At 45.3% G+C, this 57,671-nt stretch carries 52 protein-coding genes, 4 tRNA genes and 1 other RNA gene (1 of these 57 running past the window's edge); 45 read left to right on the top strand and 12 right to left on the bottom strand.

The features are described 5' to 3' along the window. The 5 genes from tkt to mscS form a co-directional block, all read left to right on the top strand. The coding region annotated (gene tkt / locus AB4512_RS10125) for a transketolase (RefSeq protein WP_372174859.1) crosses the window boundary (this coding region is incomplete at its 5' end): on the top strand, positions 1-997 show 997 of its 1,655 nt. The annotated region extends 658 nt beyond the left edge of the window. Between the two features lie 212 nt (positions 998-1,209). After that, positions 1,210-2,259, top strand: a complete 1,050-nt coding sequence (gene epd, locus AB4512_RS10120; RefSeq protein ID WP_032545627.1) for an erythrose-4-phosphate dehydrogenase — start codon at positions 1,210-1,212, stop codon at positions 2,257-2,259. A 166-nt stretch (positions 2,260-2,425) separates the two neighbouring features. After that, positions 2,426-3,589, top strand: coding sequence for a phosphoglycerate kinase (locus AB4512_RS10115; RefSeq protein WP_017059064.1), 1,164 nt, complete (start codon positions 2,426-2,428; stop codon positions 3,587-3,589). Between the two features lie 155 nt (positions 3,590-3,744). Further along, positions 3,745-4,821 carry a class II fructose-bisphosphate aldolase gene (gene fbaA / locus AB4512_RS10110; protein ID WP_010435694.1) on the top strand — a complete coding sequence of 359 codons (1,077 nt, stop codon included), beginning with the start codon at positions 3,745-3,747 and terminating at the stop codon, positions 4,819-4,821. A 376-nt stretch (positions 4,822-5,197) separates the two neighbouring features. Beyond that, positions 5,198-6,064 (top strand): small-conductance mechanosensitive channel MscS, encoded by an 867-nt coding sequence (gene mscS, locus AB4512_RS10105; protein WP_017063201.1) that lies wholly within the window; start codon positions 5,198-5,200, stop codon positions 6,062-6,064. A gap of 96 nt (positions 6,065-6,160) precedes the next feature. Here the strand turns inward: mscS and AB4512_RS10100 are convergent, their stop codons facing one another. Then, positions 6,161-6,790, bottom strand: a complete 630-nt coding sequence (locus AB4512_RS10100; RefSeq protein WP_017059061.1) for a LysE/ArgO family amino acid transporter — start codon at positions 6,788-6,790, stop codon at positions 6,161-6,163. A gap of 142 nt (positions 6,791-6,932) precedes the next feature. Between AB4512_RS10100 and AB4512_RS10095 the strand changes: the two genes are divergently transcribed. After that, a complete protein-coding gene (locus AB4512_RS10095; protein WP_372174858.1) occupies positions 6,933-7,829 on the top strand; it encodes a LysR family transcriptional regulator ArgP in 897 nt (298 codons plus the stop codon). Between the two features lie 111 nt (positions 7,830-7,940). Further along, entirely contained in the window at positions 7,941-8,654 is a 714-nt protein-coding gene (locus tag AB4512_RS10090) for an oxidative stress defense protein (RefSeq protein WP_017059059.1), read from the top strand. Positions 8,655-8,766: 112 nt separating this feature from the next. Here the strand turns inward: AB4512_RS10090 and serA are convergent, their stop codons facing one another. The 5 genes from serA to zapA form a co-directional block, all read right to left on the bottom strand. After that, positions 8,767-9,996 carry a phosphoglycerate dehydrogenase gene (serA, locus tag AB4512_RS10085; RefSeq protein WP_017059058.1) on the bottom strand — a complete coding sequence of 410 codons (1,230 nt, stop codon included), beginning with the start codon at positions 9,994-9,996 and terminating at the stop codon, positions 8,767-8,769. A gap of 261 nt (positions 9,997-10,257) precedes the next feature. Further along, entirely contained in the window at positions 10,258-10,914 is a 657-nt protein-coding gene (rpiA, locus tag AB4512_RS10080; protein ID WP_372174857.1) for a ribose-5-phosphate isomerase RpiA, read from the bottom strand. Positions 10,915-11,038: 124 nt separating this feature from the next. Continuing rightward, positions 11,039-11,638: a 5-formyltetrahydrofolate cyclo-ligase gene (locus tag AB4512_RS10075; protein WP_372124977.1), complete on the bottom strand. Its 600-nt coding sequence runs from the start codon at positions 11,636-11,638 to the stop codon at positions 11,039-11,041. A 6-nt stretch (positions 11,639-11,644) separates the two neighbouring features. Then, positions 11,645-11,828: non-coding RNA, 6S RNA (gene ssrS / locus AB4512_RS10070), on the bottom strand. An 11-nt stretch (positions 11,829-11,839) separates the two neighbouring features. Beyond that, complete coding sequence (zapA, locus tag AB4512_RS10065) at positions 11,840-12,148, bottom strand: cell division protein ZapA (protein ID WP_004735366.1); 309 nt, start codon at positions 12,146-12,148, stop codon at positions 11,840-11,842. 308 nt (positions 12,149-12,456) lie between these two features. Here zapA and AB4512_RS10060 point away from each other — a divergent pair, with 308 nt between their 5' ends. The 3 genes from AB4512_RS10060 to AB4512_RS10050 are packed head-to-tail and all read left to right on the top strand — an operon-like array spanning position 12,457 to position 15,470. After that, positions 12,457-13,032: a YecA family protein gene (locus AB4512_RS10060; protein ID WP_017059055.1), complete on the top strand. Its 576-nt coding sequence runs from the start codon at positions 12,457-12,459 to the stop codon at positions 13,030-13,032. Positions 13,033-13,056: 24 nt separating this feature from the next. Next, positions 13,057-14,235 (top strand): 2-octaprenyl-6-methoxyphenyl hydroxylase, encoded by a 1,179-nt coding sequence (ubiH, locus tag AB4512_RS10055; protein ID WP_372174860.1) that lies wholly within the window; start codon positions 13,057-13,059, stop codon positions 14,233-14,235. Between the two features lie 11 nt (positions 14,236-14,246). After that, positions 14,247-15,470 carry an FAD-dependent 2-octaprenylphenol hydroxylase gene (locus tag AB4512_RS10050; protein ID WP_102321427.1) on the top strand — a complete coding sequence of 408 codons (1,224 nt, stop codon included), beginning with the start codon at positions 14,247-14,249 and terminating at the stop codon, positions 15,468-15,470. A 111-nt stretch (positions 15,471-15,581) separates the two neighbouring features. Here the strand turns inward: AB4512_RS10050 and AB4512_RS10045 are convergent, their stop codons facing one another. From AB4512_RS10045 to ygfZ, 3 genes are all read right to left on the bottom strand, one after another. After that, complete coding sequence (locus AB4512_RS10045; RefSeq protein WP_009847660.1) at positions 15,582-15,788, bottom strand: DUF1107 domain-containing protein; 207 nt, start codon at positions 15,786-15,788, stop codon at positions 15,582-15,584. Between the two features lie 557 nt (positions 15,789-16,345). Continuing rightward, positions 16,346-16,807, bottom strand: coding sequence for an aminoacyl-tRNA deacylase (locus AB4512_RS10040; RefSeq protein ID WP_372174856.1), 462 nt, complete (start codon positions 16,805-16,807; stop codon positions 16,346-16,348). Between the two features lie 4 nt (positions 16,808-16,811). Continuing rightward, the gene (ygfZ, locus tag AB4512_RS10035) at positions 16,812-17,783 is read right to left on the bottom strand and encodes a tRNA-modifying protein YgfZ (protein WP_372174855.1); all 972 of its coding nucleotides are present in this window, start codon (positions 17,781-17,783) and stop codon (positions 16,812-16,814) included. 167 nt (positions 17,784-17,950) lie between these two features. Here ygfZ and AB4512_RS10030 point away from each other — a divergent pair, with 167 nt between their 5' ends. Both AB4512_RS10030 and AB4512_RS10025 read left to right on the top strand, forming a co-directional pair. Continuing rightward, entirely contained in the window at positions 17,951-18,211 is a 261-nt protein-coding gene (locus tag AB4512_RS10030; RefSeq protein ID WP_004735374.1) for a succinate dehydrogenase assembly factor 2, read from the top strand. Beyond that, positions 18,159-18,578, top strand: coding sequence for a protein YgfX (locus tag AB4512_RS10025; protein WP_372174854.1), 420 nt, complete (start codon positions 18,159-18,161; stop codon positions 18,576-18,578). The genes AB4512_RS10030 and AB4512_RS10025 overlap by 53 nt, the downstream gene beginning before the upstream one ends. A gap of 135 nt (positions 18,579-18,713) precedes the next feature. Here the strand turns inward: AB4512_RS10025 and nadB are convergent, their stop codons facing one another. Beyond that, on the bottom strand, positions 18,714-20,330 hold the full coding sequence (gene nadB / locus AB4512_RS10020) for an L-aspartate oxidase (protein WP_017059049.1): 1,617 nt from the start codon (positions 20,328-20,330) through the stop codon (positions 18,714-18,716). A 389-nt stretch (positions 20,331-20,719) separates the two neighbouring features. Between nadB and rpoE the strand changes: the two genes are divergently transcribed. The 11 genes from rpoE to acpS all read left to right on the top strand — a co-directional run bounded on the left by rpoE (position 20,720) and on the right by acpS (position 30,130). Further along, on the top strand, positions 20,720-21,298 hold the full coding sequence (gene rpoE, locus AB4512_RS10015) for an RNA polymerase sigma factor RpoE (RefSeq protein WP_004735377.1): 579 nt from the start codon (positions 20,720-20,722) through the stop codon (positions 21,296-21,298). A 26-nt stretch (positions 21,299-21,324) separates the two neighbouring features. Next, positions 21,325-21,948: a sigma-E factor negative regulatory protein gene (locus AB4512_RS10010; RefSeq protein ID WP_017063205.1), complete on the top strand. Its 624-nt coding sequence runs from the start codon at positions 21,325-21,327 to the stop codon at positions 21,946-21,948. Further along, positions 21,945-22,907 carry a sigma-E factor regulatory protein RseB gene (gene rseB, locus AB4512_RS10005; RefSeq protein ID WP_017059047.1) on the top strand — a complete coding sequence of 321 codons (963 nt, stop codon included), beginning with the start codon at positions 21,945-21,947 and terminating at the stop codon, positions 22,905-22,907. The genes AB4512_RS10010 and rseB overlap by 4 nt, the downstream gene beginning before the upstream one ends. Beyond that, positions 22,904-23,374 carry a SoxR reducing system RseC family protein gene (locus AB4512_RS10000; protein ID WP_017059046.1) on the top strand — a complete coding sequence of 157 codons (471 nt, stop codon included), beginning with the start codon at positions 22,904-22,906 and terminating at the stop codon, positions 23,372-23,374. Before rseB ends, AB4512_RS10000 begins: the two co-directional genes overlap by 4 nt. A gap of 137 nt (positions 23,375-23,511) precedes the next feature. Continuing rightward, positions 23,512-25,305 (top strand): translation elongation factor 4, encoded by a 1,794-nt coding sequence (gene lepA, locus AB4512_RS09995; protein WP_017059045.1) that lies wholly within the window; start codon positions 23,512-23,514, stop codon positions 25,303-25,305. 245 nt (positions 25,306-25,550) lie between these two features. Continuing rightward, positions 25,551-26,447, top strand: coding sequence for a signal peptidase I (lepB, locus tag AB4512_RS09990; RefSeq protein ID WP_017059044.1), 897 nt, complete (start codon positions 25,551-25,553; stop codon positions 26,445-26,447). Positions 26,448-26,473: 26 nt separating this feature from the next. Next, positions 26,474-27,151 (top strand): ribonuclease III, encoded by a 678-nt coding sequence (gene rnc, locus AB4512_RS09985; protein WP_017059043.1) that lies wholly within the window; start codon positions 26,474-26,476, stop codon positions 27,149-27,151. Continuing rightward, entirely contained in the window at positions 27,144-28,115 is a 972-nt protein-coding gene (gene era, locus AB4512_RS09980; RefSeq protein ID WP_017059042.1) for a GTPase Era, read from the top strand. The genes rnc and era overlap by 8 nt, the downstream gene beginning before the upstream one ends. Before the next feature lie 102 nt (positions 28,116-28,217). Next, complete coding sequence (recO, locus tag AB4512_RS09975) at positions 28,218-28,946, top strand: DNA repair protein RecO (RefSeq protein ID WP_019826299.1); 729 nt, start codon at positions 28,218-28,220, stop codon at positions 28,944-28,946. Continuing rightward, a complete protein-coding gene (gene pdxJ / locus AB4512_RS09970) occupies positions 28,943-29,680 on the top strand; it encodes a pyridoxine 5'-phosphate synthase (protein WP_017059040.1) in 738 nt (245 codons plus the stop codon). The genes recO and pdxJ overlap by 4 nt, the downstream gene beginning before the upstream one ends. 69 nt (positions 29,681-29,749) lie before the next feature. Continuing rightward, positions 29,750-30,130, top strand: a complete 381-nt coding sequence (acpS, locus tag AB4512_RS09965; protein WP_017059039.1) for a holo-ACP synthase — start codon at positions 29,750-29,752, stop codon at positions 30,128-30,130. A 125-nt stretch (positions 30,131-30,255) separates the two neighbouring features. Here acpS and barA read toward each other — a convergent pair whose 3' ends face one another. Next, positions 30,256-33,069 (bottom strand): two-component sensor histidine kinase BarA, encoded by a 2,814-nt coding sequence (gene barA / locus AB4512_RS09960; RefSeq protein WP_017059038.1) that lies wholly within the window; start codon positions 33,067-33,069, stop codon positions 30,256-30,258. A 165-nt stretch (positions 33,070-33,234) separates the two neighbouring features. On the opposite strand from barA, the gene rlmD reads away from it, so the two are divergent. From rlmD to rpoS, 13 genes are all read left to right on the top strand, one after another. Beyond that, positions 33,235-34,554 (top strand): 23S rRNA (uracil(1939)-C(5))-methyltransferase RlmD, encoded by a 1,320-nt coding sequence (rlmD, locus tag AB4512_RS09955; RefSeq protein WP_017059037.1) that lies wholly within the window; start codon positions 33,235-33,237, stop codon positions 34,552-34,554. A gap of 134 nt (positions 34,555-34,688) precedes the next feature. Next, positions 34,689-36,911, top strand: coding sequence for a GTP diphosphokinase (gene relA / locus AB4512_RS09950; protein ID WP_017059036.1), 2,223 nt, complete (start codon positions 34,689-34,691; stop codon positions 36,909-36,911). Between the two features lie 208 nt (positions 36,912-37,119). Then, on the top strand, positions 37,120-37,917 hold the full coding sequence (gene mazG, locus AB4512_RS09945; protein ID WP_372174852.1) for a nucleoside triphosphate pyrophosphohydrolase: 798 nt from the start codon (positions 37,120-37,122) through the stop codon (positions 37,915-37,917). Positions 37,918-38,067: 150 nt separating this feature from the next. Continuing rightward, positions 38,068-39,708, top strand: a complete 1,641-nt coding sequence (locus tag AB4512_RS09940) for a CTP synthase (RefSeq protein WP_017063214.1) — start codon at positions 38,068-38,070, stop codon at positions 39,706-39,708. Between the two features lie 81 nt (positions 39,709-39,789). Continuing rightward, positions 39,790-41,088: a phosphopyruvate hydratase gene (gene eno, locus AB4512_RS09935; protein WP_017063215.1), complete on the top strand. Its 1,299-nt coding sequence runs from the start codon at positions 39,790-39,792 to the stop codon at positions 41,086-41,088. 401 nt (positions 41,089-41,489) lie between these two features. Then, positions 41,490-41,771, top strand: a complete 282-nt coding sequence (gene ftsB / locus AB4512_RS09930) for a cell division protein FtsB (RefSeq protein ID WP_017068691.1) — start codon at positions 41,490-41,492, stop codon at positions 41,769-41,771. Continuing rightward, the gene (gene ispD / locus AB4512_RS09925) at positions 41,771-42,472 is read left to right on the top strand and encodes a 2-C-methyl-D-erythritol 4-phosphate cytidylyltransferase (protein ID WP_017059032.1); all 702 of its coding nucleotides are present in this window, start codon (positions 41,771-41,773) and stop codon (positions 42,470-42,472) included. Before ftsB ends, ispD begins: the two co-directional genes overlap by 1 nt. A gap of 2 nt (positions 42,473-42,474) precedes the next feature. Beyond that, complete coding sequence (ispF, locus tag AB4512_RS09920; protein WP_004739053.1) at positions 42,475-42,954, top strand: 2-C-methyl-D-erythritol 2,4-cyclodiphosphate synthase; 480 nt, start codon at positions 42,475-42,477, stop codon at positions 42,952-42,954. Positions 42,955-42,976: 22 nt separating this feature from the next. Then, positions 42,977-44,023, top strand: a complete 1,047-nt coding sequence (truD, locus tag AB4512_RS09915) for a tRNA pseudouridine(13) synthase TruD (RefSeq protein WP_017059031.1) — start codon at positions 42,977-42,979, stop codon at positions 44,021-44,023. An 81-nt stretch (positions 44,024-44,104) separates the two neighbouring features. After that, positions 44,105-44,848 (top strand): 5'/3'-nucleotidase SurE, encoded by a 744-nt coding sequence (gene surE / locus AB4512_RS09910; protein ID WP_017059030.1) that lies wholly within the window; start codon positions 44,105-44,107, stop codon positions 44,846-44,848. Continuing rightward, positions 44,849-45,475, top strand: a complete 627-nt coding sequence (locus AB4512_RS09905; protein ID WP_372174851.1) for a protein-L-isoaspartate(D-aspartate) O-methyltransferase — start codon at positions 44,849-44,851, stop codon at positions 45,473-45,475. 34 nt (positions 45,476-45,509) lie between these two features. Continuing rightward, entirely contained in the window at positions 45,510-46,424 is a 915-nt protein-coding gene (gene nlpD, locus AB4512_RS09900; protein ID WP_372056191.1) for a murein hydrolase activator NlpD, read from the top strand. 98 nt (positions 46,425-46,522) lie between these two features. Continuing rightward, on the top strand, positions 46,523-47,503 hold the full coding sequence (rpoS, locus tag AB4512_RS09895) for an RNA polymerase sigma factor RpoS (RefSeq protein WP_017059027.1): 981 nt from the start codon (positions 46,523-46,525) through the stop codon (positions 47,501-47,503). 140 nt (positions 47,504-47,643) lie between these two features. Here the strand turns inward: rpoS and mutS are convergent, their stop codons facing one another. Continuing rightward, complete coding sequence (mutS, locus tag AB4512_RS09890; protein WP_017059026.1) at positions 47,644-50,205, bottom strand: DNA mismatch repair protein MutS; 2,562 nt, start codon at positions 50,203-50,205, stop codon at positions 47,644-47,646. Between the two features lie 124 nt (positions 50,206-50,329). On the opposite strand from mutS, the gene pncC reads away from it, so the two are divergent. From pncC to AB4512_RS09845, 9 genes are all read left to right on the top strand, one after another. Then, positions 50,330-50,824 carry a nicotinamide-nucleotide amidase gene (pncC, locus tag AB4512_RS09885; RefSeq protein WP_029235458.1) on the top strand — a complete coding sequence of 165 codons (495 nt, stop codon included), beginning with the start codon at positions 50,330-50,332 and terminating at the stop codon, positions 50,822-50,824. A gap of 139 nt (positions 50,825-50,963) precedes the next feature. Continuing rightward, complete coding sequence (gene recA, locus AB4512_RS09880; RefSeq protein ID WP_017056586.1) at positions 50,964-52,004, top strand: recombinase RecA; 1,041 nt, start codon at positions 50,964-50,966, stop codon at positions 52,002-52,004. Between the two features lie 332 nt (positions 52,005-52,336). Next, positions 52,337-54,919, top strand: coding sequence for an alanine--tRNA ligase (gene alaS, locus AB4512_RS09875; RefSeq protein WP_017063223.1), 2,583 nt, complete (start codon positions 52,337-52,339; stop codon positions 54,917-54,919). A gap of 220 nt (positions 54,920-55,139) precedes the next feature. Continuing rightward, positions 55,140-56,321, top strand: a complete 1,182-nt coding sequence (locus AB4512_RS09870; RefSeq protein WP_082153902.1) for an aspartate kinase — start codon at positions 55,140-55,142, stop codon at positions 56,319-56,321. 92 nt (positions 56,322-56,413) lie between these two features. Then, positions 56,414-56,611, top strand: coding sequence for a carbon storage regulator CsrA (gene csrA, locus AB4512_RS09865; protein WP_004415691.1), 198 nt, complete (start codon positions 56,414-56,416; stop codon positions 56,609-56,611). A 474-nt stretch (positions 56,612-57,085) separates the two neighbouring features. After that, positions 57,086-57,178, top strand: a tRNA-Ser gene (locus AB4512_RS09860). A 43-nt stretch (positions 57,179-57,221) separates the two neighbouring features. Next, positions 57,222-57,298: transfer RNA gene (locus tag AB4512_RS09855), tRNA-Arg, on the top strand. A gap of 44 nt (positions 57,299-57,342) precedes the next feature. Continuing rightward, a tRNA-Ser gene (locus AB4512_RS09850) sits at positions 57,343-57,435 on the top strand. An 89-nt stretch (positions 57,436-57,524) separates the two neighbouring features. Further along, positions 57,525-57,601 (top strand) — tRNA-Arg (locus tag AB4512_RS09845). Positions 57,602-57,671: the final 70 nt, after the last annotated feature.

Genomic DNA, 57,671 nt, shown 5'->3' with positions numbered 1-57,671 from the left:
AGCACAATGGGAAGAGAAAGCAAACGCAATCATTGCTGATCTTCAAGCTAACCCTGCAAACATTGCTTCACGTAAAGCATCTCAAAATGCTCTAGAAGCGTTTGGTCAAATGCTTCCAGAATTCATGGGCGGCTCTGCTGACCTAGCGCCTTCCAACCTAACTATGTGGTCTGGCTCTAAGTCTCTTGAAGCAACTGACTTCTCTGGTAACTACATCCACTACGGTGTACGTGAATTCGGTATGACGGCTATCATGAACGGCATCGCTCTGCACGGTGGTTTCGTACCATACGGCGCAACGTTCCTAATGTTCATGGAATACGCGCGTAACGCAATGCGTATGGCTGCTCTGATGAAAGTTCAGAACATCCAAGTTTACACGCACGACTCTATCGGCTTAGGCGAAGATGGTCCTACTCACCAACCGGTTGAACAGATCGCTTCTCTACGTCTAACGCCAAACATGAGCACATGGCGCCCATGTGACCAAGTTGAGTCTGCTGTTGCTTGGAAACTGGCTATTGAGCGTAAAGATGGTCCTTCATCTTTAATCTTCTCTCGTCAAAACCTTGCACAACAAGATCGTAATGCTGAGCAAGTAGCTAACATCGCTAAGGGTGGTTACATCCTGAAAGATTGTGAAGGCAAGCCTGAGCTAATCATCATTGCAACAGGTTCTGAAGTTGAGCTTGCTGTTGAAGCTGCTGCACAGTTAACCGCTGAAGGTAAAGCAGTACGCGTAGTATCTATGCCTGCAACTGACGCGTTCGACAAGCAAGATGCTGAATACCGTGAGTCTGTACTTCCATCTGACGTTACTGCTCGTATCGCAGTAGAAGCTGGCATCGCTGACTTCTGGTACAAGTACGTTGGTTTCGGTGGCAAGATCATCGGTATGACAACGTTCGGCGAATCTGCACCAGCAGGCGAGCTATTCAAGATGTTCGGTTTCACTACTGAAAACGTAGTAAACACCGCGAAAGAGCTTCTTGCTTAATCATTGATTGCTAGCTTAGTGCTAACAATGAAATGAATAAAAAACCGAGCGCTGAGCTCGGTTTTTTGTCTCTGGGATTTGTTTCTCCTAGACTCATCTCTATAAGCAACAGATCAATCTGTCATGAACAAGCTGAGTTATTCAAGTAATGCCTTTTGGGTAGGATTCAGTTATCATCTGTTGCACGAAATTTTGGTTAGATGTACGGAACTATGCTAAAAGTCGCGATAAATGGATTTGGACGAATAGGGCGTAATGTATTGCGCGCTGTCTATGAAAGTGGCAAAAGCCAACAAATCAAAGTAGTAGCGGTCAATGAGCTTGCTCAGCCTGACGCTATGGCTCACCTATTGCAGTACGACACCAGTCACGGCCGCTTCGGTAAGAAAATCTCTAACGATCAAGAGCACATTTATGTCCATCATGGCATTGGTGCTGAAGACAAGGGTGAGTTTGATACCATTCGTATCTTACATCTTGCTGATATTGAGCTGTTGCCTTGGCGTGACCTTGAGGTGGATATCGTTCTCGATTGTACCGGTGTTTATGGTTGCCGAGATGACGGCCTCGCGCACATTGCTGCAGGGGCGAAAAAGGTACTGTTTTCTCACCCCGGTGCCAATGACCTCGATAACACCATTATCTATGGTGTGAACCACGATACCATCGAAGCGGACCACCAAATCGTTTCCAATGGTTCGTGCACCACCAACTGTATTGTCCCTATCATTAAGGTTCTTGATGACGCCTTTGGTATCGAGTCCGGTACGATTACGACTATTCACTCTTCAATGAATGATCAACAAGTTATCGATGCGTACCACAGCGATTTGCGTCGTACTCGAGCAGCAAGCCAATCGATCATTCCTGTCGATACCAAGTTGCATAAAGGTATTGAAAGAATCTTCCCGAAATTTTCCAACAAATTTGAAGCTATATCTGTGCGTGTGCCGACGGTAAACGTAACAGCGATGGATTTAAGTGTCACAATTAATGCAAATGTGAAAGTTAATGACGTAAATCAAACCATTGTTAATGCATCCCAGTGTACATTACACAATATAGTTGACTATACTGAAGCGCCGCTCGTTTCCATCGACTTTAATCACGATCCCCATAGCGCAATCGTTGATGGTTCACAAACGCGAGTGAGCAACGGCCACTTAGTTAAAATGCTAGTGTGGTGTGATAATGAATGGGGCTTTGCGAACCGAATGCTGGATACGGTTCTTGCAATGCAAGCTTCTGAAGGCAAGAAGTAAGACCTAGAAGCAAATGTGCGGATTATTTATTTTTTAGCTTGAAATAAATACTAAGAGTCCACATATTATTAGTAGTGAAAGAATTACCAGTTGAATAATTTATAGGCTTAGCAGGGTTGCTGAGTTTCCAAAACTTTATATTTATTTAAATTTGAGAGGACAAATCATGTCTGTGATCAAGATGACTGACCTGGAACTTGCAGGTAAACGCGTATTTATCCGTGCTGACCTAAACGTACCAGTAAAAGACGGTAAAGTAACTTCAGATGCACGTATCCTTGCATCTCTACCAACTATCAAACTTTGCCTAGAAGCTGGCGCAAAGGTAATGGTTACTTCTCACCTTGGTCGTCCTACTGAAGGCGAATACAACGAAGAGTTCTCTCTAGCTCCTGTAGTTAACTACCTAAACGACGCACTAGACTGCGAAGTTAAACTAGCTAAAGATTACGTAAACGGCCTAGAGCTAAACGCTGGTGAACTTGTTGTTCTTGAAAACGTTCGTTTCAACAAAGGCGAGAAGAAGAACGAAGAAGCACTTTCTAAGCAATACGCTGCACTATGTGACATCTTTGTAATGGATGCATTCGGTACAGCTCACCGTGCTCAAGCTTCTACACACGGCGTTGGTACTTACGCTCCTGTAGCATGTGCTGGCCCTCTTCTAGCTGCTGAGCTTGAAGCGCTTGGTAAAGCAATGGACAACCCAGCTCGCCCACTAGTGGCTATCGTTGGTGGTTCTAAAGTTTCTACTAAACTAACCGTTCTAGAATCTCTTTCTAAAATTGCTGACCAGCTTGTTGTTGGTGGTGGTATCGCGAACACATTCATCGCTGCTGAAGGCCACAACGTAGGTAAGTCTCTATACGAAGCTGACCTAGTTGAAACGGCTCAAAAGCTAATGAAAGAGTGTGCTATCCCAGTAGCAACTGACGTTGCATGTGCTAAAGCATTCGACGAAAACGCAGAAGCTGAAATCAAGCACGTTTCTGAAGTTCAAGACGACGACATGATCTTCGACCTTGGTCCAGATTCAACTGCGGCACTAGCTGAAATCATCGGCAACGCGAAAACAATCCTTTGGAACGGCCCTGTAGGCGTATTCGAATTCAAGAACTTCGAAGCGGGTACAGCTGGTATCTCTAAAGCAATCGCTGAGTCTGCAGGTTTCTCTGTAGCAGGTGGTGGTGACACGCTAGCAGCTATCGATAAGTTCGGTATCAAAGCTGACGTTTCTTACATCTCTACTGGCGGTGGCGCTTTCCTTGAATTCGTTGAAGGTAAAGTACTTCCTGCAGTAGCAATGCTTGAAGAGCGTGCTAAAGCATAATTGATTTAGAAAGGCGAGATGTGAATCTCGCCTTTTAACGTTTGCTGCATATCACACTTTTTTGCTAGAATGGCATAAGTTGTGAGCAAACGATTGCAAGTTTTTAAACTTAAGTTTTTTAATCTTAAAACGATAGAATAAATAGGACTATTTCCATGTCTAAGATCTTCGATTTTGTAAAACCTGGTGTGATTTCTGGCGATGACGTACAGAAAGTATTTGAAGTAGCAAAAGAAAACAAATTTGCTCTTCCTGCTGTAAACGTTGTTGGTACTGACTCTGTAAACGCAGTACTAGAAGCAGCTGCTAAAGTTAAAGCTCCAGTAGTTGTTCAGTTCTCTAACGGCGGCGCTGCATTCTTCGCAGGTAAAGGCGTTAAACTTGAAGGTCAAGGCGCACAAGTTCTTGGCGCTGTAGCTGGTGCAAAATACGTACACGCTGTAGCTGAAGCTTACGGTGTTCCAGTTATCCTGCACACTGACCACGCTGCTAAGAAACTTCTTCCATGGATCGACGGTCTACTAGACGCTGGTGAAGAGTTCTTCGCACAAACTGGTAAGCCTCTATTCTCTTCTCACATGCTAGACCTTTCTGAAGAGTCTCTAGAAGAGAACATCGAAACATGTGCTAAGTACCTAGAGCGCATGGCTAAAATGAACATGACAATCGAGATCGAACTTGGTTGTACTGGTGGTGAAGAAGACGGCGTTGATAACTCTGATATGGACGCATCTGAGCTTTACACTTCTCCAGAAGACGTAGCATACGCTTACGAGAAACTAATGGCTGTTAGCCCACGTTTCACTATCGCTGCATCTTTCGGTAACGTACACGGTGTTTACCAAGCTGGTAACGTTGTACTTACTCCAACTATCCTACGTGACTCTCAAGCATACTGTGCAGAGAAGTTCGGTATCGCACCTAACGCTCTAAACTTCGTATTCCACGGTGGTTCTGGTTCTTCTGAAGCAGAAATCCAAGAGTCTATCGGCTACGGTGTTATCAAAATGAACATCGATACTGATACACAGTGGGCAACTTGGGACGGTATCCGTCAGTACTCTGCTGACAACTTCGATTTCCTACAAGGTCAAATCGGCAACCCAACTGGCGAAGCTGCTCCAAACAAGAAGTACTACGATCCACGCGTATGGCTACGTGCTGGTCAAGCTTCAATGGTTGCTCGTCTAGAGAAAGCATTTGCTGACCTTAACGCTGTAGACGTACTATAATTCTTTGAATTAAGTACTCTTTAAGTTTTAAAAACCCGCTCATTGAGCGGGTTTTTTTATATCTGATAAAAACTTGTACTAAATATGTGAAAAACCTAGCGTGCGGTGAATAAATTTCGTAGTCTTTTAGTTATCGGTATTTGTGTTTATCGGTAAGTTTTAATAATTCAAAAGCTTACATAAATATGACTTTGCAATCTGTCAAAGATAGGATATCGTGCCGAAAAACTGAACTTGGTTCAGTTTATAAAAGGACTTGGCTTTAATTTACTTTTAACACAATGACTTAACGGTAATTACACTGTTTATTATATTGCAGAGTAAATGAGGCTTAAGGCAGTTTAGCCCATAGCATATTATATAGAGGATGCACATTATGGCTGATAGTTCGACAGCGATTGAGACTCCACTTGTGGATGGTTTGTCTCAAGCAGAGCAGTGGTTAACAAATAATTCAGATTTATTTATCCAATATGGCGTAAATATCATTTCAGCACTGATAATTCTATTTATTGGTAACCTTATTGTTAAAGCAGTAGCGAATAGCGTGTCTAAGGTTCTTCAGAAGAAGAAAATGGACCGAGCAGTTGTGGAGTTCGTCCATGGTTTAGTTCGTTACTTGTTGTTTGTGATTGTTTTAATTGCTGCACTTGGTCGTTTAGGTGTTCAAACGGCATCTGTAGTTGCTGTTATTGGTGCGGCTGGTTTAGCCGTTGGTCTTGCACTACAAGGCTCACTATCTAACTTTGCTGCTGGTGTACTTATCGTTGCATTCCGTCCATTTAAGTCTGGTGACTATGTGGAAATTGGTGGTGTGGCAGGTTCAGTTGATTCTATTCAAATCTTCCAAACGGTTCTAACAACGCCAGACAACAAAATGGTTGTAGTACCTAACGGTAGCGTTATCGGCAGCCCAATCACAAACTATTCTCGTCATGCGACGCGCCGTATTGATCTAATGATTGGTGTTTCTTACAACGCTGATCTTCAGAAGACAAAAGCGCTACTGACTAAGATCTGTGAATCTGATGAGCGTGTACTGAAAGAACCTGGCGTTCAAGTTGGTGTTCATACGCTTGCTGATTCTTCAGTTAACTTCGTTGTTCGTCCATGGGTTAGCACTGCTGACTACTGGAATGTTTATTTCGACCTGATGCAAGCAATCAAAGAAGGCTTGGATAACGAGGGTATCGAAATTCCATTCCCGCAAATGGATGTACACATGAATAAAGTAGAAGCTTAATTCCTAGTTAGTTTTTATAACTATAAGCTTTTATAAGGAAAGGCGGATAACTTAGGTTATCCGCCTTTTTTGTTGGTTTCATGAAGCTAAATAGATTTACCAGTATTGCTCAATAAGTCCATCGGTAAGCACCGTTGCTATGGCGAACATCATGGTTGCGACTGCGATATCAATGCCTTTCTTAACCTTAGGTTTAGATAGCGTCGGGCCTAGTTTTGCAGCGCCTAATGACAAAGAATAGAACCAGACGAACGAAGCCAATATAGTCCCCATAGCAAATGCAATTCTGTCGTTGCCTTCAAATTGCCCACCAATGGATCCAAGAATTACCACGGTATCCAAATAGAGATGTGGGTTTAATACTGTTACTGCCAATGCCCCTAAAATAACGGTGCGCTTGCCACGCGCTAATATCTCACCTTTCGACTCATCACTGGTGCGCACTTTGAATGCACTGCGTAGTGAGAGCAAACCATACACAGTCAGAAAAGCGATGCCACCTAGTGTCACTGAGGTAAGCAGTAATTCATTTTGCGACAAGATCGCTCCGCCGCCAAAAATGCCTAATGAGATAAACAGAGTATCGAGCAGGCTACAAATCGTTGCTGTCGTTAAATGATGATTGCGTTTTATCCCTTGATTTAGGACGTACGCATTCTGAGCGCCAATAGGGATAATCATACTTGCCCCTAGACCAAAACCTTGTAATAAAACCCAAAAACTCATTTTAACCTCCACTTATTTAACGATATTTACGTGCTATATGGCGAAGATACTCTGACCCTTTAAATAAGTATAATTAATGATTTTAATCCATTATTAGAGTTGCTAATGTGGTGATGAGTTAGCTTAAAAAGGAAGCAAATTGATGCGCGGATTGGATTATAAATGGATTGAAGCACTGGATGCTGTAGTAAAACAACGTAGCTTCGAAAGGGCTGCTGAGCAGTTATATATCTCCCAGTCGGCGGTATCTCAACGCATCAAACAGCTGGAAAGGTGGTTGGCTCAGCCAGCCTTGGTGAGAGAAAGCCCGCCTAGGCCAACGCCTGCGGGTAAAAAACTACTGGGCTTATATCGCCGTGTTCGTTTGTTAGAGCACGAGCTTGTGCCTGAGTTGATGAATGAAGAGGGTAATCAACCACTATCGATATCCATAGCCACCAACGCTGATAGTTTGGCGACATGGTTGCTACCAGCTTTGTCGGATGTGATTAAGTCTCGCCAAGTCGAGTTGAACCTCGCGATTCATGGTGAGTCGAGAACCATTGAAAAGATTAAAAGTGGCGAGGTGGCCGGTGCAATCAGTTTGGAGTCTCAAGCGATTCCTGGCTGCAGTGCTGACTATCTCGGTAGGATGGATTATGTGTGCGTGGCTAGCCCTGACTTTCATCAGCGTTACTTTGCAGAGGGCGTAAACTACGCCACCTTAAGCAAAGCACCTGCGGTTTCCTATGATCAATACGATGATCTGCATAAGAAGTTTCTGCATGATCATTTTAACGTCCCGAGAGACAGTGTGATCAATCATACAGTCGGCAGTTCAGAAGCATTTGTGCGCTTGGCATTATCGGGTGTAGCCTATTGCTTGATCCCCCGATTACAGATTATCGATGAGCTCGAGTCTGGTGCTCTGATGGATATTACCCCTGGCTTTCTGCTCTCTTATCGCATCTATTGGCACCATTGGCAGCTTGAGAGCGGAGTATTAAAAGAGGTATCCCAAGCAATATTGAGTTTTGCTCACAATCACTTACCTCAGTAAACTGTTGGTTTTTTCAGCGTCAAAGTTCTGTTAGAAGTGTGTGCTCTGGATTGGCTAAACGATAAATTGCTCTATGATGAAAGGACATTTGTTTAGCATAGGTCATACCTAATGAAGCTTGTACCAAAGATGTTAGCAACGTCTCTTACTCTTACTGCGGCGTTGAGTGCTGTGAGTTTTCCATCATTGGCTGACTCTCCATCCTTTCCTCATATTTCAACGACAGGCTATGGTGAAGTGATCGCTACACCTGATATGGCGACATTCTCTGTGAGAGTCGTGGAATCGACGATGACTGCTGAACAGGCTAAAAATACCGTTGATAAAGTCGTGACAGGCTTTCTAAACAAGCTACATCAAGCTGGTGTTGATGAGGCGAGTGTACACAGCTCTAACCTGTATTTATCTCCTCAATATCATTACCCGAAAGATGGCAAACCGGAACTGGTTGGCTACCGCGCCTCACGTAATGTGACCGTTCAAGTGACTGAGCTAGCTAATCTTAATGAGTACATGGATATTGCGATTGGAGAAGGCATTAATCAGATCGACAACATCCAACTGCAAGTTCGCGACCAAGCTAAGTATCAAGAGCAAGCGCGCTTAGAAGCCATTAAAGATGCGACATCAAAAGCTAAATCATTGGCGAGTGGTTTTGAGCGCGAGTTAGGTGATGTATGGCGCGTGGATTACAACGCCCAATCTTCTCAGCCAGTACTCATGCGTTCAATGGCGATGGATGCAAGAACAGAATCGAACTCTTATGAAGACTCAACGATCACCATTCGTGATCGCGTGAATGTGATCTACCAGATCGAAGAGTAATGACAGTGCTATAGAAGGTTTTGGATCATGACGACCTAATTACCTACGATAGGCCAAATGCTAAAAAGGCTCTCATGATGAGAGCCTTTTTTATGCATTTTGAGTGCGATGATTAGTGAAGAAGACGAGCACGGATTGTGCCTTCGATCTCTTTCAGTTTAAGCAGTGCTTCTTCAGAGCGATCGGCTTCTACATCGATAACGACATAACCCATATCAGCCGCAGTCTGTAGGTATTGACCCGCGATGTTGATCCCTTCCTCAGCGAAGATGGTGTTGATCTGAGTTAGGATGCCTGGGCGGTTTTCGTGAATGTGTAATAAACGAGACGTTCCAGTATGCAGTGGTAGTGATACCTCAGGGAAGTTAACACTTGATAGCGTAGAGCCGTTATCAGAGTATTTCGCTAGCTTACCAGCAACTTCAACACCAATGTTCTCTTGTGCTTCTTGAGTTGAACCACCCACGTGAGGCGTTAGGATCACGTTATCGAACTGCATTAATGGAGACTCAAACGGGTCTGCATTGGTTTTTGGTTCTGTTGGGAAAACATCAATAGCCGCACCTGCAAGGTGTCCAGACTCCAGAGCGCCACACAGAGCAGGAATATCGACTACCGTGCCACGAGCTGCGTTGATAAAGATAGAACCAGGCTTCATGCGCTCGAACTCTTCTTTACCCATCATGTCTTTTGTTTCGTTGGTTTCAGGTACATGCAAAGAGATTACGTCACACTTGTTCAGTAATTCCGTCATGGTATGAACTTGCGTTGCGTTACCCAGAGACAGTTTGTTTTCAATGTCGTAGAAGTAAACACGCATGCCAAGGTTTTCAGCAATAATACCCAGTTGAGTACCGATGTGACCGTAGCCAATAATACCTAAACGCTTACCACGGGCTTCGTAAGAGTTGTCGGCACTCTTTTTCCAGATGCCACGGTGTGCAAGCGCGTTCTTTTCTGGAATGCCACGTAGTAGCAATAGAACCTGACCAAGAACGAGCTCAGCAACGCTTCGAGTGTTTGAGAACGGTGCGTTGAACACAGGGATACCGCGTTTTGCTGCTGCTTGAAGGTTGACTTGGTTAGTACCAATACAGAAACAACCGACGGCAACCAGCTTTTCAGCTGCATCAATAACTTCTTGGGAGATATTAGTGCGAGAACGAATACCAATGAAATGAGCATCTTTTACTGCTTCAAGAAGTTCATCTTCCGGTAGCGAGCCTTTGTGGTACTCAATGTTTGTGTAACCAGCGGCTTGCAGTACTTCTACAGAAGAAGGGTGAAGACCTTCTAGAAGTAGAATTTTAATTTTTTCTTTTTCCAGTGAAACTTTGGCCATTGTTCTCGTCCTTAAAATGGAAAGGTTGGGCAAATGCGGCGCACGTGCTACAAAATGGCTGAAAGGGGAACAAATTCACCACTTTGTTAGGAGACAAACGTTTTCCCTGTGCGTCTTCTGAACAATAAAGTAACAAAAAAAAAATGTTTTGGGTAAGAAAATTACGGAATAAGACATAATTTTACAGCAATAAAGCAAAAAAAACGGCGCCCTAGGGCACCGTATGTAATGAAGTAACAGAAAAACTCAATCTTCTATTATTTATTCTTCGATTTTTGCACCTTCAGGCGTGCCGGTGATAACCACATCAGCACCACGGTGAGCGAACAGACCAACCGTCACCACACCAGCTATACCATTGATGATATCTTCTAGTTGTTTCGGGTTTTCGATCGCCATGCCGTACACATCTAGGATCACGTTGTCGTTATCGGTTGTGCAGCCTTCGCGGTAAACTGGGTCACCACCAAGCTTAACCAACTCACGTGCCACGTATGAACGTGCCATTGGGATTACTTCAACAGGCAGTGGGAATTTACCCAACACATGAACTGCTTTAGTACCGTCAACAATACACACAAACTTATCAGAGATAGCCGCTACGATTTTTTCACGAGTCAAAGCAGCGCCGCCGCCTTTGATCATATCGCGAGTTGGGTTGATTTCATCTGCGCCATCAACATAGATGTCTAGCTTAGCGACATCGTTACACTCATACACTTTGATCTCTAGCTCTTCTAGTCGCTGCGTTGAAGCAACAGAGCTTGAAACCGCACCTTTGATTTTGTCTTTCATTGTGCCTAGTGCGTCGATGAAGTGATTTACTGTAGAGCCAGTACCTACACCTACAATGCTGCCTTCTTCAACATATTGAAGTGCTGCCCAGCCAGCTGCTTTTTTCATTTCATCTTGAGTCATGCCATTCTCCTGAATAAGGTCTTGCGCTTTGAATTGATCGTTTGCGTAATGATGAAGTTAACGTTTAGATATTGAGTTAACGTTTCTATATCGAGGTTAACGTTTGCGGCGCGATTATAGCGCTTTAATGGTTGTTTTCCCATTGCCAAGTTTTACTCGGAGTCACGATTTTAGGTAACGGAATGTCCCATTCTTCAATCGGTAGCGTATCAACATGTTGGCAATCATGAGCCAAACCAATAGGAGCTGCACCTTCGCCCGTCTCGAACCACTTTGCCAAGGTGCGATCGTAATATCCGCCGCCCATACCTAAACGATGGCCATGGGAGTCAAAGCCGACAAGGGGCGTAAGAATAAGGTCGAGTTGCTGACAAGGTTTAACCAGCATTTGATTGAGCTGAGGTTCGACAATACCGTACTTATTCAAGACCGTCGGTGTGGTTGGCGAGTAGTGTAAAAACAGCAGGTGCCCGGCAGAGAAGGGGTGCAATACTGGTAAATAAGTTTCCTTACCTTGCGCCCATAACCATTCGATTAAAGGCTGAGTATCGAGTTCGCCATCGATAGAGATATAGAGGGCAATATGCTGAGCAGACTGAATTTCATCAAGCTGCATGCACTGCTTAACTAAGTCGATACCGGATTGAGTTTGTTGGTCGCCAGATAAGGCATTGCGTTTGATACGGATCTGTTTGCGAAATTCGCTGCGTGTGAGCGTCTTCATAAGAAGGGATACCCCAAAGTGCCGTTGAGAATAGATGGCCCTTGAACCAGCGAGTTCAAGGCGGATCAGCAATGATTACCGTAGGCTTCTCGGTCGGGCCGAGCATGCTCAATAGCACTCAAGTACTAACCCTTAGGGATTGCTTATCGGCTCGGGGACGTGAATCCTCTGACAAACACTCCAGGGTAAATTTTGTGTACGCTATTGCTGTCCGTGCTTAACTTTACTGAGGACATCTGAAAGTGATGTCGTGAGCTGTTCCATTCGCTCGGTCAGTGCGTTTTGTTCATCATTTGCTTCAAACTTCTTGGTTTGTAATTCGTAGCAAATATTCAGAGCTGCGATAGTCAGCAGCTTCACTTCATTGGTTACCTTAGTACGTTCAGCCATCTCTTTCAATCGATTATCAAGATCGGCCGCCGCTGCAATCAATGACTCTTCTTGCCCTGGTGGACAATTCACTCGAGTCAGTTTTCCTAATATTTCAACGTCTACCGCTTGATTACTCATGATGGATGAACTCTTTAACGCGCTATTTTAAGGCTGTTGCCCTTCGCCATTTTTTGAGAAAGAAAAAGTGCAAGTACCGATGAGGAAGCAATCTCCTCTGAGGGAGAAACTATAGGTAAACCGCTATTAAGATTCAAGCTTTTCAGAGTGACTGTTTGTAAATGAGAGCTTGAGCACACAGTAATTCAGCAAATTGAACAATTGGTAGTCAGTCATCCTTCAATTGCTGGGGATCGATGCTTACCAGAATTGGGGTGAAGTGGTACGATTATACTATCGATATAAAGAATAACTGAGCGAGCTATCTGATGAGCGAAACTACTTTACCTGACTACCTAACGGTTGCGACTGAACTTCAATCGGCAAGTCTAGCCGTAACCCCTGCTGAGATGCACGGTTTATTAACGGGTATGTTAAGCGGAGGCTTAAGCCTTGCAGATAAAAGCTGGCAACCACTGATCTTCGATTACACCAATGAAGGCATGGGTTGGCCAGATCGCGCATTAACGCTAGCGGAAGCGACACTGAAAGTAACGACCAGTGAAATCACAGGTTCGGGTATGGAATTGTCTATGTTGCTGCCTGACGAAGACGCAAGCGCAAGCCTATTTGACTTGGCTGATGGTGTGTCTGATTGGATTAACCATTTCATTACTGGTCTAGGCTTGGTTGGCGCTCAATTGAACAAAGCGTCTGACAGTACAAAAGAAGCATTAGCTGATCTAGAAGAGATGGCTAAGCTAGGCATTGACGAAGAAGATGATCTGGAAGAGCAAGCGCAGCTTCTAGAGCACGTTATTGAGCATGTAAAAGCGTGTGCACTAACGATTCATGCTGAATTTGGTGCTCGCCCATCTGAAGATGCGGCGCCTACCATTCATTAATTCGTTGGCCGGTTTGAGGTTATGATGGCTCAGTATGATGTTGTAATTGCTGGTGGCGCAATGGCAGGGGCAACCTTAGCCCTTGCTTTGAATCACCTAAGCCAAGGTTCACTGTCGATTGCGGTAGTGGAGCCTTATCAGGTTGATCATCAAGCTCACCCTGGGTTTGATTCTCGTTCGATTGCTTTGTCCTATGGCACGGTGCAGATCCTGGATTCTTTGCGCTTATGGCAATCTATCGCTCCGGTCGCGACCCCGATTAAAGATATCCATGTTTCGGATCGCGGGCATGCCGGAATGACAGACATCTACAGTGAAGAGCTTGCTGTAGATGCGCTTGGCTACGTGGTCGAGTTAGCAGATGTGGGTCGAATCTATCAGCAGAAACTTGAATCAGAAGCGGCAATTACCATGCTTTGTCCTGAGTCTGTTAGTAAAGTTGAACGTGAAGAAGCGTTGACGACGATTGAACTGACAAGTGGGCAAACAGTAACCACTAAGTTACTGGTTGCTGCTGACGGTGCAATCTCAACCTGTTGCCAACAGCTCAATATCTCATTGAGTGAGCACGACTTTGAGCAAGTCGCTGTGATTGCCAATATTGTGGCGAGTGAACCTCACCAAGGTCGCGCATTTGAGCGTTTTACCCATCATGGGCCAGTTGCTCTATTACCGATGAGTGACAACCGTTTATCGTTGGTTTGGTGTTTAACACCAGAGCAAGCACAAAAAGTGATGACGCTAAACGACAATGAATTTCTTGAGCAATTGCAGAATGACTTTGGCTGGCGACTTGGCCGATTAGAGAAGGTCGGCAAGCGCGCGAGTTACCCTCTGATTCTTCGTCACCGACAGCAAAATATCTCTCATCGATTTGCCATTGTTGGTAATGCTGCTCAAACGCTTCACCCAATTGCGGGGCAAGGCTTTAACCTAGGCATCCGAGATGTGGCTTCCTTGGCAGAAGAGTTGTGTACCCAGTTAGATGATATAGGTCGTTACCGTGGTCTTGTTAACTTTAGAAAGCGTAGAGAACAAGACCGAGACGCAATGATCACGTTGACTTCAAGCCTAGTTCACCTGTTCTCAAACGATTATATGACCGCTCGCATTGGGCGTAATCTTGGGTTAGCCGTAATAGATAACCTTCCACCACTTAAAGGTCCACTTTTGCGTCATACGCTTGGCCTAGTAGAAAGATAAGGTAATAAATAATGATGCAAAGTGTTGATATCGCGATTGTTGGTGGTGGCATGGTTGGCCTAGCGCTTGCTGCTGCCCTAAAAGACAGTGACCTAAGAATCGCTGTCATTGAAGGCAGAGCGCCTAGTGAAGGGCTGAGTGAGCTGCCTGATGTGCGTGTATCCGCGTTGAGTCGTTCTAGTGAAGTGATTCTTCGTAACCTAGGTGCATGGCAAGGTATCGAACAAAGACGTGCTGCACCGTATCAAGCGATGGAAGTGTGGGAACAAGACAGTTTCGCTCGTATTGAGTTTGACTCGACACGCTTGGCTCAGCCTAATCTTGGTCATATCGTTGAAAACCGTGTGATTCAATTAGCGCTGCTTGATCAGGTTAAGAAACAAGACAACGTCAGCCTGTATATGCCCGCAACGTGTAAAACGATGGCGATTGGTGAAAGTGAAGCTTGGTTAACATTGGACAATGGTCAAGCACTGACAGCTAAGTTAGTTGTTGGAGCAGACGGCGCAAACTCTTGGGTTCGTAAGCAGCAAGATATCCCATTAACACATTGGGATTACGGACACAGTGCGATTGTCGCGAACATCAAAACCACAGAGCCGCACCACAGCGTTGCTCGTCAAATCTTCACGCCTCAAGGCCCATTGGCATTCCTACCAATGCAACCAAGCAACATGAGCTCGATTGTTTGGTCTACGGAACCAAATCGTGCCGAGAAGCTGGTATCCATGTCGGATGTTGATTTTAATAAGCAGCTAACGGCAGAGTTCGACTCGAAGCTTGGATTGTGCGAAGTGGTTGGTGACCGTTTTGCTTTCCCACTGCGCATGCGTTATGCGCGTGACTTTGCGGTAGAGCGTGTGGCTTTGGTTGGTGATGCTGCTCATACCATTCACCCATTAGCAGGGCAGGGTGTGAACCTTGGCTTATTAGACGCAGCAAGCTTAGCGCAAGAGCTGTTAAAGCTATGGTCTGCGGGTGAGGATATTGGCACCAAGCGTAATCTTCGCGGCTATGAGCGCTGGAGAAAAGCAGAGGCGGCGAAAATGATTGCTTCAATGCAGGGCTTCAAAGATCTGTTTGAAGGCGATAACCCAGCTAAGAAGCTGATTCGTGGTATTGGTATGAAGCTAGCGGGCCAATTACCGGGTGCGAAAGATGAGATCATGAAGCGCGCACTGGGTTTGTCTGGCAATCTTCCTGACTTAGCTAAGCGTCCAGTGACTCATCGATAATGACATAGTGTTCTGGTGGTTTATCGAATCATCATTGATACGAAAATTGGTACGAAAAAAGGGTTGGCATAATGCCAACCCTTTTTGTTTTTAATTCTGTAGATAATCAGGTCATGCGTACGCGCAGCGCAGTTTCATGATTTCACTATTTATTTCTTTCACTGTTTGAAAGTGACGTTTTTCTGCTCGGTCTGGTAGCACTAGCTTACCGTTATCAAACTCAAATTTTCCTACGCCGTAAATGTAGATTCGTCCTTTGAAAAGTCGACTTACATGTTTAGCAATCATACTCGGTGTATAGCGCTTAAACAGTCTCATTCTTAATTATCCTTATATTTACCTAGCCTGCATATTATAGAAAAACTCCGAGATAATAATTGTGATAAGCATGGAGTTATATGCAGTAGCGTTGACGTTAATTAGATATTTGTGCTGTTCTAAGCACTTTCTTCAGTAAATATCTATTTTTACGTGAGCTCCTCCCCAAAATAATACTGAGTAGTGAACTGCCGTGAACTTTTCTGTTCAGTATTAAGCAGTGATAATGTTACAAGTATAAGAATAGGCGGGATTTTTTTGTTTGTGTAATCAAATTGTAAATTTCGGACAAAAAAAAGCCCGTCTAAAACGGGCGAATAGTCACAGATGCATTACACAAAAGTGGATACTGATGTTACTCAGTGGATTCACTTGCACTGATTTGCTTAATAGCTAGTCAGTAAATTTACAATAACGCAAATTTAACTTTGTGACTACTTATGCTTTTATTTTGAGTAACTATTTATTAATGGTGTGTTCTTCTTATGACGAGGTTCACACTAAAAATGTACTCAATGAAATATTAAAATGAAGTTTGCGAAGCATGATCTAAACGATCATCGACTGATGTCCGCGACGGTCGGTGCACATAGCGCCATAAGATCATTGAGATCCAGCGCAACGCCAGCCATTCGGTCGCCGGAGCTAATGGTTACGGTCGAGTTGTTTTGAATGGAAGGATCAAAAATGATCGGCATGTGTCTCTTGAGAGCGAGCGGACCAACACAACCCACTTTAAAACCGGTGATCGCTTCAACATCAGCGAGCGACACGCAGGTCATTCGACGGCAATTCAGTACCGAGCGTACTTTCTTGGGGTCGACAGAGCGATCGCCAGCAGTACAGGCTAACGCATACTGGTTGCCCATATCCTTGAGCAGGATGCACTTCACCATTTGAGAGGCGTCGATGCCTCGCTCTTGTGTAGTTTCTTCAATGCTGGTGGTTGGCTTGCTTTGCATCAGCAGGCGATAATTCACCTGCTGTTGATCCAGCCATTGTGTAATCTGCGTTTCCACGTGGTTACTCGTCGTCAAGGCTGTACGGCAGTGGCAGGATATTCCATGTTTGATCAGGCTGCGCGGTCAGTCGCAGCTGAACATCGTCATCAAGGTTGTTTGGCAGTACCATCAAACCAATCGCTCGGTTATCAGCAAATTGATAGACGTTTAATAGTCGGCCTGCGCCACGCCAGTTCTCACCCACACTACGTTCCAGTTCAATAGGGTTTTCTAACGACAGCACGTCCGCAGTTGTGCCCGACACAATGCGCATCTCACGCTTGTTCATGCCACGGTACTTAGCACGAGCAACCGTTTCTTGACCTGTGTAACAGCCTTTTGAAAAGCTGATACCGCCAATCGCTTGCAGGTTAAGCGCTTGAGGGATGTGCTCGTTTTGCTCTGCTTTCGATAGGTTAGGCTGAGCATCAAGAATTTCATGATATTGCCAAAGTGTTTCTGATACTTTCTCCGCAGCGCTGTTTGATACCAAGGCTTCAGCGGCTTCTTCTGTTACAAGTAGAGCCCAGCGGTTATCTGCAACTTGAACCGCTGTACCACCAGAGATAGCACGCACATTACCTTGGCTTTCTGAAATAGAATCAATGTATTGATTAGCTGACGAACCCATCACACCGATAACAACGTCAGACGTTTGCTCGATATCGACCTTAGAGAACACCGCGTACTTCTTGATTTCAACGAGCTCGACTTCAATCGCTGATTTAGGTTGCATGAGTGCGTAGCCACCGTTGTGGTGGAACAAACGAAAGATACTCCATACCTTTCCTTTTGCATCACAGTGCGCGCCTAATGTGGATTCATCATTAGGAAGAGTGACGACATCGCACGTTACTTGACCCTGTAGGTACGACTTTTTGTCATCGCCTATCATGGTAATTGCTCTCCAGTCTGATACGTGTGTCATCATCAGTTCTGGAAGCGATTCATTTTGCGTATGAGCGAGTGGCTGAAATATGTTTTTCCAATCCATTTTATCTTTCCTAAGAATTTTATTTGGCTCTATGTTAATCCGGTTCTGTTTCTTTGTCAGCCTAGGTTTTTTTGTGAGCTTAGATAGGGACTGTGACTCACATAGTAGTTGCAAGGCGTATGACTTGTTACACTCCGAGAAAGAAAAATTATAGGTGAGGATAGCCAATGTACACTGCAGAGCAGAAAGCACGAATTAAATGGGGTTGCCGTCGCGGCATGTTAGAACTTGATGTAGTCATCATGCCATTTTTCGAAGAGTGTTTTGATTCATTGCAAGAGCAGGAACAGCGCGAGTTTGTTTCTCTATTAGAGTGTGATGATCCAGATTTGTTTACTTGGGTAATGGGCCACGGACGCAGTGAAAACCTAGGCCATGCATCAATGGTTGATAAAATTGTCGCACACAACCTCAGCAAGGTTCGTTAAGCTTCAGCTTAACCCTTCGTATTCCGCATTATTTGCAAAAGGCACTATTTTGGGGTGCCTTTTGTTTTTCATCGTCCTGTCTTCTATTCCACTTGCCGCCAGCCTTTATTGCTTAGCTTTAATGATCCGCTTGTTCAGAAACAATCATGTGATTCTAAATAGTGTCTATGGGCGTTTTGATTACAGAGAGGATGGTGATATTCGACTCAATGACCGAACTTACCGACTCAAGTCCGTTGATAAGATCTGGGCGCAGTTCTTCGTTCAATTGCAGTTTGAATGTGGGCACTCGGTACTGCTTTGGCGGGACAGCTGTTGCGAGCGAGAATATCGCCATTTTCTGGCGAACTTACAACGAGCGCGCTAGAGAAGCCAAACTATTCGATGAAAGAAAGTATTAGATAAAAGAAAGCGTTAGACAAAAGAAAAGGGAGCACTCGGCTCCCTTTCGTTTAATCATTTTCCGCTGACGGCTAATTCGCTAAGCACGTTTAACCAATTATTATGATTGGCGTTTCTCTGGCGTCAGAATCGTTGGGCCACTGTCTTCTGCAAGTTCAGGGTAATCCAACGTGTAGTGGAGGCCGCGGCTCTCTTTACGTTGCATTGCACAACGAACCATTAGCTCTGCCACTTGTAGCAAGTTACGCAGTTCTAATAGGTTATTCGAAACCTTGAAGTAGCTGTAGTACTCATGAGTTTCTTGTTGCAGCATCTGAATGCGACGCAATGCTCGCTCTAGTCGTTTATCCGTTCGAACAATGCCCATGTAATCCCACATGAATAGGCGCAGTTCGTGCCAGTTGTGTTGAATGATAACTTCTTCATCACTGTTGGTGACCTGGCTTTCATCCCATGCTGGCAGTTCAGCGCACAGTTGAGATTGGTCGATGTTCTCAACGATATCTTTTGCTGCTGCCCATGCGTAAACCACACACTCAAGCAGTGAGTTAGAAGCCATTCGGTTTGCACCGTGTAAGCCGGTGTAGCTCACTTCGCCAATCGCATACAAGTTCGTTAGGTCGGTTTGACCCTGCTTATTCACCATGACACCACCACACGTGTAGTGAGCGGCTGGTACGATAGGGATCGGCTCTTTGGTCATGTCGATGCCCAAGTCCATCAAGCGAGTATGGATCATCGGGAAGTGCGCTGTGATGAATTCTTCAGGCTTGTGGCTGATATCAACATACATACAGTCGGCACCTAAGCGCTTCATTTCGAAGTCAATTGCACGAGCAACCACATCACGTGGCGCCAGTTCACCGCGCTCATCGAAGTCCTTCATAAAGCGAGAACCATCTGGACGACGCAAGTAAGCACCTTCACCACGCAGTGCTTCCGTTAGTAGGAAGTTACGCGCTTCTGGGTGGAATAAACAAGTTGGGTGGAACTGGTTGAACTCAAGGTTTGCCACACGACAACCCGCACGCCAAGCGATAGCAATACCATCACCTGAAGAAACATCTGGGTTAGAGGTGTATTGGTAAACCTTTGAAGCGCCGCCTGTTGCTAATACAACAAACTTAGCGCGCACGGTTTCAACATGTTCTTGGTTACGGTTCCAAATGTAGGCACCGATCACCTTGTCTTTTGAACCACCAATCTTATCTTCCGTGATCAAATCCAGCGCATTGTGGCGCTCGAAGATCTCGATATTTGGGTGGTTGTTGACGTTATCTTGTAGTGAGGTTTGCATCGCCATGCCAGTTGCATCGGCAGCGTGCAGAATTCTGCGGTGACTGTGGCCACCCTCACGAGTGAGGTGATATTTTGGTTGGCCTTCTGTGCTGTTCTCATCTTTATCAAATGGAACACCACCATCAATCAGCCATTGCACACACTCTTTCGCATTTTCAGCAATGAATTGAACTGTATCTTCTTCGCATAACCCAGCCCCAGCGATTTGAGTATCCTCTACATGAGACTCAATACTGTCCGACTCATCGAACACCGCGGCGATACCACCTTGTGCGTAATACGTCGATCCTTCGCTGCGTGGTCCTTTGCTTAATACAATTACTTTTGCATGTTCTGCTACGCGTAAGGCTAATGACAAGCCTGCCGCACCACTTCCTACCACTAATACATCACACTGATGTTCACGGTTTGCGTTCATAAAACTTATTAAATCCCGGGCTATAGTCGAGTTGTCCACTCTCAATTGACTTTGTCTTGTTTTAGGAGTTTGGCTAAGACTGTTATAATCTCTCCAGAGTCATCCTTAAACGCTATGCAAAATCAATATATAGACAGCTATCTAGAAATATTTAATTGCTCAATACCATTGCTTTTGCTCAAGTTTCCCCAAATTGATAGGGATAGCTATTTTTATTACATCACATTGTGAAACAATAATGGCAAATAATTTTAAGAAAGTTGGAACTTTCGGTATTTGGCTTAGTCACAATAGTGCTCTTGTAGACGGTGGTGTCAATACTACATTTCGCATAATTAGTCCCCATATCTGTGAAGGTGAGGGTTATAACAATAGGAGTACCCGCTCGAATGAACGAGCAGCTAACCGATCAAGTGTTGATTGAGCGAGTTCAGAGTGGAGATAAGCAGGCATTTAACTTACTAGTGGTTAAGTATCAAAACAAAGTTTGTAATCTTATCTCTCGATACGTGAATAATTCCGGTGATGTACCTGATGTAGCACAAGAAGCTTTTATTAAAGCTTACCGCGCGATACCTAACTTTCGTGGCGAGAGTGCCTTCTATACATGGTTATACCGAATTGCCGTGAACACTGCTAAAAATCATATCGTTGCCCAAAGCCGTAGGCCGCCAGCAACCGATGTAGATGCAGAAGATGCAGAATATTACGAAACAGGCAGCGCGTTAAAAGAAATATCGAACCCTGAGAACTTAACGCTGTCAAACGAATTGAAACAAGTTGTTTTTGGAGCGATTGAAGCGCTACCAGAAGACTTAAAAACTGCAATGACGTTGCGTGAGCTCGAAGGTTTGAGCTACGAAGAGATTGCAGAAGTAATGGATTGCCCTGTAGGAACCGTACGTTCGCGTATTTTCCGAGCTCGTGAAGCGGTGGAAAAGAAAATCAAACCTCTTTTGCAACGCTAGAACTTGTAATAATTATGGTGAAAATAATGGCTGATAAAGAAAAGCTTTCGGCACTCATGGATGGTGAAACGATCGATAAAGCTCTCATTGTAGATCTAGAATCTGATCAAGAAAGCATGGATACTTGGCAGAGTTACCATTTAATTGGTGATGTTATGCGTGGGGATTCGCCAGAAACTCCAGAGTGGAACATTGCTAATAGTGTAGCGGCAGCGCTTGAGAACGAGCCTGCACATGGTTCAATGTCGAACCTGCACCAAGTGAATGTTGAACCTACTGTTGCTCCAATTGAAGAGCAACCTAAACCTCAGCAAGCGAAGCGTCAGCTTCCGGCGTGGTTACAACAGTTTGGACAAGTTGCCGTGGCAGCGTGTGTTTCATTAGCCGTTGTATTAGGTGTTCAACAATATGGTGGTAGCGACCCTGCAGCACCAGAGCAGTTGCCTGTACTCCAGACGATTCCATTTGCCGGTTCTGCGGAACCAGTAAGTTTAACGCGTGACTCTGTTGAGAAACCAGCATCTGAAGCTAACTTGCAAGAGCAGCGCAAACGCGTTCATGCATTGTTAGAAGATTATGAGCTGCAGCTAAGATTAAACAGTGATGCATCGCCAATGCAAGATGCACATCTAGAATCGGACATTGAATGAAGAAAATCCTGGTCAGTGCACTGACACTGTTCAGCTTGATGTCTCCAACAGCCTTTGCAGAGGAAACCACTGCAAAGGCCTTGTTGCATCAAATGAACGAGGCCAGTCAGCATCTAAATTACGAACTCTCCTACATTTTGATAAAGAAGAGCAGTATTGAGCCTCTTGTTTATCGCCATGCGGTTAACGACGACCAACAACTTGCACACCTTGTTTATCTAAGCGGCCCTGTTCGTGAAGTCATTCGACGTGGCAACGAAGTTAGCTACATCGAGCCGGGTACAGAGCCATTTACGATTCAGTCAGGCAGCATGGTTGCGCCTGTTATTCCGATGATTAATCGAGATATCGAATCTCTGAATCAGTACTACGACTTTGTGAAAGTTGGTCGCTCTCGTGAAGCAGGTAGCACCACTCAAGTGCTGCGTGTCGTGCCGAAAGATGGCCTTCGCTACTCTTACGTGGTTTGGGTAGACGAAAAAACGAATCTTCCTTTGCGTGCCGACCTTTTGGATCGTGATGGCGAAGTGCTTGAACAGTACCGCACTATCTCTTACGTGGTGAACGATAAGATTGCTGAGGCTATGGGTGGCTTGAGCCAAGCTCAATTGCCGAAAGTTTTATCATTACCGGAAGGCTTAGTGAGTGAAACTAACTGGCAAGCGTCGTGGATTCCTGAAGGGTTTAAATCAAAAGAGCTTAGCCGCTATCAAATGGCTGCGACCGATAAAATGGTTGAAAGTCAGCTTTTCAGTGATGGACTGTTTAACTTTTCGGTTTATATCGCGGAAAAAGATGAGCATTCATTGAAAGGGCAGCTGGTGCGTCAAGGGCGTAGAACCTTGCACAGCTTAGTGATTGGCGATAAAGAGATCTCTGTGGTTGGTGACATTCCGCCGGCAACTGCAAAACGTATTGCTCAGTCAGTTACATTTAATAAATCGGTACAAGCGCAATGATGACCGCGCTGGCGACCGTTAGCTCGGTTGAACAAAAAGGTAAGCAATACTTTGTTCAATTGAGCTGCGAACAACAAACCAGTTGTAGCAGCTGTTCTTCTCAAAAAAACTGCGGTACGGGTATTGTGACCAAGGCTGTTGGCAATAAATCTTTGTTTTGGCAGCTTAAAACCAAAAGCTTAGTCAAAGCTGGACAAATCGTAGAAATTGGCTTTCCAGAAAAAAGCCTACTTCAGTCGGCGGCGATTGTTTATCTCATCCCACTTTTCATGTTGATGATTGGTGCTGGTTTTGGGCAACTCTTGTTACAACCCTTACTCCAGGGGGGCGAGGGCATTGTTATCTTAAGTGCAGCACTGTTTACTGCTGGTGGGATTGCCTTAGCGAAGCGGTTAGCCAAACCCATGGAAGACAAATCCAAGCAAGAAGTCGTCTTGATTCGAATCCTAGGTGAGTCTCTCGTCTAATTTATGATGCTTCTTGCCCTTAAATTGGGTAGAATCTGCCAACTTGATTGAAATGCCGCCACCAATGCTGACTGTAGATTGGACGCGTCGCGGCTTTCTTATTATCCCTATTCAAAGAGTTTAGTCACACCAAGCCTATGAAGCACATTCGTAATTTTTCGATTATCGCCCACATCGACCACGGTAAGTCGACCCTTTCTGACCGCTTAATCCAAGTTTGTGGAGGATTAAGTGAACGTGAGATGGCAGCTCAAGTCCTCGATTCTATGGATATAGAACGCGAGCGTGGTATTACAATTAAAGCGCAGAGTGTGACTTTAGATTACAAAGCTAAAGATGGTGAAACTTACCAACTTAACTTTATCGACACTCCTGGACACGTAGACTTCTCTTACGAAGTATCTCGTTCTCTAGCGGCTTGTGAAGGCGCACTACTTGTAGTGGATGCTGGCCAAGGTGTTGAAGCACAAACTCTAGCAAACTGTTACACAGCAATCGAAATGGAACTGGAAGTAGTGCCAATCTTGAACAAGATTGACCTACCAGCTGCTGAACCAGAACGTGTTGCTGAAGAAATCGAAGAGATCGTTGGCATCGATGCGATGGAAGCGACTCGCTGTTCTGCGAAAACAGGTTTGGGTGTTGATGATGTTCTAGAAAACATCGTGACGGCAATCCCGCCACCGGAAGGTGATCCTGAAGCGCCTCTACAAGCGTTGATCATTGACTCTTGGTTCGATAACTACCTTGGCGTAGTTTCTTTGGTTCGTATCAAAAACGGTAAGCTGAAGAAGAACGATAAGATCAAAGTAATGTCGACAGACCAAGTATGGGGTGTTGACCGTCTAGGTATCTTCACGCCTAAGCAAATCGATACTACAGAGCTAAATACTGGCGAAGTAGGTTGGGTTGTTTGTGGTATTAAAGACATCCTAGGTGCACCGGTTGGTGATACGTTGACGCTTGCAAAAGGCGGCAGCACTGAACGTCTACCTGGTTTCCAAAAAGTGAAGCCTCAGGTATACGCTGGTCTATTCCCTGTATCATCTGATGACTACGAAAACTTCCGTGACGCGTTAGGCAAATTAAGCCTGAACGATGCATCACTGTTCTTTGAACCAGAAAGTTCAGCAGCACTTGGTTTTGGTTTCCGTTGTGGCTTCTTAGGAATGCTTCACATGGAGATCATCCAAGAGCGTCTAGAGCGTGAATACGACCTAGACCTAATCACAACTGCTCCAACAGTAGTGTATGAAGTTGTAAAAACAGATAAAACGGTTCTTTACGTTGATAGCCCGGCTAAACTGCCAGCGGTTAATGACCTAGAAGAAATTCGTGAGCCAATTGCACGCTGTAATATTCTGGTACCTTCGGATTACCTAGGTAACGTAATCACACTGTGTGTTGAGAAGCGTGGCGTACAAGTAGACATGGTCTACCACGGTAACCAAGTTGCTGTGACGTACGATCTTCCTATGGCAGAAGTAGTTCTAGACTTCTTCGACCGTCTGAAGTCAACGTCTCGCGGCTATGCATCATTGGATTACAACTTCCAACGTTACGAGCCATCAAACATGGTACGTGTAGACGTACTGCTGAATGGCGAAACAGTTGATGCACTAGCTATCATTACGCACAAAGATATTGCTCAGTCTCGTGGTCGTCTACTGGTAGAGAAGATGAAAGAATTCATCCCTCGTCAGATGTTCGATATCGCGATTCAAGCAGCGATTGGTAACCACATCATTGCTCGTTCTACAGTGAAACAACTGCGTAAGAACGTAATCGCAAAATGTTACGGTGGTGATATCAGTCGTAAGAAGAAACTTCTTAAGAAACAAAAAGAAGGTAAGAAGCGTATGAAGCAGATCGGTAACGTTGAACTGCCTCAAGAAGCTTTCCTTGCAATCCTTCATGTTGGCAAAGACTAGGTATCAATCGCACTAACTATCTGCTGAACATTACTGGTTAAAATCGTTTATTTCTTTGTTGCAAAGATTGCAATTAGGCCCACTAGTCACTGCACTTTGCGCCTCGAACTAAACGATTTTTCCTTCGTAATCTTCCCAGCATTTAGTCAGCATGATTGATACAAATTAGAAATATTAAGCAGAGTGAAAGAGTTATGCTCTTTCACTTTCGTTATTTTTAAAGAAATGAAATTTAAGGGATATCAATGGCTAATACATTTTCGCTTATCTTAGTGATCGTAACTCTAGTGACCGGCATTGTATGGGCGTTGGAAAAGTTTGTGTGGGCGAAGAAGCGCCAGCAAAAACTTGCTGACGTTGAAGCACAATCGAATGGCCTAGACGCTGAAACCAGCGCAAAAGTTACGGCTCAGCCTTGGTGGGTTGAGAACAGTGTGTCCATTTTCCCGGTAATTGCATTTGTTTTGATCTTGCGTTCATTCATCTATGAACCGTTTCAAATCCCTTCTGGCTCGATGATGCCAACCCTTTTGGTTGGTGATTTCATCTTGGTAGAGAAGTACGCGTACGGTCTAAAAGACCCAGTATGGCGCACTCAATTGGTAGAAACAGGCAAGCCAGAACGCGGTGACTCAATCGTATTTAAGTACCCACCTCAGCCAAACATCGACTACATTAAGCGTGTTGTTGGTATGCCTGGTGACACTATTCGCTACAGCAGTCGTAAAGAGATCTGCATTCAGGCGAAGGGTACAAGTAGCTGTGAACCAGTGAAACTAAGTAATGTTAAAGAGAGCCAATTTATTCAAGATGGTGTGCCTCTGATTCAGCTGAACGAACAGCTTGGAGACGTAGAGCACCAGATTTTAGTTAACCCATTACGCCGTGATCGTGTGCAAGCATATCAGCCTCGCAATGGTGTTAACGAATGGGTCGTTCCAGAAGGCCAGTACTTTGTGATGGGTGATAACCGTGACAACAGTGCCGATAGCCGTTACTGGGGCTTTGTCCCTGAAGCAAACCTTGTTGGTAAGGCCGTTGCTATTTGGATCAGCTTCGAATTCGAACGCGGTTCAGACAGTGTACTTCCAACATGGATTCCTACTGGTGTGCGTTTTAATCGCATCGGTGGGATTCATTAATCGATCACATAACACATCGAGAGAGCATGAATTCTCCAATTGATAAACTAGAGAGAAAGATTGGCTATCAGTTTAATGATGCCGATCTTATCCACTTGGCGCTGACTCACCGCAGCGCCGCAGGTAAACATAACGAACGTCTTGAGTTTCTGGGCGATTCAATTTTAAGTTTTGTTATCGCTGATGATCTTTACCACCGTTTTCCTAAGGTAAACGAAGGTGATATGAGCCGCATGCGCGCAACATTAGTACGTGGTCATACATTGGCAGAACTAGGTCGTGAATTCGAACTAGGAGATTACTTAAAATTAGGTCCAGGTGAGTTGAAGAGTGGCGGTTTCCGTCGTGATTCTATTCTAGCGGATGCGGTTGAAGCGATCATCGGCGCTGTCTATTTAGATAGTGATACCGAGACGGTTCGCGGCATTATTTTAAGCTGGTACCAATCTCGCCTAGATGCTATTCAGCCTGGAGTATCTCAAAAAGATCCGAAAACTCGCCTACAAGAGTTTTTGCAAGGTCGAAGAAATCCTCTACCTGTCTACACAGTGACTAATATTAAAGGTGAAGCACACAACCAAGAGTTTACGGTTGAGTGTGAAGTGGCAGGTGTGGATAAACCTGTTATCGGTAAAGGCACTAGCCGCCGCAAGGCAGAACAAGCGGCTGCTGAAACAGCATTAGAGCAACTAAGCAATGTCTGATAACAACCAAGATTTCGATATCGATGCATTCTTTTCATCTGATAGCAAAAAAACAGGCCTACCGGAAAACCAACACTGTGGCTTCATCGCTATTGTCGGTCGCCCAAATGTAGGTAAGTCGACGCTTCTGAACCATATTCTGGGTCAGAAGATTTCTATTACATCACGTAAACCACAGACGACACGTCACCGTATTATGGGCGTTGAAACTGAGGGTGATTACCAAGCGATCTTTGTTGATACTCCTGGACTTCATATTGAAGAAAAGCGTGCCATCAACCGCTTGATGAACCGTGCGGCGAACAGCTCATTGAGTGATGTAAACCTAGTATTCTTCCTTGTCGATGGTACTCACTGGACTGACGACGATGAGATGGTTCTGAACAAACTGAAGAAGACTGACTTCCCAGTTGTACTTTGCATCAACAAAGTAGATAACGTTCAAGACCGTACTAACGTGATGCAGCACATGATGGAAGTCTCTAAGAAGATGGACTTCATTGATGTAGTGCCAATCTCAGCGAAGCAAGGTAAAAATATTGATGTACTGCGTAAGCACGTACGTGAACATTTACCTAAAGCGACACACCACTTCCCTGAAGAATACGTGACTGATCGCTCGCAACGTTTTATGGCCTCTGAAATTATCCGTGAAAAGCTGATGCGCTTTACGGGTGACGAGCTACCTTACTCGGTAACGGTTGAAATCGAACGTTTCGATTACAACCCAGATAACGATGGCTTCCACATCAATGCACTGATTCTTGTTGAGCGTACAGGCCAGAAGAAAATGGTGATTGGTAAAGCGGGCGAGAAGATCAAAACGATTGGTCGTGAAGCGCGTATCGATATGGAAGAGCTATTCGGCCGTAAGGTTTACCTAGAGACTTGGGTCAAGGTTAAATCTGGCTGGGCTGATGATGAGCGTGCACTTCGCTCGTTAGGCTACATCGACGATCTATAATATATTGAACGTCACTTTCTGAGATTAAGAAAGTTGAACTGAAGATAAATCCAAGAGAGAGTGCGAACTCTCTCTTTTTGTATCTGTAATAAGGGTAAGTGATTGAGCGAAGGGTTACAGCGATGCTTTGTGTTGCACCGTCGACCATACAGTGAGTCGAGCCTGATCTTGGACGTCTTCAGCGAAGAGTTCGGTCGGGTGACGTTGATGTCTAAAGGCGCTCGCAGCAAGCGTTCCAATTTGAAAGGTGCATTACAACCTTTTACGCCGCTATTGCTTAAGTGGTCTGGTAATGGTTCGATGAAAACCTTACGCCAAGCTGAACCCATCAGCTTGGGGCTCCCTCTCGCCGGTATTAATCTGTATTCAGGCATGTACGTGAACGAGCTTATCGGTCGGGTATTGATGGCGGAAGTACCGATGCCTGCACTTTTTCACGACTATCTTCATGCTTTAACAGAGCTGGCGCATAATGATAATCCTGAGCCAGCACTGCGTCGCTTTGAGCTGGCTCTATTATCTGCTATGGGTTACGGCGTCGACTTTTTACACTGCGCGGGCACTGGCGAAGCGATTGATCCGAGCATGACTTATCGCTATCGAGAGCAGAAAGGTTTCATCGCTTCAGTACGTCGAGATAACCTGACTTTTATGGGCGATGAACTTATTGCAATCAGCGAACGTAGGTTTATCACTAAAGAGCAGTTAAAAGCGGCAAAACGCTTTACACGCATAGCCTTAAAGCCGTATCTTGGCGGCAAACCATTAAAAAGTAGAGAGCTATTTATGCCAACAATAGCCCTCTCCAGAGCACGGAGTATTGGAAAATGAGCTCAATCCTTTTAGGCGTTAATATCGACCATATTGCAACACTACGTAATGCACGTGGTACTAAATACCCAGATCCAGTACACGCAGCTGAAATCGCTGAACGTGCTGGTGCAGATGGCATTACTATTCACCTGCGTGAAGACCGTCGTCACATCGTTGATCGCGATGTGCGTATTCTGGCTGAAACACTTCAAACTCGCATGAACTTGGAGATGGCCGTAACGGACGAGATGGTTCAAATTGCACTCGATACTAATCCTGAGTTTGTTTGTCTGGTTCCTGAAAAACGTGAAGAGCTAACCACTGAAGGTGGCTTGGACGTAGTTGGTCAACTAGAGAAGATCAAAGCGGCGACACAAAAACTGTCTGCAGCAGGTATCAAGGTATCTCTGTTTATCGATGCTGACCGTGAGCAAATCGATGCTGCAAAAGCGTGTGGCGCACCGTTCATTGAACTGCACACGGGTCACTATGCTGATGCTAAGACAGAAGAAGATCAACAAGACGAGCTTAAGAAGATCGCAGCAGGCGCAAGCTATGCAGATGACTTAGGTATCACAGTCAATGCGGGTCATGGTCTGACTTACCACAACGTAGCACCGATTGCGGCACTTCCAGAGATCTACGAGCTGAACATCGGTCACTCGATCATGGGACGTGCAGTGTTTGATGGCTTAAACAAAGCCGTTGCAGACATGAAAGCAATCATGGAAACAGCACGTAACAACGCTTAGTTCGGCAAGTCGTCGGCACTAAGCGATGTACAGTTAATCATTAGACAGAAGTTAAGTAGTAGAGGAAACATGGCAGTTGTTGGATTAGGTACAGATATCGCAGAAATCGAACGTGTCGAGAAGGCGCTGTCGCGAAGTGGCGACGCTTTTGCTCAGCGTATTTTGACGGATTCTGAGTTTGAAGTATTCCAACAGTTGAAGCAAAAAGGCCGTTACCTTGCAAAACGTTTTGCTGCTAAAGAAGCTGCATCTAAGGCGTTAGGTACGGGGATTGCGCTGGGTGTTACCTTCCACGACTTTGAGATTTCAAACGATGAGCATGGTAAGCCAGTATTGAGCTTACACAAGAAAGCGCGTGAAATCGCAGAGGCGAATGGCACAACATCGATTCATCTGACTATCTCGGATGAGCGTCACTACGCTGTGGCAACGGTGTTACTCGAATCGTAAACAGATTATCGCGACTTTATATCTAGTGCTCTTGGCTCTAGACAGAAAAAAGCAGAGCTCATGAGCTCTGCTTTTTTATTGGCGGGTAAACCCTCTAAAGAATACTAGTGAGTAACAAGTACCCGCTAGGCCTTCGCCTGTTTCAAGTAGTGAATCGCGGTTGCTTGAACCTTATCTAATTCATCCTGAAGCTCGAAAAGCTCAGGTTCAATGTCTTCAACAGAAGTACCTGAACGCAGCTCTTTCTCTATTGTCGCACATACCGATTTTAGCCTTGGTACGCCGCTGTACGAGCTGCTGCCATGCATCTTGTGAATGATGTGTATCAGCTCTTCAACTGGATAGTCACTGTCTTCTATCGCTTTGTCTGCTGCCTCATACACCTCTGGAATAAAGTCGACGAGCATTTGCAGCATATCGCGTGCGAGGTCTTCTTTATTGGCGGCTTGTTTCATCGCAGCTTGCCAATCAATGATGATGTTTGTGTGCACGCTGGCTTCAGTTTCTGACACCGGACCGTTGTCGACTTCAGCAGAGACCGCTGGGTGGTCTGGATCTATTTTTTCGATGAGCTCAACCTCAGAGGTCGAGCTCCAATGAATCAGAACCTGCTGTAAAACATGCTCTTCAATCGGTTTGGTTAGGTAGTCATCCATGCCCGCTTCAAGCAGTCGATCTCGTTCGCCAATCATTGCATGTGCGGTCACGGCAATTACAGGTGTATTCGCATTGTTCGCCAGTTTTTTGATGTTCTGACAAGCGGTTACACCGTCCATCTGTGGCATTTGAATATCCATGAAGATGATATCAAATGGCGTCTCTGTCGCTTTGTCTATCGCCTGCTGACCACTGGTACAACTGATGACGGTTTCTACACGCTCTTTAAGCAGCGCGGTAATCAACTTAAGGTTGGCTGGGTTGTCGTCTACTGCCATCACAGTAAGCGGTAACTTCTCTTCAGAATGCGTTTCAATCGCTGGTGCAATCAAGGTAGGTGCCTGATTCGATACCAGAGTTTGCAGCAACTTCTTACGAGAAAGAGGCTTGGTGATGCACTGAACATCGACCTCTTTCATTAGTTGCTCACCCAACGCTAGCTCGGTACTTGGTGTACCAATAATCACGTTTTGAGCAATCTTCTTCGCACCGATCGCCCAACCACTCACAGTATCAAATTGATACTCTTGGTTGGCGGCTAGGTTAAGCAGAACGTAGTCATACGAGGTCGTCTCATCTGGCATCACCGAACGATACGTTACCACTAAGCCTTCTTGGGTTAGGATTTGCTGAGTAATCGATGCCGCTTGCATGTTTGGCTCGATAAGCAGCAGTTGTTTGTCTTGCAGACACTGCGTCTCAATCAGCTCTGTCATCGGCATATCAGTCGTTGATAGTCTCAAGGTGAACCAGAAGGTAGAGCCTTGGTGAAGACGACTGGTTAGGCTGATCTCTCCGCCCATTTGGCTGACCAGTTTTTGGGTGATAACCAGACCTAAGCCTGTACCGCCGTAACGACGAGAGATACTTGCATCGGCTTGGCTGAAAGCTTGGAAAAGCTGAGCTTGTTGACGCTCAGAAATACCAATACCCGTATCGCGAACCATGAATTGCAGCTCGATGTTGTCTTCACTTTGTGAGCGAAGCTCAACGCTGATATCAATATTGCCGCGCTCGGTAAACTTGATTGAGTTACCCACTAGGTTGGTTAGGATCTGCTGAATACGCAGTGGATCGCCCACCACACCTGGCGGTACTTTAGGGTCGATCTTCAGTGTCAGTTCTAGGCCTTTCTCATGAGCGTTGGTTGCTTGAAGGTTTACTACCTCTTCAAGGCTGGCTTGGAATTCAAATGGGATGTTCTCTAGGGCTAATTTACCGGCTTCAAGTTTCGAGAAGTCCAAGATATCGTTGATGATGCTAAGCAGGTTGTTTGCCGAGCGTTCAATGGTTTGTAGGTAATCGGTTTGACTGTTCGATAGGTGAGTCTTGAGCATTTGACGAGTAAAGCCAATCACACCGTTCAGCGGCGTTCTCAATTCGTGAGACATATTCGCTAAGAACTCAGACTTAACACGAGCCGCTTCTTGAGCGCGTTTCTTCGCGATGTCTAACTCAACGTTTTGAATCTCTAGCTGTTCAAGAGTTTCACGCAAATCTGATGTGGCCTGGTCGATACTGTGCTGCATCTCGACGTGATACTCTGATAGCGATACCGCCATCGCATTGATACCGTTTTTCAGCGAGTCTAGCTCACCATGCATCTTACCTTCGATACGCACATCTAGGTGACCTCGACGAATTCGGTCGACCATGTTTTTCATGTGTGTGATCGGTTGAGTGACATCGTGCATTAAGCGGAACGCAAACACGCCAGATAAACCAAGCCCGAGAATCAACACTAAGAATGCAGAGAACACTTCTTGATATTGCTGCAATCGAAGTGATGAAAGATCTAATTCAATCGCAATGTAGCCGATCGCTTGATTAGCTTGAGACTGACCGTTGGCTGAATTGATGTACTGGCCTTCGGCGATGATAGGTGTCCGCAGAATCAGCGTATTATCGAGAAGGTTCGATGAGCTTAAATGCGGGATCGGTTTATCTTTGGGGTAGGTCAGGCTTTCAAAATCGGGGTGGAAGTTTGAGGTTACAAACAACTCATGACGCTCATCAAACACCGCGATACTGCGCACTAGCTTAGAATTCTTTCGATGCGCATAGCTAATAAGCTGACGAACAGACTCTCGACTTTCGAGCTTCATGCCTGATTCACTCGTAATCGCAAGTGGCTCAATGATGCTAGTACCAGTGTTAACCACTTGACCTTCAAGGTCTTGATAGCGGTTAAATGAGAAAAATGCACTCAATAGCAACCCAATAATCAGGGTTGGAGCTAGAGTTAAGGTAATTACACGGGCTCTTAAGCCATATCTGGTCATGTTCTTTAATTACATCGAGGTCTGGATATGGGAAAATAACGCACACAATGGCGGTTAAGTGAACGGTAAGCTTAATCAAAGCCGTGACGTTCGACAATGATTCCAAGACATAATAGTGAGTCCTGGATACCAATTACTTATTAAAAGATACATTAGGCACAAGCAATGGCACGTTTTTTCCAACCAAAAAAGAAAACTCAACTCGAGACCAAGCATCAATCGGTTTTGGTTGAACGAATGGATCACAATGGCGCTGGCATCGCTTATCAAAAGAATAAACCGGTTTTCATTGATGGCGCATTGCCCGGTGAGCAGGTGGTTATTCAACTTACTGAGAGCAAAAGTAAGTTTTCGCGAGCTAAACTCATCAAGTTATTGAAGCCGAGCGAGCAGCGTTTAAAGCCGTTTTGTAAGCACTTTAATCAGTGTGGTGGCTGTCACCTTCAACACCTAGGTTACTCTTCTCAGGTTGAGCATAAATCGCAATCTCTGACGCACCTGATGAGCCAATACCAAACGGCGAACACTGAAGTTGCACAACCTATTGTCGGTGATGAAACCGGTTATCGACGTCGCGCACGTATCAGCCTATTTGTTGATAAGAAGACACAACAGCTTCAATTCGGTTTCCGTAAGAAGCAGAGTAAGCAGATTGAAAACATCACCGACTGTGCCGTGCTTGATCCTCGCCTTAATGTGTTGCTGCCAAAACTGAAAAATTTACTGAACACTTTCAACAGCCTTACGTCTTTAGGACACGTTGAATTGGTGTTGGGCGATACTGGCCCTGTTATGGTTCTACGTCACCTTAAGCCTTTGGTTGAAAAAGATGAGCAAGCGCTGATTGCGTTAGCAAAAGAAGAAGGCGCTACGCTGTACTCGATGCCTGAAACCGATAAGTTGGTCCGTCTGGTTGGTGATGCGCCTAGCTACAGCGAAACTGGCGTGACGTTACCGTTTGAGCCAAACCACTTTATCCAAGTAAACCAGAAAGTGAATCAGCAGATGGTGGCTCAAGCGATTGAGTGGCTAGAACCTCAAGCGGATGAGCGAGTGCTCGACCTGTTTTGCGGCTTAGGGAATTTCAGTTTGCCTATCGCGCAACAATCGGCGTTTGTGGTTGGCGTAGAAGGCGTTGATGAAATGGTTCAGCAAGCCACATCTAATGCAGCGTTAAACCAGTTAAGCAATACGGAATTTTACCAAGCTAACCTTGAAGAAGACTTATCTTCACAGCCTTGGGCAAAAGAGAAATTTGATAAAATCTTACTTGACCCAGCTCGTGCTGGAGCGAGTGGTGTTGTTGATCAAATTTCAGCGTTAGGAGCGAAGCGTGTGGTTTATGTTTCGTGTAATCCTGCTACTCTAGCTAGAGATTCAGAGAGCTTAGAAAAGCAAGGCTACCAATTAGCCAAACTTGGTATGTTGGATATGTTCCCACACACCAGTCATCTAGAATCGATGGCTCTCTTTATCAAGGCTTAGAGGCCCTTAAACAAGGCTTCAAATGAATCACAAAGGCGCAGGGAAGCCTGCGCTGATATCAATATGGTCGAACTAACTTGGAACCAGTTAGTCATATTGAATTGGGTATAAAACATAATAACTAGGAAGGCATGATGGTTGCGGTACGAAGCGCACATTTAAACCCAAGCGAACAGTTTGAGCTAGAAAGTTGGATTGCGTCATTGAATCAAGACGCAAAAACCTCGAATAAACTGATTAAAGTTTATCGTCACTGTGAAGAACTTTTAAAAGATCACGAGCAAGCATCGCTCTTGCTTTGGCGTGGCCGTGAGATGATCGAAATCTTGGTCACCTTGTCCATGGACCGTGCCACTTTAATTGCTGCACAACTTTTCCCCGTCGTCTCAAGCGGCGTTTTTGAGCGCGAAGCGTTTGAAGAAAGCTACGGTAAAGAAACCGTAAAGTTGATCGATGGCGTTGAAGAAATGGCGGCCTTAGGCCAGTTAAACGTGACCCTTGAAGGCAGTGCTGCCTCGGGTCAAGTTGATAACGTTCGACGCATGCTACTGGCTATGGTCGATGATTTCCGCTGCGTAGTCATCAAACTCGCTGAACGAATCTGTAACCTTATCGAGGTAAAAAAAGCGCCTGATGCTGTGCGTCGCGCGGCCGCAAAAGAGTGTTCTAACATCTATGCCCCACTGGCAAACCGTTTAGGTATCGGCCAACTTAAGTGGGAAATCGAAGATTACGCATTCCGCTACCAACAACCAGATACCTACAAGCAGATTGCAAAACAGCTGTCTGAGCGTCGTATCGTTCGTGAACAATACATCACAGATTTCGTTGATGATTTAACCGCAGAAATGCAGCGTTCAAACATCAATGCTGAAGTGAGTGGCCGACCAAAACACATCTACAGTATCTGGCGCAAAATGCAGAAGAAAGGCTTAGCCTTCGATGAGCTTTTTGACGTACGAGCAGTACGTATTATCGCTGACCAGCTGCAAGACTGTTACGCCGGCCTTGGGGTGGTACACACTAAATACAAGCACCTCCCGAGCGAATTTGATGACTATGTGGCGAACCCTAAGCCAAATGGTTACCAGTCGATTCATACCGTAGTACTTGGCCCTGAAGGCAAGACCATTGAGATTCAGATCCGTACTAAGCAAATGCACGAAGACTCTGAGCTTGGTGTGGCGGCGCACTGGAAGTACAAAGAAGGAGCTTCAAGCGGCCGTAGTGGCTACGATGAGAAAATCACTTGGTTGCGTAAACTTATCGACTGGCAAGAAGAGATGTCGGACTCTGGCGAGATGCTGGATGAGGTACGTAGCCAAGTCTTCGATGACCGTGTATACGCATTTACTCCACGTGGTGACGTGGTCGACTTACCAATGGGCGCAACCCCGTTGGATTTCGCCTACCACATCCACTCGATGGTCGGACACCGCTGTATCGGTGCCAAAGTAGCGGGGCGTATCGTACCGTTCACTCATAAACTATCGATGGGCGATCAAGTTGAGATCATCACGCAGAAAGAGCCGAACCCATCTCGTGACTGGTTAAATCCAACCACAGGTTTTGTTCATTCTGGTCGAGCTCGAGCGAAAATCAACGCTTGGTTCCGCGCACAAAGCCGTGAGAAAAACCTAGAAGCGGGTCGTGATATCCTGGAAGTTGAGCTAGCGAAAGTAGGCGCAACCCTAAAAGATGCTGATCAATACGCACTAAAACGCTTTAACGTGAATACGCCAGACGAACTCTATGCAGGTATTGGTAGTGGCGACTTGCGTATTAACCAAGTGGTTAATCACATCAATGCGCTAGTGAATAAGCCAACGGCGGAAGAAGAAGACAAGAAAGCGCTAGAGAAACTGCTTGAGTCGGAAAACAAGCCGGCACAACAGAGTCGTCCGAAGAAAGATGCGGTAGTGGTTGAGGGCGTTGATAACCTAATGACGCACCTAGCGCGTTGCTGTCAGCCAATCCCAGGTGATGTGATTAAAGGTTACATCACTCAAGGTCGTGGTATCTCAGTGCACCGCGCTGACTGTGAACAGCTAGGCGAGCTAAGCGTGCATGCGCCAGAACGTATCATTGATACCGTTTGGGGTAATGGCTTTGTCGGTTCATACATCCTAACGCTGCGTGTTGAAGCGCTAGAACGTAATGGCTTGTTGAAAGACATCACCTCACTGTTCTCGAATGAAAAGATCAGCGTGACCACAATGAAGAGCCGCATCGACTACAAGCGTCAGCTATCGGTAATGGATTTCGATTTGGAAGTGACCAATATTGAAATTCTGAGTCGCGTTACCAGCCGAGTAGAACAAATCAAAGATGTAATGAGCGTTAAGAGACTTGGATGATCCTTTTGTGTCATTTATGTCACTCCCTACAGTGAGGGACGAACGTGATAGGGAATCTCGCCAAGCGGTTTGAGATCCCCAACTCGCTCATACTTCACTCTTGGAGATGACGAAAAATAGAAAGGTGAGTGGTTTTGGCTGCTCACCTTTTTTAGTTTTAAGAAAAGAATTAGATTAAAACAATCAAACAGAATAATAGGAAAGCACCATGAGCCACCCGATTGAACAACTAGAACAAATTATGACTAAGCTGCGCGATCCAGAAGGTGGCTGTCCTTGGGATTTAAAACAAAATTTTGAAACAATTGTCCCGCATACTATCGAAGAGACGTACGAAGTGGTGGATGCGATTCACAACAAAGATTGGCCGAACCTACAAGAAGAGTTGGGTGACTTGTTGTTTCAGGTGATCGTCTATAGCCAGTTAGCGAAAGAACAGGGGTTGTTTGAGTTCTCTGATGTGGTTGATGGCATTAACGAAAAGCTAACACGCCGTCACCCGCATGTGTTCTCTGATACTGAGTTTGCCAGTGATGAAGAAATCAATGCCAATTGGGAAGCGGAAAAAGCCAAAGAAAAAGCACAAGCAGGCAAAACTCAAGAAAGTATTCTAGACTCAATACCAAACTCTCTACCTGCACTTTCGCGTGCTACAAAAATTCAAAAGCAGGTCGCGAAATATGGCTTTGATTGGGACTCTATTGGCCCAGTGGCTAATAAGGTTTTAGAGGAAGTCGATGAGGTGCTCGAAGAGGCACTTCAAGTGACGCCAAATGAAGATTTGGTTGAAGAAGAGTTGGGAGACTTGCTGTTTGCGACGGTCAATTTGGTACGACATTTAGGTAAAAACCCAGAATCGGCACTCAATAAAGCCAATCTCAAGTTTTCGCGTCGCTTTAAAGGGGTGGAACAAAAAGTTCGTCAGCAAGGTAAAAATTTGACCGATTTTTCACTACAACAGCTTGATTCCATGTGGGGTGAAGTCAAAGTGGCGGAGAAAAGATAACCAAAGCTTTTATCATGAATTGATTTGAAGCAAAAAATAAAAAATAGCAGTGTGATAGATTTCACGTTGTGGCGATAAGGGGCTTCTGGTATATTTTCATCCCGTCCAGAAGTAGTCCATTTCCCTCATTCAACCAATTTCAGGTTAAACATGACGACAAATTACATTTTTGTTACTGGCGGGGTTGTATCCTCTCTAGGTAAAGGTATTGCTGCAGCATCTCTTGCGGCTATTTTAGAAGCTCGTGGTCTTAAAGTGACTATGATGAAGCTTGACCCTTACATCAACGTTGATCCAGGCACTATGAGCCCGACTCAGCACGGTGAAGTGTTCGTTACGGAAGATGGCGCTGAAACAGACCTTGACCTTGGTCACTATGAGCGATTCATTCGCACCAAGATGACTAAGCGTAACAACTTCACTGCAGGTCGTGTTTACTCAGACGTACTCGCTAAAGAGCGTCGCGGTGATTACCTAGGTGCAACTATTCAGGTTATCCCACACATCACTAACTCTATCAAAGAGCGTGTAATTTCTGGCGCAGCTGGCCACGATATTGCGATCGTTGAAGTTGGTGGTACGGTTGGTGATATCGAATCTCTACCATTCATGGAAGCGATTCGTCAGCTAGCAGTAGAACTAGGCCGTGAACGCGCAATGTTCATGCACCTTACTCTAGTGCCATACCTAGCAGCTGCGGGCGAAGTGAAAACTAAGCCAACGCAACACTCTGTAAAAGAGCTACTGTCTATTGGTATTCAGCCAGACATCCTAGTTTGTCGTTCAGACCGCAACATTCCTTCGAACGAGCGTAAGAAAATTGCTCTGTTCTGTAATGTGCAAGAAAATGCAGTTATTTCTATGCGCGATGTTGACTCTATCTACAAGATCCCTCAGCTTATTAAAGCTCAAGGTACTGATGAACTTGTATGTAAGCGTTTCGGCATCACAGCTCCAGAAGCAGACCTGTCTGAATGGGAACAAGTAATTTACGAAGAAGCTAACCCAACGGGTGAAGTGACGATTGGTATGGTTGGTAAGTACATTGAACTGCCAGACGCATACAAATCAGTAAATGAAGCGCTAAAACACGCGGGCTTGAAAAATCGCCTAAGCGTTAATATTAAATATGTAGATTCACAAGACGTTGAGTCTCGTGGCGTAGAAGTTTTAGAAGGCCTAGATGCAATCCTAGTTCCTGGTGGCTTTGGTGACCGTGGTGTTGAAGGTAAGATTCTTGCTGCTCAATACGCTCGTGAAAACAAAGTACCGTACTTAGGTATCTGTCTAGGTATGCAAGTAGCACTTATCGAGTACGCTCGTAACGTTGCGAAAATGGAAGGGGCACACTCTTCTGAATTCTGTACTGAAACTAAGTACCCAGTTGTTGGTCTTATCACTGAGTGGACTGATGGCGAAGGTAAAGTTGAAGAGCGTACAGAAACATCTGACCTTGGCGGCACAATGCGTCTTGGTTCACAGCTTTGTCACCTAGCGAAAGGGACGAAAGCTTACGAATTATACGGTAGCGCGACGATCCATGAACGTCACCGTCACCGTTACGAAGTGAACAACAATCTTCGTCCACAAATCGAAAAAGCGGGCCTAAAAGTATCGGGTCTATCTGCGGACAAGAAACTGGTTGAAGTTATTGAGAACCCGAACCACCCATGGTTCGTTGCTGCTCAATTCCACCCAGAGTTCACTTCAACACCTCGCGATGGTCACCCATTGTTTGCAGGTTTCGTTAAAGCGGCTGGTGAGTTCCAGCGCGGCGAGTTAGAGAAGTAAAAAGGAATACAGGTAGCTGCGTAAGTTGTGCTGCTACCTTTAAATTTGACATTTATATATTCAACGAGAAGGAAACATTCAATGTCTAAGATCGTTAAAGTTCTAGGTCGTGAAATCATCGATTCACGTGGTAACCCAACTGTAGAAGCTGAAGTACACCTAGAAGGCGGTTTCGTAGGTATGGCTGCTGCTCCATCTGGCGCGTCTACTGGTTCTCGCGAAGCTCTTGAGCTACGTGACGGCGACAAATCACGTTTCCTAGGTAAAGGTGTTCTTAAAGCTATTGAAGCTGTAAACGGCCCAATCGCTGAAGCTCTAGTTGGTACTGACGCTAAAGCACAAGCTGACGTTGACCAAATCATGCTTGACCTAGACGGTACTGATAACAAGTCTAAGTTCGGCGCGAACGCTATCCTAGCTGTATCTCTAGCTAACGCAAAAGCTGCTGCTGCTGCGAAAGGCATGCCTCTATACGAGCACATCGCTGAGCTAAACGGTACTGCTGGTCAGTTCTCTATGCCTCTACCAATGATGAACATCATCAACGGTGGTGAGCACGCAGATAACAACGTTGACATCCAAGAGTTCATGATCCAACCAGTTGGCGCAAAAACTCTTAAAGAAGGTCTACGTATCGGCGCTGAAGTATTCCACAACCTAGCTAAAGTTCTTAAGTCTAAAGGCTACAGCACTGCAGTTGGTGATGAAGGTGGTTTCGCTCCTAACCTTAAGTCTAACGCTGAAGCTCTAGAAGTTATCGCAGAAGCTGTTGCAGCTGCTGGTTACGAACTAGGTAAAGACGTTACTCTTGCTATGGACTGTGCAGCATCTGAGTTCTTCGACAAAGAAGCTGGTATCTACAACATGAAGGGCGAAGGTAAAACTTTCACTTCTGAAGAGTTCAACCACTACCTAGCTGAGCTAGCGAACAACTTCCCAATCGTTTCTATTGAAGACGGTCTTGACGAGTCAGATTGGGATGGCTTCAAGCACCAAACTGAACTTCTAGGCAACAAACTTCAAATCGTTGGTGACGATCTGTTCGTTACAAACACTAAGATTCTTGCTGAAGGTATCGAGAAAGGCGTAGCTAACTCTATCCTTATCAAGTTCAACCAAATCGGTTCTCTAACAGAGACTCTAGCTGCTATCAAGATGGCTAAAGACGCTGGCTACACTGCAGTAATCTCTCACCGTTCTGGCGAAACTGAAGATGCAACTATCGCTGATCTAGCGGTAGGTACAGCTGCAGGTCAAATCAAAACTGGTTCTATGAGCCGTTCTGACCGTGTTGCTAAGTACAACCAACTTATCCGTATCGAAGAAGCTCTAGGTTCTAAAGCTCCTTACAACGGTCTTAAAGAAGTTAAAGGTCAATAATTCGTCCTATTTGGCACTGTAGCTGCGTTAACTGCAGAAGATTCACTAAGTCACATAGGAAACTATGCTCCATAGCTGAATCTTCTTTGTTGCCTTGCTACAGCACCAACTAGTTAGAATTATGCACTAATACTTTTGAATGCCTCGCTTATGCGGGGCATTTTTTTGTCTGTAGAAAACTGAATGAAAGAAGCTCTAGGCTCTAAAGCTCCTCCTTGTCACATATAAAGTTCGTCATTCCCTAGACTGACGAAGGAAGGAGTAGGGAATCTCATTGTTTTCCTGACAATGACTCCTCGACTTATTGATTCCCTGACACCACATATCTCGCACCAATAAGCTCATTATGGTATATATGTGCCTTATTCTAGTTCCTTCTTTTTCAACCGGCGAAAGGTGTTATGCGAATTTTTGCTTTAGTACTGCTCATAGTGTTTGGCTGGCTACAACACACACTGTGGCTCGGTAAAAATGGTATCTCTGATTACTACGGTGTGAACAACGAAATCCAAGTTCAACAGCAAGTAAATGAAAAGCTGCATATTCGAAATGCAGAAATGTTTGCTGAAATTGACGATCTACGCCAAGGCTTAGACGCGATAGAAGAACGCGCACGTCATGAACTTGGAATGGTCAAAGAAGGTGAAACGTTTTATCGCATCATTGGTGAGGGATCCCATTAATGTCGACTCAACTTCAAAGCGTGATTGCCGTTGTACCTGCGGCGGGCGTCGGTAGCCGAATGAAGGCAGACCGCCCTAAGCAATATCTCAAGATTCACGACAAAACAATTTTAGAGCACACCATTGAGAAATTACTGTCTCACCCACAAGTCGCTCAAATTGTCGTTGCGATCAGCGATGATGACCCATACTACCCTGATCTAGCACTCAACCTGAACCCGCAAGTGATCAGAGTGTCAGGCGGAAGCGAGCGAGCGGACTCTGTACTCTCTGCGCTAAACTATATCGCTGAGCAGCAGCTTAGTGATTGGGTAATGGTTCACGATGCGGCAAGGCCGTGTGTTCAACTAAGTGATATCGACAAGCTAATTTCCGGCGCGATGAGCCATGATGTGGGCGCTATTTTAGCGGCTCCAGTTCGTGACACGATGAAGCGCGGTGCCCAAGGGCAGATCGAGCATACCGTTGAGCGTGCCGATTTATGGCATGCACTTACGCCGCAAATGTTCAGAGCAAAGCCTCTGTGGAAGGCATTAAGTGAGGCGTTGCAACAAGGCGCTTCAATTACTGATGAAGCCTCAGCCTTTGAATGGAAAGGTTTATCGCCCGCTTTAGTGGCAGGGCGTTCAGATAATTTTAAGATTACTCAGCCTGAAGATTTAGCGCTTGCTGAGTTCTATTTAAGTCAGAATAAGGAATAACGATGATTCGTATTGGCCATGGCTTTGATGTACATAAGTTTGGTGGTGAAGGCCCGGTAATTATTGGTGGTGTAAGCATACCTTACGAGCAAGGTCTTATTGCACACTCAGACGGTGATGTTGCCCTTCATGCGTTGTGTGACGCTCTATTGGGTGCGATTGCTGCGGGTGATATTGGTCGTCATTTCCCTGATACCGATGACGAATGGAAAGGTGCGGATAGCCGTGAGCTACTGAAAGATGTTTACCGTCGAGTAAAAGAACAAGGTTACGTGATTGGTAATGCCGATATTACTATCATGGCGCAAGCTCCAAAGATGGCGCCTCATATAGACTCTATGTGCCAAGCTATTGCTCAAGACCTAGAAACCAGCATTAGCAATGTGAATGTAAAAGCGACGACCACTGAGCGTTTAGGTTTTACAGGTCGCAAAGAGGGCATCGCATGTGAAGCGGTGGTCCTAATTACTAAAAGTGCGTAAGCACCAACACGAAAAGAACAGCATGTCAGATATTTTATCTTCATTGGCTTATCTAAACGGTAAACCAACTGCGAAAGCAAAACTAAAAGCAAAAGCCGAACACTTTGTCGTTAATGAAGACTTGGGTTTTGAGTTTGCTGGTGAAGGCGAGCACCTAATGGTTCGTATTCGTAAAACTGGTGAAAACACGAGCTTCGTAGCAAACGAGCTGGCTAAAGCTTGCGGTGTTAAGTCGAAAGACGTGAGCTGGGCGGGTTTGAAAGACCGCCACGCTGTGACAGAGCAGTGGTTGAGCGTTCACCTACCGAAAGGTGAGCCTGACTTTTCAGGGTTCTTAGCACAATACCCAAGCATTGAAATCTTAGCGACAGCGCGACACAACAAAAAGTTACGTCCAGGCGATTTAGTTGGCAACCAATTTGAGTTGACCTTGTCTGAAGTAACGGATTGCGATGATGTGGTCAAGCGTTTGGAAAAAGTCGCTCAAGTGGGCGTGCCAAACTACTTTGGTGCTCAGCGTTTTGGCAATGAAGGTAACAACCTATCTGAAGCTCGTCGTTGGGGCCGCGATAACGTTCGTACTCGTAACCAGAATAAGCGCAGCTTGTACCTTTCTGCTGCTCGTTCGTGGATTTACAACCTGATCCTTTCAGACCGTATTGAGCAAGATGCGTTTGCATCAGCATTGGTTGGCGATATCGTGGTGAAAGACGGTGCTCAACTGGCAGTAACAGCAGACAACATTGAAGCTGTAAACCAAGACATTGCGAACGGTTCTGCTTTGATAACTGTTGCTTTGGCTGGCGATAATGCCTTACCAACGATTGATGAGTCTCAAGCTCTAGAACAGAAACACCTTGATGCTGAACCGGATCTAATGGCTCTGATTCGTGGTAACCGTATGCGTCATGATCGCCGTGAAGCGTCACTGAAACCAACAGACTTAACTTGGGAAGTGAACGAAGATAATGTCACGCTTAAGTTCTCTCTTGATGCGGGTTGTTTCGCAACAGCGATCGTTCGCGAATTGGTTGAAGAAGTACACGTAGAGAGAACCTACGAGCAATAACGATTCTGCTTGGAGTTGAGTCACTTGATATTGGAATTTAAGTGACTTGGCTTAGCATGGGAACAAAAGAAAGGATACAAGATGAAGATTTTACTCAGCAATGATGATGGTGTGCACGCTCAAGGTATTCATGAGCTGGCAAATGAGCTACGTGATCTTGCTGACGTTATCATTGTTGCCCCTGACCGTAATCGCTCGGGTGCGTCAAATTCATTAACTTTAGAACAGCCTCTGCGTGTTCAAGAGATTACTGAAAATACCTATTCGGTACAAGGAACACCGACCGACTGTGTGCATTTTGCGTTAAACGAACTGCTAAAGAATGACATGCCTGATCTGGTATTAACGGGCATTAATCACGGTGCTAACCTGGGTGATGACGTGCTTTATTCCGGCACGGTGGCTGCAGCAATGGAAGGGCATTTTCTAGGCGTTCAATCGGTAGCGTTTTCTCTGGTGGGAAAAAAACATTTTAAGACAGCGGCAGCGATTGCTCGTCGTATTGTCGAACAACATTTAGCAAACCCAATCCCGACCAACCGCTTGTTGAACGTAAACGTTCCTGATTTAGCCTTAGAACAATTGTCTGGTACTCAGGTGACGCGCTTAGGTGCTCGTCATCACGCTGAAGATATGATCAAGCAAAAAGACCCGCGTGGTCACGATATCTATTGGCTTGGCCCTCCGGGTAAAGAGCAAGATGCCGGTGAAGGTACCGATTTTTACGCGATTGAGCATGGCTTTGTGTCGGTAACACCGTTGCAGGTTGATCTGACGGCGCATGAGTCGTTGGGTGCGATGGCAACATGGTTAGGGGAGAAGTAAGTGAGTAATCCGCAAGCTGAGCGTTTAATTACTTTCCTGATTGAAAATGGTATTCAGGATCAAAAGGTTCTTGATGCGATTTACCAACTGCCGAGAGAGAGCTTTTTATCACAGGCGATGTATCACCAAGCCTATGATAATAATGCGCTGCCTATCGGTCAGGGTCAGACAATCTCACAGCCATACATTGTTGCTAAAATGACAGAGCTACTTGAATTACAACAAGATAGCCGTGTCTTGGAGATCGGAACGGGTTCTGGTTACCAAACTGCGGTATTGGCTCAACTTGTTGATCATGTGTATTCGGTTGAAAGAATAAAGTCGCTACAATGGGATGCCAAGCGTAGGTTGAAGCAACTCGATTTCTACAATATCTCAACTAAGCACGGTGATGGTTGGCAAGGTTGGTCTTCAAAAGCCCCTTTTGATGCGATTATTGTCACCGCCGCTGCAGAGTCGATTCCTCAAGCGCTTCTGCAACAGCTGAAAGATGGCGGTCGTTTACTGATTCCAGTCGGTGATGACGAACAGCAACTATTGAAGATCGTTCGACACGGCGATGAGTTTTTATCGAGTGTTATCGAGTTGGTGAGATTTGTACCTCTTGTTCCTGGTGAGCTAGCTTAATAAAAGACTAATGGTGTAGGTGGATAGAGAGTCGATGCGTTCGAAGTTGTTAAAAGGAAGTACTTTACTGCTTAGCTGTGCCCTTGTTGGGTGTGCAGCGAATTCGCCTGCGCCGGTTTCAAACCTAAACAAGAATTACTCATCGATTGATCGTGGTAGTTATCGTGGCAGTTACTATGAAGTTAAAAAAGGCGATACCCTTTACTTCATTGCTTATGTCACCAATAAAGACGTTAAAGACCTCATCGGTTATAACAAGTTGTCTGCTCCTTACACTATCCACCCAGGGCAGAAGCTTAAGTTATGGCGTCCTAGCTACAACGCGCCAGCGTATGGTAAGTCAACGGTAGCGGCAGCAGCAGTTGCTGCGCCTGTCGCCGCATCCACAACGTCATCTGCGGCAAGTAAACCGAAAACCACACCACAAAAGAGCAAAAACTCTAAACCGGCTCCAGCTCAAACTACCACCAAAGTGGTGAAAAAAGATCCACCAAAGAAGGTTGAACAATCCAAATCAAAGGAGTATGTTGGTTCTAAAGGTAAACAGAATGTTACACCGCCCACCAAACCAACAAGTGATAAAGTATCCAAATGGTTATGGCCAACTAAAGGGAGAGTAATCGAGAATTTCTCTGTAGGCGAACAAGGAAATAAAGGCATAGACATAGCAGGACAGCGAGGTCAGCCAATAGTATCTACTGCAGGGGGAACGGTTGTTTATTCGGGTAATGCACTACGAGGCTACGGCAATCTAGTGATTGTGAAGCACAATGATAATTACTTAAGTGCATACGCGCATAACGACCGACTATTAGTATCTGAAGGGCAAAGTGTGAAACCAGGGCAGAAGATTGCAACAATGGGAAGCTCTGGAGCCAGCAGTGTTAGGTTGCACTTTGAGATTCGTTACCAAGGTAAATCCGTTAATCCAAAACGATATTTACCTTAAATACAATATGCAAAAATTACGTATTGTATGGAGTGACATAGTCATTTAGCGACATATGAAGTTGTAATGTCATGCTAATTTCGCCAGGGGGAGGCGTTATGAGTATAAGCAATGCAGTAACCAAAGAAGAGTTCGATCTTGACCAAGCAACCACGGAACCGGAAGCTCTTGGAAAAGCAAAACGAACAGTCACTAAGAAAACCGAAGCAAAAGAAGAAGTTGAAGTTACGTCTAAAAGTTTAGATGCCACTCAACTCTACTTAGGCGAAATCGGTTTCTCACCACTACTAACCGCTGAAGAAGAAGTGCTATACGCACGTCGAGCTCTACGCGGTGATGAAGCAGCACGTAAACGCATGATCGAAAGTAACCTGCGTTTAGTGGTAAAAATTTCACGTCGTTATAGCAACCGCGGCCTTGCACTTCTCGATCTAATCGAAGAAGGCAACCTAGGTTTAATTCGCGCCGTAGAGAAGTTTGATCCAGAGCGTGGCTTCCGCTTCTCAACTTACGCGACATGGTGGATTCGTCAAACCATTGAACGTGCGTTAATGAATCAGACTCGCACTATCCGTTTGCCAATCCATGTTGTGAAAGAGCTGAACATCTATCTGCGTACCGCAAGAGAGCTATCACAAAAACTTGATCATGAACCAACGGCGGAAGAAATTGCTTCTAAGCTAGACAAGCCAGTTGGTGATGTGAGTAAGATGCTTCGTCTAAACGAAAGAGTGAGCTCTGTAGATACGCCAATTGGTGGTGACGGTGAGAAAGCACTGTTGGATATTATTCCAGACATCAACAATTCAGACCCTGAGGTTTCAACTCAAGATAGCGATATCAAGAACTCGTTGATTTTCTGGCTTGATGAACTGAATCCTAAGCAGAAAGAAGTGCTTGCACGTCGCTTTGGACTACTGGGTTACGAACCGTCAACACTAGAAGAAGTAGGCCGTGAAATTAGCCTGACTCGTGAACGTGTTCGTCAAATCCAAGTTGAAGGTCTTCGCCGTCTACGTGAGATTCTTATCAAGCAAGGTCTGAATATGGAAAACCTGTTCAACGTAGAAAACGACTAATTGAACGGATGATGCTTCTCTAAATAGAAGACAAATAAAAACGCTGACTTTAAGTCAGCGTTTTTTTGTTTGTGGCTTTGGTATTTCATGCCGTCTAATGAAAATAGCAGTACGGCCATAACAAGCTATTTGGTAAGAAACTAAAGCAGCTTCTTCAAGCGGTAAAGTTCTTCTAATGCTTGGCGAGGAGTTAGATCATCAGGATCAACATTCGCTAGCGCTTGCTCTACTTCACTTGGTTCTGGGATCAGGCTCAGTTGGTTTGCGATATCGACACCGCTTGGCTTCGATGTTGGCGACTCCATACTTAACGCTTCTAACTGAGTCAGCTTCGCACGAGCATTCTTGATCACTGCTTTCGGTACGCCAGCTAAACCTGCAACCGCTAGACCATAAGATTTACTTGCAGCACCTTCTTGAACTGCGTGCATAAAGGCAATGCTATCACCATGCTCAACCGCATCTAAGTGTACGTTTGCTAAAGTTGGAAGTTGGTTAGGTAGTTCAGTTAGCTCAAAGTAGTGCGTTGCAAACAGTGTCATCGCATTGATTTGATTGGCTAGCCACTCTGCACTTGCCCAAGCCAGAGACAGGCCATCGTAAGTACTGGTACCACGACCGATTTCATCCATTAGCACAAGGCTGTTTGGTGTTGCATTGTGCAGGATATTTGCGGTTTCTGTCATCTCAACCATGAAGGTTGAACGGCCAGAAGCCAGATCATCCGATGCGCCAATACGCGTAAAGATACGGTCGATAGAGCCGATGGTTGCGCTTTCTGCAGGAACATAACAACCGATATGAGCCATCAATGCGATGAGTGCCGTTTGGCGCATGTAGGTCGATTTACCACCCATGTTGGGACCTGTGATGATCAGCATCTTACGTTGATCATTCAGGTCGATAGGGTTAGCAATGAAAGGTTCGTCCATCACTTGTTCAACAACAGGGTGACGACCGGCCTGAATTTGTACTCCAGCAGACTCTGTCATGGTTGGACGACAGTAATCAAGGGTATCTGCACGCTCAGCCAAGTTCTGTAGAACATCAAGCTGAGATACTGAAGAGGCGATATTTTGTAGGCGCTCTAGATACGGCAGTAGTAAGTCAAACAACTCTTCCCACAGCTGTTTCTCGATAGCGAGTGCTTTCGACTTAGAGTTAAGTACTTTGTCTTCGTGCTCTTTTAGCTCAGGAATGATGTAACGCTCAGCATTTTTCAGCGTTTGACGACGAACATAGTGTGGCGGCACAAGATGGCTTTGCCCACGGCTTACTTGAATGAAGAAACCATGTACGTTGTTGTAGCCAACTTTTAGCGTGTCGATGCCATGACGTTCACGCTCTTCTTGCTCAAGCTTATCAAGAAATTCAGTTGCGCCTGCTGCAAGGTCGCGCCATTCGTCTAACTCGGCATTGTAGCCTTCTGCAATCACACCACCGTCACGGATAACCACCGGTGGGTTCTCTTTGATTGCACGTTCAAGCAGCTCAGAAACCTCATCCACAGGAGAAGCATATTGAGCAAGTTGAGTTAGGTATGGGTGCTTCAGTTGCGTCAGTGTTTCAGCAAGCTCTGGCAAATATTCCATTGCTTGACGAAGACGCGCCATATCGCGAGGGCGAGCAGAGCGAAGTGCTAATCGAGCGAGAATACGTTCGATATCACCAATCTGTTTTAAGGTTGGCTGTAGTTCTGTGAATAGAGCCAAATCTTTCATTTCACCAATTGCATCTAAGCGCTGATCGAGTGCAGATATATTGCGCATTGGTTGATGTAACCAACGCTTAAGCATACGGCTACCCATTGCTGTCGCAGTGTGATCAAGTACTTCGGCAAGGGTGTTATCAGTACCACCCCCAAGATTTTGCGTGATCTCCAAATTACGACGAGTTGCAGCATCAAGGATCACCGAGTGATCTTGTTTATCCATCGTGAGTGAACGGATATGAGGGAGGGCAGTACGTTGGGTATCTTTCACGTATTGGATCAAACAACCAGCCGCACATAGACCCAGTTTCGCGCTTTCTACGCCAAAGCCAACCAGATCGCGAGTACCAAACTGCTTATTCAATTGCTGCTTAGCGGTGTCTAATTCAAATTCCCATACAGGGCGGCGGCGGTTGCCATTACGGCTTGCCATTAAATCGACGGGTTCGAAATCTTCAGGGAACAGCAGCTCACGCGGAGAGGTTCTTTGTAGCTCAGCGGCCATCGCTTCTTCTGTTTCTGGCTCGCAAAGTTGGAATCGGCCAGAGGTAATATCAAGTGTCGCATAACCGAATTTACCGTTGTGGTGATAAATGGCTGCAATTAGGTTATCAACGCGTTCAGAAAGCAAGGCTTCGTCGGTTACGGTACCCGGTGTCACGATACGCACTACTGCGCGCTCAACAGGGCCTTTTGAAAGTGCTGGATTACCAATCTGTTCACAAATTGCTACGGACTCACCAAGTTGCACTAACTTTGCAAGGTATCCTTCAACCGCATGGTATGGAACACCTGCCATCGGAATCGGTTCACCATTTGATGAGCCACGCTTAGTCAGTGAAATATCGAGGAGTTGAGAGGCTTTTTTAGCGTCATCGTAGAAAAGCTCGTAGAAATCGCCCATGCGGTAGAACAGCAGAATTTCTGGGTTTTCTGCTTTCAGTTTTAGATACTGCTGCATCATGGGAGTATGTTTTTGATCGGCTTTCACAGTTAACTTCTTTCGTTTATTTCTATTGCGGCTTAGGATACGTGAAAGCGTTTCGTGCGAAAAGCGGCTGATGCGAAAAGATGCGAATCCAAATGATATGACAGTAAATAAAGGGAAGCAGATGATGCAGATGACTCAAGACCTTAGTGAGCAGCTTGGACATTTACTCGCTAAACACAAACACGTGTTAGTGACGGCTGAATCTTGCACTGGCGGAGGTGTCGCGAGTGCAGTCACCGATATTGCGGGCAGCTCTGGATGGTTTGATCGCGCTTTTGTTACGTACAGCAATGAAGCCAAACAAGAGATGATCGGTGTACAGCTTAAAACCTTAATGGAGTTCGGCGCCGTGAGTGAGCCTGTCGTAATAGAAATGGCGAGCGGGGCATTGCAACATTCAAACGGGACGATCTCTGTATCAATCAGTGGCATCGCTGGCCCAGGTGGCGCGACCGAAGATAAGCCTGTTGGTACAGTATGCTTCGCGTGGAAAGCGCTAAATGGCTGGGATAAAGTAGAAACGCATGTATTTACAGGCGACAGATCACAAGTACGCCAACAAGCCACGCACCATGCCCTGCAAGTTATTTATGATTACCTATCAATGGAAGGTAAGTAACATTTGTACAAATTATTTTCATACAGGTATAGACACTGTATGAATCAACAGTATAATGAAAGCCAATTAGTCACCCCTATGTGGGTTAGAAATAGATTCTAGATCGCTTGTTGAGACAACCGATTATGTGGAGATAGAAATGGACGAGAATAAACAAAAAGCGTTAGCCGCAGCCCTTGGTCAGATTGAAAAGCAATTTGGTAAAGGTTCTATCATGCGTCTTGGTGATAACCGCACAATGGACGTAGAAACTATTTCTACAGGTTCTCTATCTCTAGATATCGCACTAGGTGCTGGTGGCCTACCGATGGGACGTATCGTAGAAGTTTACGGTCCAGAATCATCAGGTAAAACAACGCTAACGCTTGAGCTTATTGCTGCAGCACAGAAAGTGGGAAAGACGTGTGCATTCGTTGATGCGGAGCACGCACTTGACCCTATCTACGCTCAAAAGCTTGGTGTTGATATCGATGCACTTCTTGTTTCTCAACCAGATACTGGTGAGCAAGCGCTGGAAATCTGTGATGCACTGGCTCGTTCAGGTGCAATCGACGTTCTTGTTATTGACTCAGTAGCAGCCCTAACACCAAAAGCAGAAATCGAAGGCGAAATGGGCGACAGCCACATGGGTCTTCAGGCTCGTATGCTTTCTCAAGCAATGCGTAAGCTGACGGGTAACCTTAAGCAGTCTAACTGTATGGCTATCTTCATTAACCAAATTCGTATGAAAATTGGTGTGATGTTCGGTAACCCAGAAACAACAACAGGTGGTAACGCACTTAAGTTCTACGCATCTGTTCGTCTTGATATTCGCCGTACTGGTGCGATTAAAGATGGTGATGAAGTTGTTGGTAACGAAACTCGTATCAAGGTCGTTAAGAACAAGATTGCTGCACCATTCAAACAAGCTGAGACTCAAATCCTTTACGGTAAAGGCTTCAACCGCGAAGGTGAGCTTATCGACTTAGGTGTTAAGAATAAGCTAGTAGAAAAAGCAGGCGCTTGGTACAGCTACAAAGGCGATAAGATCGGCCAAGGTAAAGCTAACGCTGGTAAATACCTACGTGAAAACCCAGAAGTTGCTCTAGAGATCGATACTAAACTTCGTGAGTTACTACTGACTCCTGCTGTTCTTGAAGAGAAAGACGTAGAGAAAGAAGAAGAAAACGAAGAGCTATAAGCTCACGTTTTATAGAGTGGATGTTTGAAAGAAGCATCCGCTTTGAAAGAATTTAAAGCCTCGCATATTTTATGCGGGGCTTTTTTATTGGATCTGCTCCGTCGAGCATGTCTTTGGTCAAATCTCTCTCGTTGACTGAGTTTCTTCGGTACTAGGTCGTCAATTTAGTTCTGCTTTTCCACGGCAAGATATAGTGGAATATTCTTCATTTTATCGAATTCCCACTAAAATCCTGCCCAAGGGTGTCTTTTCTACAAGAAAACTAGTCGAAGCCTTAACCATGATCTACAATACGGCAAAATTCTAACTCGACTATTTTCAGGAAGAGCTGCATGTACATGAGCACTGATGAGGTTCGCAACGCGTTCCTTAAGTTCTTTGAGAGCAAAGAACACCAAATCGTAGACAGTTCATCGTTAGTTCCACATAACGATCCAACCCTGCTATTCACTAACGCAGGTATGAACCAATTCAAAGATTGCTTCTTAGGCGCCGAAAAGCGTGCCTACACTCGAGCAACTACGGCTCAGCGTTGTGTACGTGCGGGTGGTAAACACAATGACCTTGAAAACGTAGGTTTCACGGCTCGTCACCACACGTTCTTCGAAATGCTAGGCAACTTCAGCTTTGGCGACTACTTCAAAGAAGAAGCGATTGGATTTGCTTGGGAATTCCTGACTGAAACTCTTCAACTGCCAAAAGATCGTCTACTGGTAACGGTATACGAGACAGATGATGAAGCATTCGATATCTGGAACAAGAAAGTAGGTGTTCCTGCTGACCGTATCGTTCGCATTGGCGACAAAGAAGGCGGTAAACAGTTCGAGTCTGATAACTTCTGGACGATGGGTGACACAGGTCCTTGTGGTCCATGTACTGAAATCTTCTACGATCACGGTGAGCACATCTGGGGCGGCCGTCCTGGTACACCTGAAGAAGATGGTGACCGTTTCATCGAGATCTGGAACAACGTATTCATGCAGTTCAACCGTCACGCTGACGGCACAATGGAACCGCTACCCAAGCCTGCTGTAGATACAGGTATGGGTATTGAGCGTATTTCTGCAATCATGCAGGGCGTTCACTCTAACTACGAAATTGATGTATTCCAAAAGCTAATCAAAGCGACTGCGGAAGTTGTTGGTCATGACGATCTATCTAACCAATCGCTACGCGTTATTGCTGACCACATCCGTTCTTGTTCATTCCTAATTGCTGACGGTGTTATGCCTTCAAACGAAGGTCGTGGCTACGTTCTACGTCGTATCATCCGTCGTGCAGTTCGTCACGGTAACAAGCTTGGCGCACAAGGCGTGTTCTTCCACAAACTTGTGGGCGTACTGGCTGAAGTGATGGGCTCTGCGGCAGATGAACTTAAGAAACAGCAAGAGCTGGTTGAAAAAGTACTTCGCATTGAGGAAGAGAACTTTGGTCGTACGCTAGAGCGCGGCATGGTTATTCTTAATGACGCACTAGATGCACTTGAAGGCAAAGAGCTTGACGGCGAAACAGTTTTCAAACTTTACGATACATACGGCTTCCCAGCTGACCTTACTAACGATGTAGCTCGCGAACGCGATTTTACTATCGATGAAGAAGGCTTTGAGAAGGCGATGGAAGCACAGCGTAAGCGTGCACGTGAAGCAGGCCAATTCGGCACGGATTACAACGCGACAATCAAAGTAGACACCAACACTGAGTTCTGTGGTTACACAGCAACTGAAGGTGCTGGTGAAATCTCTGCGCTATTCGTTGACGGCGAAGAGGTTGCTTCACTATCGGCTGGCGACAAAGCAATCATCATCCTTGAAGAGACACCATTCTACGCTGAGTCAGGCGGTCAATGTGGTGATGCTGGTACACTAAAAACAGCGTCGGGTCTTTTCAAAGTACAAGACACTCAGAAGCTAGGTAACGCATTTGCGCACCACGGTGAGCTAGTTGAAGGTGTATTTGCTAAGGGCGATAAAGTAGAAGCAACGGTTGACGCTGAGCGTCGAGCTGCTATCTCACTAAACCACTCTGCCACTCACTTACTTCACTCTGCATTGCGCGAAGTGCTAGGTGAGCACGTTGCTCAGAAAGGTTCTTTAGTTAAGCCAGACAACCTACGTTTTGACTTCTCTAACCTTGAAGCGGTAACACCAGCACAGATTAAAGAAGTAGAGCGTCTAGTTAACGCACAAGTTCGTAAGAACCATGTGATTGAAACCAACATCATGGACATCGAGTCAGCGAAAGAAAAAGGTGCAATGGCACTGTTTGGCGAGAAGTACGATGATGAAGTTCGCGTTCTATCTATGGGCGACTTCTCTACTGAACTTTGTGGTGGTATCCACGCTTCAAACACAGGTGATATCGGCCTATTCAAGATCACTTCTGAAGGTGGTATTGCTGCGGGTATTCGTCGTATTGAAGCGGTAACAGGTGAAGCTGCACTAGATGCAGTAGAAGCTCAAGCTAACGCTTACGAAGAGAAACTGGCTGAGTCAGCTAAGAAAGCGAAATCGCTAGAGAAAGAAATCCAACTGCTTAAAGAAAAGATGGCTGCTGCAGAAAGCGCAAACATCATGGGCAAAGTAGAAGACATCTCTGGTACTAAAGTTTTGGTTGCTGCAATTGAAGGCGCAGACAACAAGAACCTACGTACTATGGTTGATAACGCTAAAAACCAAGTAGGTAGCGGCATCATCCTGATCGCGAACGTAGCAGACGGTAAAGTTGGCTTGATTGCTGGTGTAACCAAAGACCTAATCGGCAAAGTAAAAGCGGGTGATCTCGTCAAGATGGTTGCTGAGCAAGTTGGCGGTAAAGGCGGCGGTCGTCCAGATATGGCTCAAGCGGGCGGTACAGACGTTGCAGCACTGCCAGAAGCGCTTAAATCTGTGCGTACTTGGCTAGAAGAGCGTCTTTAAGCTTAAGTAATTGATACAAAGATGCCCAATCAGTTGATTGGGCATCTTTTATTTTGCCTATTGGAAGTGTGTTTAAACAAGGTTTGATTGAGATTAACCAAGAAGTCTAATGGTGGCGTTAGACTCCTTGGTTAATTTTTTATTGCTTCGCCCTGACGCGGAGTATGTGTTTTTTTGTCATATATAGACATTGGTCTTGGGAAGGTGAGGACGGGTGAAAATGCCTCTTATCGTGCAGAAATTTGGTGGAACGTCGGTGGGTTCAATTGAACGAATCCATCATGTAGCAGAAAAAATCATTGAAGCGAAAAATGAAGGGAACCAGATCGTGGTTGTCGTTTCTGCTATGTCTGGTGAAACAAATCGGTTAGTTAATTTAGCCACGCAAGTTGATAGCGTACCAAACGCTAGAGAACTGGATGTGTTGTTAACGGCTGGCGAGCAAGTTTCCATGGCCTTATTAGCAATGACGTTACACAAGTTAGGTTATGAAGCGACATCGATGACTGGCTATCAAGCCAAGATACACACGGATTCTAATCATAATAATGCAGCGATTGAGCGTATTGATACTGCTCCGATTCAAGCTCTGCTAGATGACAACCAGATTGTTATTGTTGCAGGCTTTCAAGGATTCAATGCGAAAGGTGATATCACGACATTAGGCCGCGGTGGTTCAGATACTACAGCGGTCGCGCTTGCAGGTGCCTTGCAGGCGAAAGAATGCCAGATCTATACTGATGTAGATGGTGTTTACTCTTGTGACCCTAGAGTCGTAAAGCAATCTCAGAAATTAGATACTTTAGACTTCCCTTCTATGGAAGAGATGGCCCGCCGAGGCGCTAAGGTGTTGCATCTTCCGTGTGTTCAGTATGCATGGCAGAACAACGTGCCATTGCGAGTGCTTTCAAGCTTTGAACAAGGCGAGGGCACATTGATCGCGGGTAATCAGTGTTTGAATGATATTGCTGGCATCGCCATCCAAAGAGATATGGTGCGTATCGAGTGTTTGAATGAAGATTTACCGTCTTTCATTTCACATTGCCAACTGTTGGGGATCGAAGTCTGTAGTGTGATCGAGGAAACAGAACGGGCAGCACTCATTATTAAACAAGACATAAGTGCCAAATTAAAACTAGTTTTTGCTGAGAAAATCCGTAATAGTGAACAGGTTAGTTTGTTAACTGTGGTAGGAAGCCGAACACAAGAAATTGTGGTCAGTTCACATGGATTGTTGTCTGAAGGCGAAATTGATGTACAGCATCACTTATTGCAGCAGCAGTCTTTAACTTTGGTGATATCACCAACGCAAGTCGATATGGCTGCTAACATATTACACAATGCATACATCGTAGCGCGTGAAACACAGGGTTATCCTAAAAAAGAAGTGCATTTTGGTTAAATAAACTCAATCGATAGTTTACGAAAATATAACTTTTGTTGGATAATGCTCTCGTAGCTAGATAAATTTAGAGATTACTCAAGGAGCAAAGAATGCTAATTTTGACTCGCCGCGTTGGCGAAACACTGATGATTGGTGATGAAGTAACAGTTACTGTACTAGGCGTTAAAGGTAACCAAGTACGTATCGGTGTTAACGCACCTAAAGAAGTATCTGTTCACCGTGAAGAGATCTACATGCGCATTCAAGCTGAAAAAGGTAATGGTAACGTTGCATCTGGCAACTACTAATACTTTTGCGTAGAGAAGAGGCTAGCATTGTTGCTAGCCTTTTTTGATCTTGGGGAACCGAAACACTGATTGGGACATAGATGGGTTGGATAACGGATCGGTCTCAAAGTGGTGAAGTGAATGCTTTGTGATGCTGCGAGATACAGACAAGGTTGAACAGAACTGTTGCTCTGTATTTTGTTTGGCAAAACTCAAGATTTATTCGCTTCCCCTATGGCGAAAATACGCATCCCGTAGTATTGTGCCATCAGCGGTAGCACTTGCTGCTGGAGAAATTAGATAATTGTTTTCGGCTGTTTATTATTGCCAATCTTTCACCTTAATTTTTAAGGGAAAAAGCGCGATTTGAATCTTATAAGTTCAATTTGCAAGCGCTTTGATTAAATAGCAAACGGTTGAGTGTTTTTGTCCAATTTTTTTCAATAAAGTGTTTGACATATTTTCGGTAAAACGTAATATGTGCCTCCGCAAGACGGTGAGGTGGCCGAGAGGCCGAAGGCGCTCCCCTGCTAAGGGAGTATGTGGTTTGTAGCTGCATCGAGGGTTCGAATCCCTCCCTCACCGCCATTTCTTGCGAGTCTAAAATTAGCAATTTAGACAATGTAAATGTGCGTCCTTAGCTCAGCTGGATAGAGTACCTGGCTACGAACCAGGCGGTCGGAGGTTCGAATCCTCCAGGACGCGCCATTCTCTCTTCTCTTACTTGTAAGTGATTTGAGAATAATGAATTAGGTGAGGTGGCCGAGTGGCCGAAGGCGCTCCCCTGCTAAGGGAGTATGTGGTTTGTAGCTGCATCGAGGGTTCGAATCCCTCCCTCACCGCCATTCATTACAGGCCGATGGCCTTTTTTTTTCTTCGTAGCAAGAAGAATGTGATATATTTCACAACTTCATTCTTAATGAATGAACACCGTGCGTCCTTAGCTCAGCTGGATAGAGTACCTGGCTACGAACCAGGCGGTCGGAGGTTCGAATCCTCCAGGACGCGCCACTATTTAAGGGTTTATTTCTTTTAAGAATGAAAGTCCTTGTATTGACTAAGTTGATACTAAAACCGTGCG

This window comes from Vibrio sp. 10N.222.52.B7 (assembly GCF_041474275.1).
In the GTDB taxonomy this organism is placed as follows: Bacteria; Pseudomonadota; Gammaproteobacteria; order Enterobacterales; family Vibrionaceae; genus Vibrio; species Vibrio crassostreae_C.
Note: the sequence above shows the minus strand (reverse complement) of the source record. Positions and strands in the feature narration are given on the sequence as shown.

Excerpts from the sequence above, each read along its gene's own strand:
- epd (WP_032545627.1), top strand. The coding sequence starts at position 1,210 with ATGCTAAAAGTCGCGATAAATGGATTTGGACGAATAGGGCGTAATGTA.
- AB4512_RS10115 (WP_017059064.1), top strand. The coding sequence starts at position 2,426 with ATGTCTGTGATCAAGATGACTGACCTGGAACTTGCAGGTAAACGCGTA.
- fbaA (WP_010435694.1), top strand. The coding sequence starts at position 3,745 with ATGTCTAAGATCTTCGATTTTGTAAAACCTGGTGTGATTTCTGGCGAT.
- mscS (WP_017063201.1), top strand. The coding sequence starts at position 5,198 with ATGGCTGATAGTTCGACAGCGATTGAGACTCCACTTGTGGATGGTTTG.
- AB4512_RS10100 (WP_017059061.1), bottom strand. The coding sequence starts at position 6,790 with ATGAGTTTTTGGGTTTTATTACAAGGTTTTGGTCTAGGGGCAAGTATG.
- AB4512_RS10095 (WP_372174858.1), top strand. The coding sequence starts at position 6,933 with ATGCGCGGATTGGATTATAAATGGATTGAAGCACTGGATGCTGTAGTA.
- AB4512_RS10090 (WP_017059059.1), top strand. The coding sequence starts at position 7,941 with ATGAAGCTTGTACCAAAGATGTTAGCAACGTCTCTTACTCTTACTGCG.
- serA (WP_017059058.1), bottom strand. The coding sequence starts at position 9,996 with ATGGCCAAAGTTTCACTGGAAAAAGAAAAAATTAAAATTCTACTTCTA.
- rpiA (WP_372174857.1), bottom strand. The coding sequence starts at position 10,914 with ATGACTCAAGATGAAATGAAAAAAGCAGCTGGCTGGGCAGCACTTCAA.
- AB4512_RS10075 (WP_372124977.1), bottom strand. The coding sequence starts at position 11,638 with ATGAAGACGCTCACACGCAGCGAATTTCGCAAACAGATCCGTATCAAA.
- zapA (WP_004735366.1), bottom strand. The coding sequence starts at position 12,148 with ATGAGTAATCAAGCGGTAGACGTTGAAATATTAGGAAAACTGACTCGA.
- AB4512_RS10060 (WP_017059055.1), top strand. The coding sequence starts at position 12,457 with ATGAGCGAAACTACTTTACCTGACTACCTAACGGTTGCGACTGAACTT.
- ubiH (WP_372174860.1), top strand. The coding sequence starts at position 13,057 with ATGGCTCAGTATGATGTTGTAATTGCTGGTGGCGCAATGGCAGGGGCA.
- AB4512_RS10050 (WP_102321427.1), top strand. The coding sequence starts at position 14,247 with ATGATGCAAAGTGTTGATATCGCGATTGTTGGTGGTGGCATGGTTGGC.
- AB4512_RS10045 (WP_009847660.1), bottom strand. The coding sequence starts at position 15,788 with ATGAGACTGTTTAAGCGCTATACACCGAGTATGATTGCTAAACATGTA.
- ygfZ (WP_372174855.1), bottom strand. The coding sequence starts at position 17,783 with ATGGATTGGAAAAACATATTTCAGCCACTCGCTCATACGCAAAATGAA.
- AB4512_RS10030 (WP_004735374.1), top strand. The coding sequence starts at position 17,951 with ATGTACACTGCAGAGCAGAAAGCACGAATTAAATGGGGTTGCCGTCGC.
- AB4512_RS10025 (WP_372174854.1), top strand. The coding sequence starts at position 18,159 with ATGCATCAATGGTTGATAAAATTGTCGCACACAACCTCAGCAAGGTTC.
- nadB (WP_017059049.1), bottom strand. The coding sequence starts at position 20,330 with ATGAACGCAAACCGTGAACATCAGTGTGATGTATTAGTGGTAGGAAGT.
- rpoE (WP_004735377.1), top strand. The coding sequence starts at position 20,720 with ATGAACGAGCAGCTAACCGATCAAGTGTTGATTGAGCGAGTTCAGAGT.
- AB4512_RS10010 (WP_017063205.1), top strand. The coding sequence starts at position 21,325 with ATGGCTGATAAAGAAAAGCTTTCGGCACTCATGGATGGTGAAACGATC.
- rseB (WP_017059047.1), top strand. The coding sequence starts at position 21,945 with ATGAAGAAAATCCTGGTCAGTGCACTGACACTGTTCAGCTTGATGTCT.
- AB4512_RS10000 (WP_017059046.1), top strand. The coding sequence starts at position 22,904 with ATGATGACCGCGCTGGCGACCGTTAGCTCGGTTGAACAAAAAGGTAAG.
- lepA (WP_017059045.1), top strand. The coding sequence starts at position 23,512 with ATGAAGCACATTCGTAATTTTTCGATTATCGCCCACATCGACCACGGT.
- lepB (WP_017059044.1), top strand. The coding sequence starts at position 25,551 with ATGGCTAATACATTTTCGCTTATCTTAGTGATCGTAACTCTAGTGACC.
- rnc (WP_017059043.1), top strand. The coding sequence starts at position 26,474 with ATGAATTCTCCAATTGATAAACTAGAGAGAAAGATTGGCTATCAGTTT.
- era (WP_017059042.1), top strand. The coding sequence starts at position 27,144 with ATGTCTGATAACAACCAAGATTTCGATATCGATGCATTCTTTTCATCT.
- pdxJ (WP_017059040.1), top strand. The coding sequence starts at position 28,943 with ATGAGCTCAATCCTTTTAGGCGTTAATATCGACCATATTGCAACACTA.
- acpS (WP_017059039.1), top strand. The coding sequence starts at position 29,750 with ATGGCAGTTGTTGGATTAGGTACAGATATCGCAGAAATCGAACGTGTC.
- barA (WP_017059038.1), bottom strand. The coding sequence starts at position 33,069 with ATGACCAGATATGGCTTAAGAGCCCGTGTAATTACCTTAACTCTAGCT.
- rlmD (WP_017059037.1), top strand. The coding sequence starts at position 33,235 with ATGGCACGTTTTTTCCAACCAAAAAAGAAAACTCAACTCGAGACCAAG.
- relA (WP_017059036.1), top strand. The coding sequence starts at position 34,689 with ATGGTTGCGGTACGAAGCGCACATTTAAACCCAAGCGAACAGTTTGAG.
- mazG (WP_372174852.1), top strand. The coding sequence starts at position 37,120 with ATGAGCCACCCGATTGAACAACTAGAACAAATTATGACTAAGCTGCGC.
- AB4512_RS09940 (WP_017063214.1), top strand. The coding sequence starts at position 38,068 with ATGACGACAAATTACATTTTTGTTACTGGCGGGGTTGTATCCTCTCTA.
- eno (WP_017063215.1), top strand. The coding sequence starts at position 39,790 with ATGTCTAAGATCGTTAAAGTTCTAGGTCGTGAAATCATCGATTCACGT.
- ftsB (WP_017068691.1), top strand. The coding sequence starts at position 41,490 with ATGCGAATTTTTGCTTTAGTACTGCTCATAGTGTTTGGCTGGCTACAA.
- ispD (WP_017059032.1), top strand. The coding sequence starts at position 41,771 with ATGTCGACTCAACTTCAAAGCGTGATTGCCGTTGTACCTGCGGCGGGC.
- ispF (WP_004739053.1), top strand. The coding sequence starts at position 42,475 with ATGATTCGTATTGGCCATGGCTTTGATGTACATAAGTTTGGTGGTGAA.
- truD (WP_017059031.1), top strand. The coding sequence starts at position 42,977 with ATGTCAGATATTTTATCTTCATTGGCTTATCTAAACGGTAAACCAACT.
- surE (WP_017059030.1), top strand. The coding sequence starts at position 44,105 with ATGAAGATTTTACTCAGCAATGATGATGGTGTGCACGCTCAAGGTATT.
- nlpD (WP_372056191.1), top strand. The coding sequence starts at position 45,510 with ATGCGTTCGAAGTTGTTAAAAGGAAGTACTTTACTGCTTAGCTGTGCC.
- rpoS (WP_017059027.1), top strand. The coding sequence starts at position 46,523 with ATGAGTATAAGCAATGCAGTAACCAAAGAAGAGTTCGATCTTGACCAA.
- pncC (WP_029235458.1), top strand. The coding sequence starts at position 50,330 with ATGCAGATGACTCAAGACCTTAGTGAGCAGCTTGGACATTTACTCGCT.
- recA (WP_017056586.1), top strand. The coding sequence starts at position 50,964 with ATGGACGAGAATAAACAAAAAGCGTTAGCCGCAGCCCTTGGTCAGATT.
- alaS (WP_017063223.1), top strand. The coding sequence starts at position 52,337 with ATGTACATGAGCACTGATGAGGTTCGCAACGCGTTCCTTAAGTTCTTT.
- AB4512_RS09870 (WP_082153902.1), top strand. The coding sequence starts at position 55,140 with ATGCCTCTTATCGTGCAGAAATTTGGTGGAACGTCGGTGGGTTCAATT.
- csrA (WP_004415691.1), top strand. The coding sequence starts at position 56,414 with ATGCTAATTTTGACTCGCCGCGTTGGCGAAACACTGATGATTGGTGAT.